At 64.4% G+C, this 57,671-nt stretch carries 46 protein-coding genes and 3 pseudogenes (2 of these 49 cut by a window edge); 39 read left to right on the plus strand and 10 right to left on the minus strand.

What is annotated here, in order from left to right:
- On the plus strand, positions 1-344 hold the 3' end of the coding sequence (locus B5D38_RS13945; protein ID WP_165690868.1) for an IclR family transcriptional regulator. The gene continues 421 nt to the left of window position 1, outside the view; the window shows 344 of its 765 coding nt (coding positions 422-765); its start codon lies beyond the left edge, outside the window; it ends in the stop codon at positions 342-344.
- Here B5D38_RS13945 and B5D38_RS22850 read toward each other — a convergent pair.
- The gene (locus B5D38_RS22850; protein ID WP_207552954.1) at positions 271-558 is read right to left on the minus strand and encodes an SDR family oxidoreductase; all 288 of its coding nucleotides are present in this window, start codon (positions 556-558) and stop codon (positions 271-273) included. The genes B5D38_RS13945 and B5D38_RS22850 overlap by 74 nt on opposite strands.
- A gap of 390 nt (positions 559-948) precedes the next feature.
- Here B5D38_RS22850 and nifA point away from each other — a divergent pair, with 390 nt between their 5' ends.
- From nifA to B5D38_RS14060, 22 genes are all read left to right on the plus strand, one after another.
- Positions 949-2,709 (plus strand): nif-specific transcriptional activator NifA, encoded by a 1,761-nt coding sequence (nifA, locus tag B5D38_RS13955; RefSeq protein WP_078709112.1) that lies wholly within the window; start codon positions 949-951, stop codon positions 2,707-2,709.
- A gap of 156 nt (positions 2,710-2,865) precedes the next feature.
- Positions 2,866-4,350, plus strand: coding sequence for a nitrogenase cofactor biosynthesis protein NifB (gene nifB, locus B5D38_RS13960; protein WP_078709040.1), 1,485 nt, complete (start codon positions 2,866-2,868; stop codon positions 4,348-4,350).
- Between the two features lie 33 nt (positions 4,351-4,383).
- On the plus strand, positions 4,384-4,590 hold the full coding sequence (locus B5D38_RS13965; RefSeq protein ID WP_078709041.1) for a 4Fe-4S dicluster domain-containing protein: 207 nt from the start codon (positions 4,384-4,386) through the stop codon (positions 4,588-4,590).
- A gap of 38 nt (positions 4,591-4,628) precedes the next feature.
- Positions 4,629-4,910: a nitrogen fixation protein NifZ gene (locus B5D38_RS13970; RefSeq protein WP_078709042.1), complete on the plus strand. Its 282-nt coding sequence runs from the start codon at positions 4,629-4,631 to the stop codon at positions 4,908-4,910.
- Complete coding sequence (gene nifT / locus B5D38_RS13975; protein ID WP_078709043.1) at positions 4,907-5,119, plus strand: putative nitrogen fixation protein NifT; 213 nt, start codon at positions 4,907-4,909, stop codon at positions 5,117-5,119. Before B5D38_RS13970 ends, nifT begins: the two co-directional genes overlap by 4 nt.
- 3 nt (positions 5,120-5,122) lie before the next feature.
- Positions 5,123-5,953 (plus strand): SIR2 family NAD-dependent protein deacylase, encoded by an 831-nt coding sequence (locus B5D38_RS13980; protein WP_078709044.1) that lies wholly within the window; start codon positions 5,123-5,125, stop codon positions 5,951-5,953.
- 380 nt (positions 5,954-6,333) lie between these two features.
- Positions 6,334-7,227, plus strand: a complete 894-nt coding sequence (gene nifH / locus B5D38_RS13985) for a nitrogenase iron protein (protein ID WP_078709045.1) — start codon at positions 6,334-6,336, stop codon at positions 7,225-7,227.
- Between the two features lie 59 nt (positions 7,228-7,286).
- A complete protein-coding gene (gene nifD / locus B5D38_RS13990) occupies positions 7,287-8,768 on the plus strand; it encodes a nitrogenase molybdenum-iron protein alpha chain (RefSeq protein WP_078709046.1) in 1,482 nt (493 codons plus the stop codon).
- 114 nt (positions 8,769-8,882) lie between these two features.
- Positions 8,883-10,418, plus strand: a complete 1,536-nt coding sequence (nifK, locus tag B5D38_RS13995; RefSeq protein WP_078709047.1) for a nitrogenase molybdenum-iron protein subunit beta — start codon at positions 8,883-8,885, stop codon at positions 10,416-10,418.
- A gap of 72 nt (positions 10,419-10,490) precedes the next feature.
- Entirely contained in the window at positions 10,491-11,948 is a 1,458-nt protein-coding gene (gene nifE / locus B5D38_RS14000) for a nitrogenase iron-molybdenum cofactor biosynthesis protein NifE (protein ID WP_078709048.1), read from the plus strand.
- The gene (gene nifN, locus B5D38_RS14005) at positions 11,948-13,342 is read left to right on the plus strand and encodes a nitrogenase iron-molybdenum cofactor biosynthesis protein NifN (RefSeq protein ID WP_078709049.1); all 1,395 of its coding nucleotides are present in this window, start codon (positions 11,948-11,950) and stop codon (positions 13,340-13,342) included. Before nifE ends, nifN begins: the two co-directional genes overlap by 1 nt.
- Before the next feature lie 13 nt (positions 13,343-13,355).
- Positions 13,356-13,811 (plus strand): nitrogen fixation protein NifX, encoded by a 456-nt coding sequence (nifX, locus tag B5D38_RS14010; protein ID WP_245319228.1) that lies wholly within the window; start codon positions 13,356-13,358, stop codon positions 13,809-13,811.
- Between the two features lie 118 nt (positions 13,812-13,929).
- The gene (locus B5D38_RS14015; RefSeq protein WP_078709051.1) at positions 13,930-14,451 is read left to right on the plus strand and encodes a NifX-associated nitrogen fixation protein; all 522 of its coding nucleotides are present in this window, start codon (positions 13,930-13,932) and stop codon (positions 14,449-14,451) included.
- A gap of 18 nt (positions 14,452-14,469) precedes the next feature.
- Positions 14,470-14,757 (plus strand): ferredoxin III, nif-specific, encoded by a 288-nt coding sequence (fdxB, locus tag B5D38_RS14020; RefSeq protein ID WP_078709113.1) that lies wholly within the window; start codon positions 14,470-14,472, stop codon positions 14,755-14,757.
- Positions 14,741-15,349, plus strand: a complete 609-nt coding sequence (locus tag B5D38_RS14025; RefSeq protein ID WP_078709052.1) for a nitrogen fixation protein NifQ — start codon at positions 14,741-14,743, stop codon at positions 15,347-15,349. Before fdxB ends, B5D38_RS14025 begins: the two co-directional genes overlap by 17 nt.
- Before the next feature lie 216 nt (positions 15,350-15,565).
- Positions 15,566-15,886: an iron-sulfur cluster assembly accessory protein gene (locus tag B5D38_RS14030; RefSeq protein WP_078709053.1), complete on the plus strand. Its 321-nt coding sequence runs from the start codon at positions 15,566-15,568 to the stop codon at positions 15,884-15,886.
- A gap of 11 nt (positions 15,887-15,897) precedes the next feature.
- Complete coding sequence (locus B5D38_RS14035; RefSeq protein WP_078709054.1) at positions 15,898-16,641, plus strand: iron-sulfur cluster assembly scaffold protein; 744 nt, start codon at positions 15,898-15,900, stop codon at positions 16,639-16,641.
- 13 nt (positions 16,642-16,654) lie between these two features.
- On the plus strand, positions 16,655-17,851 hold the full coding sequence (gene nifS, locus B5D38_RS14040) for a cysteine desulfurase NifS (RefSeq protein ID WP_078709055.1): 1,197 nt from the start codon (positions 16,655-16,657) through the stop codon (positions 17,849-17,851).
- A 10-nt stretch (positions 17,852-17,861) separates the two neighbouring features.
- Entirely contained in the window at positions 17,862-19,022 is a 1,161-nt protein-coding gene (gene nifV, locus B5D38_RS14045; RefSeq protein WP_078709056.1) for a homocitrate synthase, read from the plus strand.
- 17 nt (positions 19,023-19,039) lie between these two features.
- On the plus strand, positions 19,040-19,384 hold the full coding sequence (gene nifW / locus B5D38_RS14050; RefSeq protein ID WP_078709057.1) for a nitrogenase stabilizing/protective protein NifW: 345 nt from the start codon (positions 19,040-19,042) through the stop codon (positions 19,382-19,384).
- 20 nt (positions 19,385-19,404) lie between these two features.
- The gene (locus tag B5D38_RS14055) at positions 19,405-24,024 is read left to right on the plus strand and encodes a 2-oxoacid:acceptor oxidoreductase family protein (RefSeq protein WP_078709058.1); all 4,620 of its coding nucleotides are present in this window, start codon (positions 19,405-19,407) and stop codon (positions 24,022-24,024) included.
- 6 nt (positions 24,025-24,030) lie between these two features.
- On the plus strand, positions 24,031-24,888 hold the full coding sequence (locus B5D38_RS14060) for an NAD(+)--dinitrogen-reductase ADP-D-ribosyltransferase (protein WP_078709059.1): 858 nt from the start codon (positions 24,031-24,033) through the stop codon (positions 24,886-24,888).
- 37 nt (positions 24,889-24,925) lie between these two features.
- On the opposite strand, the pseudogene B5D38_RS14065 reads toward B5D38_RS14060, so the two are convergent.
- Positions 24,926-25,496, minus strand: a pseudogene (locus B5D38_RS14065) (tyrosine-type recombinase/integrase); the annotation flags it as partial.
- Positions 25,497-26,093: 597 nt separating this feature from the next.
- On the minus strand, positions 26,094-26,993 hold the full coding sequence (locus B5D38_RS14070; RefSeq protein WP_207552955.1) for a hypothetical protein: 900 nt from the start codon (positions 26,991-26,993) through the stop codon (positions 26,094-26,096).
- Positions 26,994-27,016: 23 nt separating this feature from the next.
- Between B5D38_RS14070 and B5D38_RS14075 the strand changes: the two are divergent.
- The 9 genes and pseudogenes from B5D38_RS14075 to istB form a co-directional block, all read left to right on the plus strand.
- Positions 27,017-27,757, plus strand: a pseudogene (locus B5D38_RS14075) (IS5 family transposase); the annotation flags it as partial.
- A gap of 98 nt (positions 27,758-27,855) precedes the next feature.
- On the plus strand, positions 27,856-28,260 hold the full coding sequence (gene tnpA, locus B5D38_RS14080) for an IS66-like element accessory protein TnpA (protein ID WP_078709060.1): 405 nt from the start codon (positions 27,856-27,858) through the stop codon (positions 28,258-28,260).
- Positions 28,257-28,604, plus strand: coding sequence for an IS66 family insertion sequence element accessory protein TnpB (gene tnpB, locus B5D38_RS14085; protein ID WP_078709061.1), 348 nt, complete (start codon positions 28,257-28,259; stop codon positions 28,602-28,604). The genes tnpA and tnpB overlap by 4 nt, the downstream gene beginning before the upstream one ends.
- 72 nt (positions 28,605-28,676) lie before the next feature.
- Positions 28,677-30,347 (plus strand): IS66 family transposase, encoded by a 1,671-nt coding sequence (gene tnpC, locus B5D38_RS14090; RefSeq protein ID WP_116002745.1) that lies wholly within the window; start codon positions 28,677-28,679, stop codon positions 30,345-30,347.
- Positions 30,348-30,350: 3 nt separating this feature from the next.
- Positions 30,351-30,575: a hypothetical protein gene (locus tag B5D38_RS14095; RefSeq protein ID WP_078709062.1), complete on the plus strand. Its 225-nt coding sequence runs from the start codon at positions 30,351-30,353 to the stop codon at positions 30,573-30,575.
- 33 nt (positions 30,576-30,608) lie between these two features.
- A pseudogene (locus tag B5D38_RS14100) lies at positions 30,609-30,962 on the plus strand (transposase); the annotation flags it as partial.
- A complete protein-coding gene (locus B5D38_RS14105) occupies positions 30,959-31,291 on the plus strand; it encodes a hypothetical protein (protein ID WP_207552956.1) in 333 nt (110 codons plus the stop codon). The pseudogene B5D38_RS14100 and the gene B5D38_RS14105, both read left to right, overlap by 4 nt.
- Positions 31,292-31,417: 126 nt before the next feature.
- The gene (gene istA / locus B5D38_RS14110; protein WP_245319229.1) at positions 31,418-32,947 is read left to right on the plus strand and encodes an IS21 family transposase; all 1,530 of its coding nucleotides are present in this window, start codon (positions 31,418-31,420) and stop codon (positions 32,945-32,947) included.
- A gap of 14 nt (positions 32,948-32,961) precedes the next feature.
- On the plus strand, positions 32,962-33,714 hold the full coding sequence (istB, locus tag B5D38_RS14115) for an IS21-like element helper ATPase IstB (RefSeq protein WP_078709064.1): 753 nt from the start codon (positions 32,962-32,964) through the stop codon (positions 33,712-33,714).
- A gap of 216 nt (positions 33,715-33,930) precedes the next feature.
- Here the strand turns inward: istB and B5D38_RS14120 are convergent, their stop codons facing one another.
- The 7 genes from B5D38_RS14120 to B5D38_RS14155 form a co-directional block, all read right to left on the minus strand.
- Positions 33,931-34,944, minus strand: a complete 1,014-nt coding sequence (locus tag B5D38_RS14120; RefSeq protein WP_116002741.1) for a DNA/RNA helicase domain-containing protein — start codon at positions 34,942-34,944, stop codon at positions 33,931-33,933.
- Between the two features lie 80 nt (positions 34,945-35,024).
- Complete coding sequence (locus B5D38_RS14125; RefSeq protein ID WP_078709065.1) at positions 35,025-40,583, minus strand: DEAD/DEAH box helicase; 5,559 nt, start codon at positions 40,581-40,583, stop codon at positions 35,025-35,027.
- 8 nt (positions 40,584-40,591) lie between these two features.
- Positions 40,592-41,680, minus strand: coding sequence for a hypothetical protein (locus tag B5D38_RS14130; RefSeq protein WP_207552957.1), 1,089 nt, complete (start codon positions 41,678-41,680; stop codon positions 40,592-40,594).
- On the minus strand, positions 41,674-44,556 hold the full coding sequence (locus B5D38_RS14135; RefSeq protein ID WP_116002743.1) for a hypothetical protein: 2,883 nt from the start codon (positions 44,554-44,556) through the stop codon (positions 41,674-41,676). The genes B5D38_RS14130 and B5D38_RS14135 overlap by 7 nt, the downstream gene beginning before the upstream one ends.
- A gap of 22 nt (positions 44,557-44,578) precedes the next feature.
- The gene (locus tag B5D38_RS14140) at positions 44,579-45,820 is read right to left on the minus strand and encodes a Druantia anti-phage system protein DruA (protein WP_245319231.1); all 1,242 of its coding nucleotides are present in this window, start codon (positions 45,818-45,820) and stop codon (positions 44,579-44,581) included.
- 300 nt (positions 45,821-46,120) lie between these two features.
- Entirely contained in the window at positions 46,121-47,434 is a 1,314-nt protein-coding gene (locus tag B5D38_RS14150) for a type II toxin-antitoxin system HipA family toxin (RefSeq protein WP_078709068.1), read from the minus strand.
- The gene (locus B5D38_RS14155) at positions 47,435-47,794 is read right to left on the minus strand and encodes a helix-turn-helix domain-containing protein (RefSeq protein ID WP_078709069.1); all 360 of its coding nucleotides are present in this window, start codon (positions 47,792-47,794) and stop codon (positions 47,435-47,437) included.
- Positions 47,795-48,202: 408 nt separating this feature from the next.
- Between B5D38_RS14155 and B5D38_RS14160 the strand changes: the two genes are divergently transcribed.
- From B5D38_RS14160 to B5D38_RS14190, 7 genes are all read left to right on the plus strand, one after another.
- Positions 48,203-49,162, plus strand: coding sequence for an ArdC family protein (locus B5D38_RS14160; protein ID WP_078709070.1), 960 nt, complete (start codon positions 48,203-48,205; stop codon positions 49,160-49,162).
- Positions 49,159-49,536, plus strand: a complete 378-nt coding sequence (locus B5D38_RS14165; RefSeq protein ID WP_078709072.1) for a DUF2958 domain-containing protein — start codon at positions 49,159-49,161, stop codon at positions 49,534-49,536. The genes B5D38_RS14160 and B5D38_RS14165 overlap by 4 nt, the downstream gene beginning before the upstream one ends.
- Before the next feature lie 132 nt (positions 49,537-49,668).
- Positions 49,669-51,756: a ParB/RepB/Spo0J family partition protein gene (locus tag B5D38_RS14170; protein ID WP_078709073.1), complete on the plus strand. Its 2,088-nt coding sequence runs from the start codon at positions 49,669-49,671 to the stop codon at positions 51,754-51,756.
- Between the two features lie 99 nt (positions 51,757-51,855).
- Positions 51,856-52,266, plus strand: coding sequence for a hypothetical protein (locus B5D38_RS14175; protein WP_078709075.1), 411 nt, complete (start codon positions 51,856-51,858; stop codon positions 52,264-52,266).
- The gene (locus tag B5D38_RS14180) at positions 52,263-52,481 is read left to right on the plus strand and encodes a DUF6117 family protein (protein WP_078709076.1); all 219 of its coding nucleotides are present in this window, start codon (positions 52,263-52,265) and stop codon (positions 52,479-52,481) included. Before B5D38_RS14175 ends, B5D38_RS14180 begins: the two co-directional genes overlap by 4 nt.
- 95 nt (positions 52,482-52,576) lie before the next feature.
- Positions 52,577-56,872, plus strand: coding sequence for a strawberry notch family protein (locus tag B5D38_RS14185; RefSeq protein WP_078709077.1), 4,296 nt, complete (start codon positions 52,577-52,579; stop codon positions 56,870-56,872).
- Positions 56,872-57,671, plus strand: partial view of a DUF7146 domain-containing protein gene (locus B5D38_RS14190; protein ID WP_078709078.1) — the 5' portion only. It continues 265 nt past the right edge of the window; only the first 800 of its 1,065 coding nucleotides appear in the window; it begins with the start codon at positions 56,872-56,874; its stop codon lies off the right edge, out of view. Before B5D38_RS14185 ends, B5D38_RS14190 begins: the two co-directional genes overlap by 1 nt.

Raw genomic sequence — 57,671 nt, forward strand, 5'->3', positions numbered from 1 at the left:
TGCTCCTGGCCTATGCCTCGCCGCGGGTCCAGAAGATGGTTCTGTCCGGGCCGCTGCAGGCAAAGACAGCCAAGACGATCGCCAGTCCCGAACGCCTCGCCGAGAAGCTCGTGGAGATCCGCAAGCAGGGCTATTGCATCAGCGTCGGGGAGAATGATCCGGATTCGTTCGCCGTCGGCGCCCCTGTGCGTGACGCCGCCGGCTCGGTCATTGCCGTGTTGATCATCGCGGCGCCGGTCTCGCGCATCAATGACGAGAAGTCGGCCGAATTCACCGAGATGGTGCTGCAGGGCGCCCACCAGGTCGAGGGCGCCCTGAGCCTCGCGGAATTTCAGGAGCGCTGAAGTCGGCGGCTATAGCGCCAGGGGCGACAACGTTCATGGCGATGCGGCGCTCCCCCGGTTCCAAAGCCACGTGACGGGTCAGCGCCTCGACGGCGGCCTTCATCGGTCGATAGATCGCGACACGCCGCGAACCATCATCTTTCATTCCAACTCGATGATTAACCGGATCAGTAATTATCTGTTTTTGTCCAGTGCAGAACGGAAAAATACACATTTATACTCGTATAAATCGCAATATTGGTACGATTTATAATTTCCAAAACAAATGCGGCGCAGTGCACGTCATCAATCTATTCATTAGTTTTATAATATAATCGAAAGAAATATCTGGATCCAATCGCTCTTCCGAAAGGGGACGGCAAAGTTCTGTGGCGGTTTAGTCCGAAACCTCCTGAGCCCAAAGGCATTTGGCATAGGTTGGCGTTGTCGGAACTGGCTCGGTGAAATTGGGCCGTTCAAGGAATTCCCCTCACTATGCACCCGCTCTTCCCGGTGTGCCGACCGTTGTCCTCAAAGTGTGATTACCCGGATGCCTTGCTTCGGAACGCTGCACCTGCTCTTCTAGCAAGAAGAGGAGGATGCGTTCACATCGATGGAGATTTCGATGGTCGGAACGATCTCGCGTCCCGGTTACCGCAGCAGTCCTTCACAGATCCACGAGCATCGTTCGCTAGACGTGCTTTACGAAGCCGGCAAGATCCTCGCCGGTCCGGTCGACCCCGAGCAGATGCTCTCGTCCGTGCTACGCGTGCTTTCCTCCTTCATGGGACTTCGCTGCGGCGCGGTGGCCCTGCTCGTCGACCCTCGCCATCCGCTGGCCAGCGCCGCCGTCAACCCTTACGTGATTGCCGCCACGTGGCGCGCCGAGGAAGCCCAGCCGGCGTCCTGCGGCGCGATCCCGGAAGCGGTCGCGGCCATGGTCCTTCGCACAGGCATAGCCACCGTCGTACAGAACGTCCGTGCAGAACTCGGAGAGGCGGCGATCCCGCGCGACATCGCCGCGGAGGCGCCGGTGGCGCTCATCGCGGCGCCCATTCTGGAGCGCGATCCCTCGCCAACGCCGACGGGAGTGCTGTGCGCCTACCGTGTTTTCCACGACGGGGAGCCTTGGGAGCTCGATCTGGACCTGCGCCTTTTGAAGATGGTCGCCGCGCTGGTTTCCCAGTCACTGCGTTTCCGGCGCATCGTGCTGCGCGATCGCGAGCGCCTGTTAGCCCAGGCAAGCCAGGCGGCCAAGGCGCTCAAGGAGGTCCGAGTGGGCGGCGCCGTCGAAGCCGACGGCATTGGCGAGATTATCGGCGAGAGTGCGGAGATCCGCGCGGTTTACGAGCGCGTCCGGAAGGTGGCGCCGACCCGCGCCACGGTGCTTTTGCGAGGCGAAAGCGGCACCGGCAAGGAGCTGTTCGCGCGGGCCATCCATCGCCTGAGCGACCGTTCCGACAGGCCCTTTGTCAAGCTGAACTGTGCCGCTCTGAGCGAGACCCTGCTGGAATCAGAGCTTTTCGGCCATGAGAAGGGCTCCTTCACCGGCGCCATGGGGCAGAAGAAGGGGCGCTTCGAGCTCGCCGACGGCGGCACGCTGTTTCTCGACGAGATCGGCGAGATCTCGAGTTCTTTCCAGGCCAAGTTGCTCAGGGCACTTCAGGAGGGCGAGTTCGAGCGGGTCGGCGGCACGCGCACCGTCAAGGTGGACGTGCGCCTTGTCGCGGCGACGAATCGCGACCTGGAGGAAGCAGTGACCCGGGGCGAATTCCGCGCCGACCTCTATTTCCGCATATGCGTCATCCCGATCGTGCTGCCGCCGTTGCGCGAGCGCCCCGGCGATATTCCCCGTCTCGCCCAGGCCTTCCTCGATCGCTTCAATCAGGAGAACGGCGCGAGCCTCAGGTTCGGCCGCGCGGTGCTCGGCCTGCTGCAGGCCTGTTCGTTTCCTGGCAACGTGCGCGAGCTCGAGAACTGCGTCAGCCGGGCTGCGGCGCTGACCGCCGGCCCGGTGATCGAGGCCATCGACATGGCCTGCCAACAGGATGCCTGTCTGTCACCGCAGCTCTGGCGGCTGAGGGCCGCCGGCCGCGCTCCGGTCGGAGGGCTCGGCTCGGTGCCGCTCCCGGTGTTCAACGACGCGGCCCCGCGTGCCCCGCAGCCACCAGCCGCCCCACCACTCACAGGCGCTGCGCCCAGCGCCGCGCCGGCCGCGGCCGCCGATCACCAAAGCCAGCCCCCCCGCAGCCAGCGCGAGGAGCTGATCGACGCGATGCAGCGCTCGGGTTGGGTGCAGGCGAAGGCGGCGCGGTTGCTCGGCATGACGCCCCGCCAGATCGGCTATGCCCTGAAGAAGCACGGCATCGACGTCGTCCGGTTCTGACCTTGGCCTGTCGGTTTCGCGACGCGCCTGTCGCGGGTCCTACAACACATCGACGGCCGCCGATTGAGCCAAAGCCCTTGCCCGAAAGGTGATTTCGGTTTGGCACGGCGCCTGCATAGCCTCCATTGCAGCGAAGGCAAAGAGAGGTTTGCGCCGATGAACGACACCGTCATCTCCCTCGACGCCCTGAAGATCGGATCGCGCGAAACGCTCGCCGCCTCGGTTGCCGGCGGCTGCTCGTCCTCGACCTGCGGCTCGGCGGCCGGGCCGGCGGATATGCCACCCCAGATTTGGGAGAAAGTGAAGGACCATCCGTGCTATTCCGAGGAGGCGCACCACTATTTCGCGCGGATGCACGTCGCTGTCGCGCCCGCCTGCAACATCCAGTGCAACTACTGCAACCGCAAGTACGACTGCTCCAACGAGAGCCGGCCGGGCGTCGTCTCGGAGAGGCTCACGCCTGAACAGGCGGCGCGCAAGGTGATCGCCGTAGCCAACGAGGTGCCGCAGCTTTCCGTCCTCGGCATTGCCGGTCCCGGCGACGGCGCCTACGACTGGCGCAAGACGAGGGCGACCTTTGACCTTGTCCGCGCGGCCCTCCCCGACATCAGACTTTGCCTCTCCTCCAACGGCCTGTCGTTGCCCGACCACCTCGACGAGCTGGCCGAAATGGCGATCGGCCACGTGACCCTGACGATCAACATGATCGACCCGCAAATCGGGACAGCGATTTACCCCTGGATCTTTTGGAAGGGCAAGCGCCGCACGGGGCTCGAAGCCTCAAGGATCCTTCACGAGCGCCAGATGCAGAGCCTGGAAGGTCTCGTCGCCCGCGACATCCTGGTCAAGGTGAACTCAGTGATGATCCCGGGCATCAACGACCGCCACCTCCTGGAGGTGAACCGCGTGGTAAAGGCAAAAGGCGCGTTCCTGCACAACATCATGCCGCTGATCTCGGCGCCCGAGCACGGCACGGCCTACGGGATGGCCGGCCAGCGCGGGCCGACGGCGGCCGAGCTGAAGGCGCTGCAGGATGCCTGCGCCGGCGGCGCCAATCTGATGCGCCATTGCCGCCAGTGCCGTGCCGACGCCGTCGGCCTGCTCGGCGAGGACCGCGGCCAGGAATTCACCATGGAGCTCGTGCCCGAGACGATCCGCTACGATCCGTCCAAGCGCCAGGCCTATCGGGAATGGGTCGCAAGGGAGCGCGAGGACCGCCGCAGCGCGGCCACCCAGGCTCAGGCCGTAACCGGCGGAACCGTCGCCGCCGATACGCCGCCGATGCTTGCCGCCGTCTGCACCAGGGGCGGCGGGCGGATCAACCAACATTTCGGCCACGCCAAGGAGTTCCAGCTGTTCGAAGTGGACGCCAAGGGCGTGCGCTTCATCACCCATCGCCGCGCCGACAACTACTGCATCGGCGGCGAAGGCATTGAGGACCGGCTCGACGCCGTGATCGAGACGCTCGCGGGCGTTCCCATCATCCTGTGCGCCAAGATCGGCGACTGCCCGTGCGCGAGCCTTGCGGCCGCCGGCATCGAGGCGATCGACGCCTACGCCCACGATTACATCGAGACGTCGCTTCTGGACCTCTACCGGCAGAGACATCGACAAGCCGAGCGCCGGGCCACCCGAGCCTGATCCCGGAATTCCGCCAGCGAAAGGAAAAAAGCCATGGCCTTGCAGATCCTTGCCGCGCAATGCAGCGTTTGCGGTGCGTGCGAGTTCGAGTGCCCGAACGCGGCGATCAAGTTCAAGAAGGGCGCCTATCGCATCGACCCCAGCCTCTGCACGGAGTGCGAAGGCTTCCACGACTCGCCGCAATGCGTCGAGGTCTGCCCGGTGCCGGACACCTGCGTGCCGGCGCGCCCCGCCGCATGAGCAGGATCAATCGCGGAACGAGCGACAGGGAGGCGGCAATGCGCGATGACGATCCGCCGATCGAAGTGTACGGACCGCCCCGCTTCCGGCCAGGCGAAAAGGTTCGCTCGACGAAAAACGTCAAGAATGATGGCACGATGGCTGGCCGGGAGATCGGCGAGATCGTCGTCAGGAAGGGCGACGTCGGTTATGTCAGAGACGTCGGCACCTTCCTGCAGCAGTTCTATGTCTATGCGGTCGAGTTCGCCGAGCACCACTCGGTGGTGGGCATGCGGGCACGCGAACTCGCCGCCGAGCCCGATCCGGAGAGGGTGCCATGAAGGTCATCATCAGCGAAACTCCCAAGGGCTTTCAGGCCTATGTCGCCAAGAAGGATCTGGAGGAACTGATTGTCCAAACCGAGACGCCGGCTCTTTGGGGTGGATGGGCGCGTCTGGCGAATGGCTGGGTGCTTGACCTGCCGGCGATGGACCCCGCGCCGCGCTTGCCCGTAACGGTCGAGGCGCGCCGGCGCGCCGTGGAGGACTGAGGCATGTGCGGGACGGCGAGTCTCGATGCCTGCCTCGACGCGGTGCGAGGCGGCACGCTTATTCCGTATCTCGGAGCCGGTGTGGCGGCGCTCGGCCGGTCCACGGTGCCATCCGCACCAACGGCGCTCGCCGCCCTGCTCGAAAACGAGGTCCGCGCACCGAAACGAGCCTCCGGAAATCTCTGGGCGGTGGCCCAGTTCGTCGAGAGCCGCCGATTTCGCGGGACACTGGATGCCATCGTCGAGCGCGCCTTCGCTGGCGGCATCCGCGACAACCCCGTTCATGACTGGCTTGCGGCGGTCGCGCCGCCGCTCGTCATCGACACCTGGTACGACGACGGCCTGCTTGCCGCCTACGCCGAACGGGCGGAGAGCTGGGGCTGGGTGCAGGGTGCAACCCGCAACGGCCAATGGACGCCCGTGTGGACGAGAGCCTACGATGCAGCCGGTGAGCTCTGCCCCGAGGGGCCGGACCCGCGCTGGAACTCGCTGATCTACAAGCCGCACGGCGTGGCGAAGAAGGGCCTCGGTTTCCTGATGTCCGACAGCGACTATGTCGAGGTCCTGACCGAGATCGACATCCAGACGCCGATCCCCGATGAGGTGAAGGCGCGCCGCGAACGCCGGGGCTTCCTGTTCCTCGGCTGCCGCTTCGACGACCAGATGCTGCGCATCTTCGCCCGCCAGATCATGAAGCGCTCCGCCGGCCCCCATTTCGCGCTCATCGCGGGCGACCTGACCCGCATGGAGCGCCGCTTCCTCGACGAGCAGGGTATCGAACGTATCGACCTCGATCTCACCGCCGCGACCAAGGCGCTGACAGTCGCAGCCTGAACCCTCGATCCCCCTATCGCCTCGCCCCGCCTAAAAGGCGGGTTTTTTTTATGCCGCCTCGCCGCTCGTGACGGCACGAGTTTACGAACGTTGTCTCGACGAAGGTTCGCGACGGATTGGCCGCAGGCGCAACGACATGAACGGCCAAGGCGTCCGGATCTGCCAATCGCCCCAGAAAGAATGTGAGCTTTGTCGTTGTTTTGTCGGCTTCGTCACATGGCCGACAGAAGCCCACGATCCAGAGAAACTTTCCGTAACACACTGTTTTAAAATGATTTCTTTGCCCTTTCTTTGGTTGGCACGGTTCCTGCAAGTCCCTGGGTAGAGACGGCGATACACGCCTTTCTCACCTGACGCGAATGGCTGAAAGGATTGTTCGAATGGCTGCACTTCGACAGATCGCCTTCTACGGCAAGGGTGGAATCGGGAAATCGACCACCTCGCAAAACACGCTCGCGGCTCTCGTCGAGCTCGGGCAGAAGATCCTCATCGTCGGCTGCGATCCGAAAGCCGATTCCACCCGCCTGATCCTCAACGCCAAGGCACAGGACACCGTGCTGCACCTCGCGGCCGAGATGGGTTCGGTGGAAGATCTCGAACTCGAGGACGTTCTGAAGGTCGGCTTCAAGGACATCAAATGCGTCGAGTCCGGCGGGCCAGAGCCTGGCGTCGGCTGCGCCGGGCGCGGCGTCATCACGGCCATCAACTTTCTTGAGGAGAACGGCGCCTACGAGAACGTCGACTACGTCTCCTACGACGTACTCGGCGACGTCGTCTGCGGCGGCTTCGCCATGCCGATCCGCGAGAACAAGGCGCAGGAGATCTACATCGTCATGTCCGGCGAGATGATGGCGCTCTATGCCGCCAACAACATCTCCAAGGGCATCCTGAAATACGCCAATTCCGGCGGCGTGCGGCTTGGCGGGCTGATCTGCAACGAGCGCCAGACCGACCGCGAGCTGGAGCTCGCCGAGGCGATGGCCGCCAAGCTCGGCTCAAAGCTCATCCACTTCGTGCCGCGCGACAACATCGTCCAGCACGCCGAGCTCAGGCGCCAGACGGTGATCCAGTACGCGCCGGACTCCCAGCAGGCCGACGAATACCGCCAGCTCGCCAGGAAGATCCACGCCAACTCCGGCCAGGGCGTCGTGCCGACGCCGATCACCATGGAAGAGCTGGAACAGATGCTGATGGACTTCGGCATCATGCAGAGCGAGGAAGATCGCCTCGCCGCCATCGCCAAGTCCGAAGCCCGGGTCGCCGTTCCCGCCTGAGCGCGCGGCGCCGGCGCGACGCCGGCGCTCTCCCTTTTCATCGTCAGAGGAGCCCTGCCATGGACTCGATGAATGCCGACACGGCGGAGATGCGCGAGCAACTGATCGAAGAGGTGCTCGCCGCCTATCCCGACAAATCCAGAAAGAAGCGCCAGAAGCATCTGGCTGTCGCCCAGCCGGCCCCGGCGGACGATCCCGCGATCGCCTCCAAGTGCGATGGCGTCAAGTCCAACATCAAGTCGCTGCCGGGCGTCATGACCATCCGCGGCTGCGCCTATGCCGGCTCCAAAGGCGTCGTCTGGGGGCCGGTCAAGGACATGGTCCACATCAGCCATGGCCCGGTCGGCTGCGGCCAATATTCCTGGTCGCAGCGGCGCAACTACTACACCGGCACGACCGGCGTGGATTCGTTCGTGACGATGCAGATCACCACAGACTTCCAGGAGAAGGACATCGTCTTCGGCGGCGACAAGAAGCTCGACAAGGTGATTGACGAGATCGCGGAGCTCTTCCCGCTCGCCAAGGGCATCTCGGTTCAGTCGGAATGTCCGATCGGCCTGATCGGCGACGACATCGAAGCGGTCTCGCGCAAGAAGGCCAAGGAGATCGGCAAGACCATCGTACCGGTGCGCTGCGAAGGTTTTCGCGGGGTGTCGCAGTCGCTGGGGCACCACATCGCCAACGATTCGATCCGCGACTGGGTGCTGGAGAAGGAAGGTACGGCCACGGGTCCGCAGCCCGGTCCCTACGACATCAACATCGTCGGCGACTACAATATCGGCGGCGATGCCTGGGCGAGCCGGCGGCTTCTCGAGGAGATGGGCCTGCGCGTCGTCGGCAACTGGTCGGGCGACGCGACGCTGGCCGAGATGGAGCGCGCGCCGAAGGCGAAGCTAAACCTCATCCACTGCTACCGGTCGATGAACTACATCTGCCGCTACATGGAAGAGAAGTACGGCATCCCCTGGATGGAGTACAACTTCTTCGGGCCGTCTCAGATCGCCGCGTCGCTGCGCGCCGTCGCGCAGAAATTCGACGAGACGATCCAGGAGAATGCCGAAAAGGTCATCGCCAAGTACCAACCCCTGGTCGACGCCGTGCTCGCCAAGTACCGGCCTCGCCTCGAAGGCAAGTCGGTGATGCTCTATGTCGGCGGCCTGCGGCCCCGCCACGTCGTCACCGCCTATGACGACCTCGGCATGGTGATCGCCGGAACGGGCTACGAGTTCGCCCATGCCGACGACTACAAGCGCACGGGCGAGTTCATCAAAGAGGGCACATTGATCTACGACGACGTCACCGGCTACGAGCTGGAGAAGTTCGTCGAGAAGATCCGCCCCGACCTGGTCGGCTCCGGCATCAAGGAGAAGTATCCGGTCCAGAAGATGGGCATCCCGTTCCGCCAGATGCACTCCTGGGACTATTCCGGCCCCTATCACGGCTATGACGGCTTCGCGATCTTCGCCCGCGACATGGATCTGGCGATCAACAATCCGGTGTGGGACCTGTTTTCGGCGCCCTGGGGCGAGAAGGCCGCCTAGCGGCGCCGCACCTTTCGGGACGGCCGATCGGCGGCCGCCCTTCTTAAAAAGCCACCCTTGTTTCAGCTCACGGCGCGTCTCGGAATGCGGACGGCCCGGAGAAGGATGAGACCCATGCCCCAGTCCGCGGAAAAGGTCCTCGACCACGCGAAGCTGTTCCAGGAGCCCGAATACGTCGAGATGTTCGAGCGCAAGCGTGCCGAATTCGAAAACGCCCCGCCGGCGCCGATGGTCAAGGAGATCGGCGACTGGACGAAGTCCTGGGAGTACCGGGAGAAGAATCTCGGACGCGAGGCGCTGTGCATCAACCCGGCCAAGGCCTGCCAGCCGCTCGGCGCGGTGTTCGCCGGCGCCGGCTACGAGGGGTCGCTCTCCTTCGTCCACGGCAGCCAGGGCTGCGTCGCCTACTACCGCTCGCACCTCGCCCGTCACTTCAAGGAGCCGTCCTCGGCCGTCTCCTCCTCGATGACCGAGGACGCGGCGGTGTTCGGCGGCCTCAACAACATGATCGACGGCCTCGCCAATGCCTACGCGCTATACTCACCGAAGATGATCGCTGTCTCCACCACCTGCATGGCGGAGGTGATCGGCGACGATCTCAATTCCTTCATCCTGCAAGCCAAGGAGAAGGGGTCGGTGCCGCAGGACTTCGCGGTGCCCTATGCCCATACGCCGGCCTTCGTCGGCAGCCATATCGATGGCTACGACAACATGCAGAAGGGCATCCTCGAGACCTTTTGGAAGGATGCCAAGCGGGTGCCCGGCGAGGGCATCAACATTATCCCCGGCTTCGACGGCTTCGCCGTCGGCAACATCCGCGAACTGAAGCGGATGCTCGCCCTGATGGGGGTCGAGACGACGATCCTCTCCGACGTCTCCGACGTCTACGACACCCCGTCGGACGGCGAGTTCCGCATGTATGCGGGCGGCACCTCGCTCGACGAGGTCAAGGGCGCGCTGAACGCCAAGGCGACCGTCTCCATGCAGGAATACTGCAGCCGCAAGACGCTGGAGTTCTGCGAGGAGCACGGCCAGGCGACGGCGTCCTTCCACTATCCGCTCGGCGTGCGGGCGACCGACGAGTTCCTGATGGCGATGACCGATCTCACCGGCACCACGATCCCCGACAGCCTGAAGCTGGAGCGCGGCCGCCTCGTCGACGCCCTGGCCGACAGCCAGTCCTATCTGCACGGCAAGACCTACGCGATCTTCGGCGATCCCGACTTCGTCTATGCGATGGCGCGCTTCCTGCTGGAGACCGGCGGCGAGCCGCGCCACTGCCTGGCCACCAACGGCGGCAAGGCGTGGGAAAAGCAGATGCGCGAGCTTCTGGCCTCGTCGCCCTTCGGCAAGGATTGCCAAGTCTGGGCCGGCAAGGATCTCTGGGCGCTGCGCTCGATCATGGCGACAGAGCCGGTGGATCTCTTGATAGGTAATTCGCACGGCAAGTATCTGGAGCGCGATCTGGGTACGCCGCTGATCCGGCTCGCCTTCCCGATCTTCGACCGGCATCACCACCACCGCTTCCCGACGTGGGGCTATCAGGGCGCGATCAACGTGCTGGTGAAGATCCTCGACAAGATCTTCGACCGCCTCGACGCCGAATCGGGCGCCCCTGGTCAGGACATATCGTTCGACCTGACCCGCTGAGCGCTCTGGCGCCCCGGCATGTCCGGGGGCGCCGTCTTTTTTCCATTCCGTCTGGAAATGCGAGGAAGAGCAATGGCCCAAGCGCTGCAGGCCCGCATCGACGCCGCCTTCGTGGAGCCGGCCTGCGGCGTCAACCGGTCGAAGAGCGACACCCAGCGCAGGAAAGGCTGCGCCAAGGCGCTGACGCCGGGGGCGGCGGCCGGCGGCTGCGCCTTCGACGGCGCCAAGATCGCGCTGCAGCCGATCGTCGATGCCGCCCATCTCATTCACGGCGCCCTCGCCTGCGAGGGCAACAGCTGGGACAATCGAAGTTCGGCGTCCTCCGGCCCGACACTCTACCGCACTTCCTTCACCACCGATCTCTCTGAACTCGACATCGTCATGGGTCACGGCGAGAAGAAGCTCTTCCGCGCCATCCGCGAGGTCATCGACAGGTACTCGCCGCCGGCCGTCTTCGTCTATTCGACTTGCGTGCCGGCGCTGGTGGGCGACGACATTGAGGCCGTCTGCAAGGCAGCGGCGGAGAAGTTCGGCACGCCGGTGATCCCGGTCAACGCGCCGGGCTTCGTCGGCTCGAAAAATCTCGGCAACAAGCTTGCCGGCCAAGCGCTGCTCGACCACGTCATCGGCACCATCGAGCCAGAGCGCACCACCACCACCGACATCAACATCGTCGGCGACTACAACCTGTCGGGCGAGCTGTGGCAGGTGAAGCCACTTTTCGACCGGCTCGGCATCCGCATTCTCGGCTCGATCACCGGCGACGCGCGCTACCGGCAGGTGGCGATGGCGCACCGGGCGCGCGTCACCATGCTGGTCTGCTCCAAGGCGCTGGTCTCGCTCGCCCGCCAGCTGGAGGAACGCTACGATATTCCTTGGTTCGAAGGTTCGTTCTACGGCATCTCCGACACGTCGCAGGCGCTGCGCACGCTCTGCCGCATGCTGGTCGAGCGCGGCGCGTCAGCCGATCTTCTGCCGCGCTGCGAGGCACTGATCGCCGCGGAGGAGGCTCGCGTCCGGGCCGCGCTCGAGCCGTTGCGCCCGCGCGTCGCGGGACGCCGTGTGCTGCTCTATACCGGCGGGCACAAGAGCTGGTCGGTTGTCTCCGCCCTCCAGGAGCTCGGCATGGAGGTCGTCGGCACCTCAATGCGCAAGTCGACCGAGTCCGATAAGGACCGCGTCAAGACGATCATGGGCGACGACAGCCACATGTTTGAAAACATGGCGCCCAAAGAGATGTACCAGGTCCTCAAGAGCGCCGGCGCCGACGTGCTGATGTCGGGCGGGCGCAGCCAGTTCGTGGCGCTGAAGGCCAAGACCCCCTGGGTCGACGTCAACCAGGAGAAGCATAAGCCCTATGCCGGCTATGCCGGTATGGTGAAGCTCGTCTCCGCCATCGACCGGGCGATCAACAATCCGATGTGGGCGGAGATCCGAGATCCCGCGCCCTGGGAATCCCGGGCCGCGCCCGGCCAGGTCCCGTCAGGGCGCGCGGCATCGGGCGACGCCACCGATTTCGAGGATTGCTAATGGCCCGCATCTTCCATCCGCGCTCAGCGCTCTCCACAAATCCCCTGAAGCAGAGCGCGCCGCTCGGGGCGGCGCTCGCCTATCTCGGCATCGAGGGCTCAATTCCACTGTTCCACGGCAGCCAGGGCTGCACGGCCTTCGCGCTGGTCAGCCTCGTTCGCCACTTCAAGGAGGCGATTCCACTCCAGACGACGGCGATGAACGAGGTTTCGACCATTCTCGGCGGCGCCGAGCAGATCGAGGAGGCCATCGAGAATCTGAGGAAGAAATCAGCGCCGAAGTTCATCGGCATCGCCTCGACGGCGCTGACCGAGACGCGCGGCGAGGACGTCGCCGGCGAACTGAGGGCGATGCGCGCGCGCCGGCGCGACTTCGACGACACCGCCATCGTCTACGCCGCGACGCCGGATTTTTCAGGCGGTCTCGAAGAGGGTTGGGCGCGCGCCGTCGCGGCGATCATCGATGCGCTGGTCCCCGACCGCGGCATGGAGCACGTCGGCAGCCGATCCCACCAGGTGACGCTGCTCGCTGGCAGCCATTTGACGCCGGCCGACGTCGAGGAGATTGTAAGCCTGATCCGCGCCTTCGGGCTTGAACCGGTGGTGCTGCCCGACATCTCGACCTCGCTCGACGGCCATCTGGGAGACACCTGGTCCGGCACCTCGCTCGGCGGCACAAGGCTGGCAGACATTTCGAGGCTCGGCCGCAGCCGCCACACGCTGGTCATCGGCGAGAGCCTGCGCCCGGCGGCCGAGATGCTCGAGCGCAGGACCGCCGTTCCCTCCAGTGTTTTCCCCTCGCTCACCGGGCTGAAATGCACCGATGCCTTCATCGAGACGCTGATGGCGATCGCCGCTGTTCGCGACGTGCCGGAGCGCGTCAAGCGCGACCGCTCGCGGCTGGTCGATGCCTCGCTCGACGCCCATTTCAGCATCGGCGGCCTCAGGGTCGCCATTGGCGCCGATCCCGACCTGCTGTTCTCGCTCAGCGGGGCGCTCACCTCCTTGGGCGCCGACATCGTCGCAGCGGTAGCGACCGCGGCGACCAATCCCGTGCTCGATCGTGTCCCGGCAGAGGAGGTCGCCGTCGCCGATCTGGGTGAACTCGAGGCGCGAGCCGCCGCCGCCGAGGCCGAGATTCTGATCACCCATAGCCACGGGCGTCAGGCTGCGGCCCGGCTCGGCTTGCCGCTGGTGCGCGCCGGCTTTCCGATCTTCGACCGGCTCGGGACCCAGGACGTTTGCCGCGTCGGCTATCGCGGCACCCGCGCCTTTTTCACGGAGATCGCGAATGCGGTCCTGGCAAGGGACCATCGCCCACATCCGTCCGACTTCGGCGCCGCGCCGATCGAGCAGGAGTTCGAACATGCACGCTCGCAGACTGCGTCTCATTGAACCGGAGGATGCCATGACCGACGCAACCGATGCCGTGGCGGCACGCCCGCTCAGGATCGCCGTCGCCACCAACGATCTGGAGCGCCTCGACGCGCATTTCGGCTCCGCCATGAAATTCGCGCTCTACGACGTTACGGCCGAGAACTGCCGCCTCGTCGAGGTACTGGCGTTCGACGACGTGACCAGCGAGGACAGCGCCCATACGGACAGCGAGGACCGGATCACGCCGAAGGTGGAGGCGCTTGCCGGCGTGGCGCTTCTGTTTGTGCTCGCCATCGGCGGGCCCTCCGCCGCCAAGGTTGTGCGCGCCGGCATCCACCCGATCAAGGTCAAGGAGGCCGAGCCGATCGCCACCGTGATCGAGCGCGTGCAGGAGATGCTGCGCTCGGCACCACCGCCCTGGCTGCGCAAGATCATCGGTGCATCGTCGGCCCGCCCAAACTTCATGAACGAGGAGGAACCCGCGTGACGAGCGCCCCTTGCCCAGCCGACGCTTTACGCCAGCCATCCTCTCTCGCAAGCGCGAGAGGAATGGCGCCCCGCCTTGCAGCCCCGGCCGACGATCCAACAGCGTCCCGGCGCTTTTCATGTCCCCGGCGGGGAGATCGTGCCGGCAGGCAGATGAGGACACGGCAGTGAGCATCGTCGAGGACCCGAACCCGCGCGGCGGCGTACTGCCGGATAGCGCTTTCCTGATGCAGCTCGTTCAGGTGCTGCGCGCCGAGGACAGCTACGGCGCCTGGGAGGACAAATCCAACGCGGAGCTTCTTGCCGAGTACGTCGTCACGAAGGAGAAGGGGCGAGACATTCCACTCATGGGCGATCCCGAGCCGGAGACCTTGTGGCGGCTCGAAAAGTTCTACGCGGCGGTCGGCCTCCGGATCGAGAAGGAAACCGGCTGCATGGCCGCCCCGATGATGAAGATGCACCATGAGGGGTTCGGGCGCATCGTGCTGATCGCGGGTCGGCTGGTGGTGCTGTCAAAGCACCTGCGCGACGTCCATCGTTTCGGCTTCGACAGCTTCGCCAGGCTCGCCGAAACTGGCGAAGCGCTGGTCGCCGAGGCGGTCGGAACAATTGAGATCTATCCCGACGCCGCGCGAGCCTGAAAGGACGAGCCCATGCCCGTGACAGCCTACACCCGCGACGGAACGACCTATCTGCCGAAATATCTGATCGCCATCGACCCGGCCCAATGCATCGGCTGCGGCCGCTGCTTCAAGGTCTGCGGCCAAGGCGTGATGACGCTGAAGGGTGTCGATGAGGATGGCCAGTTCATCAACATCGAGGACGAGGACGACGACGAGGTCGAGCGCAGGGTGATGACGCTCGCCCGCGCTGGCGCCTGCATCGGCTGCGGCGCCTGTGCCCGGGTCTGCACCAGGGGCTGCCAAAGCCATGCCGCCGCCGATTGAACTCGGCCAGCGCGCCGAGCGGTTCCGCGACGCCCTGCTGAAAAGTCCGCAGAACCAGGTCGAGGGGGCGGACCGCGTGGACTTCGCGGCGATGTTGGCCCGCGCTCTCGCCGAACGGGCCGAGGGCCGCGGCGCCCTGCCCGACCTGATCGGACTCGACCGGGCCAGCCTCAATGCCCTGGCGAAAGCCTATTTCTTGGATGCGGATCTGCCTGATCTCGATTGCGAGCGCATCGAGCCGTCGGCCGACCAGCGCTCTCTCGCCCTCCTGATGCGCTGGCGCGGCGCGCCGAACTCCACCGAGAGCCTCTGGTTCGCCGATATCCTGGCGCGCCGCGCCATGGAACCGCATCATCTGTGGGAAGACCTCGGGCTGCCCGAGCGCCCGCGCCTGACGGCGCTGATGCAGCGGCGCTTTCCCCGTCTCGTCGCGCTCAACGCCGCGAACATGCGGTGGAAGAAGTTCTTCTCCCGCCAGATCTGCGCCGATGCCTCCTTCTCGCTCTGCCTGGCTCCGAGTTGCGAGGAATGCCCCGAGCGCTCGCTCTGTTTCCCGCCCGAGGGGGCGGCGCCGACGCTCCCCGCCACCTGACCTTACCGCGCCGCCGCTCCCGATCCGTTGCCAGGAGCAGGCGACGGTCGGCTCCTGTCCGTCGCGCCGCCTCTGTCGCAAACCAGTCAATGTCGGAAAGGCGCCCTGTCGGACTTTGCCGAGATAGTCATACAAGTCTCTGAAAATAAAAGAAAACATCACTTGGCACGGCGATTGCTTGATGGCTTGTGAAACACGATCCAGTGGAGACGAGAGATGCTGGAGTTGACCGAAGCAGCGCGTACCGCAATTCGCACCGCCATCGACGGAGCGGGCCAGCCCGTCGCCGGCCTGAGGATCATGGTGCAGAGTGGCGGTTGCGCCGGCCTGCGCTACGGGATGGCGCTCGAACTCGTGGCGGGCGAGGACGATGTCGTGATCGAGGCGGGGGACGTGATGGTGCTGCTCGACCCGCAGAGCCGCTATTTCCTCGATGGCGCCACTGTCGACTTCGTCACCCGTCTCGACGGCTCCGGCTTCGTCTTCGACAATCCGAACGCCGCCTCGACCTGCGGCTGCGGCAAGTCCTTCTGCTGAAGGAGCGGGGAATGCTGCAGCTCTCGCAACAGGCTGAGGATCACTTCCTCAATCCGCGCAACGCCGGGGCGCTGGCCGAGGCCAACGCGGTTGGCGAGGCGGGCTCGCTGGCCGCCGGCGATCTGATTCGGCTGATGCTGAACGTCGATCCCGCGCGTGGGACGATCGAGAAGGCCCGGTTCCAAGCCTTCGGCTGCGGCTCTGCCATCGCCGTCGCCTCCGCCTTGACCGAACTCGTCATCGGCCGCTCGGTCGAGACGGCGCAGCACCTCACCCCCGCCGAGATCGCTGACGTCCTCGGCGGACTGCCGCCAGAGCGTGAGTATTGCCTGGCGCTCGGCGCCAAGGCGTTGGCGGCGGCGCTGCGGACCTGGCACGGCCTGTCCATGGCTCCGCAGCCCCCCCGGCCGGCGCGGCCGCTTCACACCATCGTCGTTCGCCATCGGCCAGTCACGGCGGGCGACCGCCCGGCCGCCGAGCACCGGAGGGCCGACGCCGTCTCGCTGGCAGTCCCTCGATCATCCGAGGAGGAGCTCGCAGTCATCACCGGCATCATCGAAGAGATGCGCCCGGTCTTTCGCGCCGACGGGGGCGATGTCGAGTTCGTCGCCTTCGACGGAAAGGCGCTGCAGGTCCGCCTGAGCGGGACCTGCGCCGGCTGCCAGATCGCCTCGCTGACACTCGGAGGCTTGCGCCGTCGCATCTGCGACCGGCTGTGCCGGCCGATCCGCGTCATCCCGGTCAGTCATGCCTGAAGGAGCGGACCCGATGCGGCGCGTCTATCTCGATAACAACGCGACGACCCAGACTCGTCCCGAGGTGGTCGCGGCCATGTTGCCCTTCTTCACGGAGGATTACGGCAATCCCTCCTCCGGCCATCGATTTGGTGCGGCGGCGGCCGACGCCGTCCAGAAGGCGCGCCGATCGCTGCAGGCGCTGATCGGGGCGGCGCGGGAGGACGAAATCCTCTTCACCTCCGGCGGCACCGAAAGCGACAACGCCGTGCTCCGTGCCGCCCTTTGCATCGATCCCGGGCGCACCGAGATCGTCACTTCGGCGGTCGAACATCCGGCCGTTCTGCGGCCCTGCGCGGCGCTCAAACAGCAGGGCGTCAGCGTCCGCGTCGTTCCTGTCGATCGGCAGGGCCGGCTCGACATCGACGCTTATCGCGCCGCGCTCGGCCCGAAGACGGCGCTCGTCTCGCTGATGTGGGCGAATAACGAGACGGGCACGATCTTTCCCGTCGAGGGTCTCGCCGAAATCGCGCACGCCGCTGGCGCGCTGTTCCACACCGACGCGGTCCAGGCGGTCGGCAAAGTGCCGGTCGCGCTCGCCGGAACCGAAATCGACATGCTGTCGCTGTCGGCCCACAAGTTCGGCGGGCCGAAAGGCGTCGGTGCCCTCTATGTGCGACGAGGCGTCGCCTTCGAGCCGCTGATCCGCGGGGGCCGGCAACAGCGGGGCCGGCGCGCCGGGACCGAGAACGTGCCGGCCATCGTCGGGCTCGGCAAGGCCGCCGAACTGGCGCAGGCAGGACTGGCCGAACGGATGCGGCGCGTCGCCCGGCTGCGCGATCGGCTGGAGACGGAACTCGTTCGCAGGGTCGGGAGCTGCCTGATCCTTGGCGATCCCTACGATCGGCTCGCCAACACCTCCTGCATCGCCTTCGAGTTCGTCGATGCCGAGGCGATCCTGATGCATCTCGACCGGCAGGGCATCGCCGCCTCGGCGGGATCGGCCTGTGCGTCAGGTACGATCGAGCCGTCACATGTCCTGCGCGCGATGGCCGTTCCGTTCATGGCCGCGCACGGCGCCATCCGCTTCTCCCTCGGCGAGGACACGACCGGCGAGGAGGTCGACCGTGTGCTCGACGTCCTTCCCGGTATCGTCGCGCGGCTGCGCGGGGTCTCGCCTTTCTGGCCAACGGACGGCGCCCCTCAGTCCGCCCTGCAACCCCGCGCGTAAGGAGAGACCAATGTCCTGGCCGACCCGCTTGACCTTTTGCCAGCCGCTCGCAATGTGCGACACCACCCTGCGCGACGGCGAGCAGACGGCCGGCGTCGCCTTTGACCGCACCGAAAAGCTGGCGATCGCCCAGGCCCTCGACCGGGCCGGCGTCGCCGAGATCGAGGTCGGCGTGCCGGTTATGGGCGAGGAGGAGATCGCCGACATCCGGGCGATCGCCTCCGTCCCGTCGAGCGCCGTGCCCTCCGTCTGGTGCCGCCTCAACGCGCGCGATCTTGATGCCGCAAGCAAGACGGGCGTGGCGCGCATCCATCTCGCAGTGCCGGCCTCCGATCGTCAGCTCGAGCATAAGCTCGGTGCTGATCGCGCCTGGGCGCTCGCCCGGACGGCCGAACTCGTGTGTGAGGCGCGGGCGCGCGGCTTTATCGTGTCGGTTGGCGCCGAGGACGCCTCGCGCGCCGATCCCACCTTCGTCGCCGAGCTTGCCCGCGTCGCCGCAAGCGCCGGAGCGATCCGCATCCGCATCGCCGACACCCTCGGCATTCTCGATCCTTTCGCTGCCTTCGCTCTGGTCGGGACGGTTCGCGCGGGCGCAGCGATCGACATTGAGTTCCACGCCCACAACGATCTCGGCATGGCGACAGCGAATACGCTGGCGGCCGCGTCGGCCGGTGCGAGCCACTTGAGCGTCACCGTCAACGGGCTCGGCGAGCGAGCCGGAAATGCCGCCCTGGAGGAGGTCGCGGCAGCGATCGCTTTTGCCGGCGGGAAGACCGGCATTGATCTCGCCGCACTGCAGGGTCTTTCGGCCCTCGTCTCGGGGGCGAGTGGCCGCCCCGTGCCGGCTTCGAAGCCGATCGTTGGCGGAGCGGTATTCACGCACGAAGCGGGCATTCACGTTGACGGCCTGCTCAAGGACAGAGCGACCTATGAGGCTCTCTCTCCGGCCCTGTTCGGGCGCTGCCATCGGCTCGTCGTGGGAAAGCATTCGGGGCTGGCCGGGGTTTCCCACGCATTGGCCGAAGCGCGCTTACCGGCGGACCGCGCGGTCGCCGAAAGGATGCTCTCCCTTCTGCGCAAGGAAGCGATGCGGACAAAGCGCGCCATTTCGCCGGACGAGCTGATCCGTCTCTACTGCGCTGCCTTTCCACCCGCGCACGCGGCCGAATAGCCATGAAGGAAACGACGATGCATCGAAGCGCCGCCCGTTCGGTCCTCCGCGAAATCAAGGCGCTGTCCTCGGCGGAGGACTTCTTCCTCTACTTTCTGCTGCCCTACGACCAGCATGTCATCAACGTTGCCCGGCTGCACGTGATGCGGCGGATGGGTCAGTATCTCGCGGCGGCCGATTTCGCCGGCCTCAGCGAGGACGAGATATTTCTGGAAGGCAGGCGCCTACTCAAGCGGGCCTATCGCGACTTCATCGATTCAAGCCCAGGCGAACAAAGACTGTTCAAGGTCTTCACGAGCGAGGGACCGCGCGGACGCGCCCTCGTCAGCCTCGACGATATCGCCTTCTCCAGCAAACGCTAGAGCCATCGGAGACGTGCAAAATGGACGCACTGAACGAGCTGACGGTCGGGGGCGTGTTTCGGTACCCGGGCAAGCCGCAAATCATCAACGGCAACGGCGCCGTCGCCTATGTGATGGGACAGGTCTGCGGGGGCGTGATCGGCTATCCGATCACGCCGTCGACGGAGATCAGCGAGACGTTCGAGGCCTATCGCGCCGCCGGCGGCCTCAATGTCTGGGGGCATCATCCGTTCTTCTACGAGCCGGAGGGCGAGCATTCCGCCCAATCCGGAGCGCTCGGGGCGGCGCTGACGGGTGGCAAGTTCATATCCAACGCCTCCTCCAGCCAGGGCATCCTCTACGGCCTGGAATCGCACTACGTCACGGTCGGCAAGAAGGTCGGCGGCTTCGTCCTGCAGGTCGCCGCCCGCGTGGTCTCGCGCCATTCGCTGAACGTCATGGCCGGACACGACGACGTCTATTCGCTGCTGCCGGCCGGCTATACGATCCTCTTCGGCTCCAACCCGGAGGAGGCAGCCGACCTTGCGGCGATCGCCTACCGGACCGCGGCTCTGTCGTTGATCCCGGTCGCCAACTGCATGGATGGCTTTGCGACCAGCCACATGATGAGCGAGGCGCGGCTACCGGAGCCGGAGCTTCTGAAGGAATATCTCGGCGATCCGGCCGGACGCATCAAGGCGCCGACTGTGGCCCAGGAGGTCCTGTTCGGAGCGAAGGGGCGCCTCGTCCAGCTGCGTCACTGGCTGTCGCTCAACCGCGCCGCCTTCGCCGCCGAGGACCTGACCGCGCTGGAAGCGTTCCTGGCGGACCGGGCGGAGGCGGTCGAGCGCGACAACGGCGGCGCGCTGATCGCCGCAACGCTGGCGCATGTCCCCCCGGCGATGCAGGCCAAGTGGCGGCGGCAATGGCTGAACGCCTGGGAGAAGGGGACGCGCCAGCTCGTGCCGGCGCTGGTCGACGTCAACAACCCCGGCCTCACCGGCGCCGTCCAGAACCAGCCGGACTTCCAGGCTGGCTCGGCTGACCACATGGCGCATTTCGCTGCCGACGTGCCTGCGCTGGTGCGCCAAGCAATGAGCGAGTATTCGGCGCTGACCGGGCGTCTCTACCAGCCGGTGCAGACTTATCGCTGCGAGGATGCAGAGACGGTGATGGTCGGGCTCGGCTCTGTCACCGAGGACGTCGAGGCGGTCGTCGACCACCTCCGCGGCCAAGGCCGCAAGGTCGGCTCGGTGGCGGTGAAGCTCCTGCAGCCCTTCCCCGAGGCCGAGCTCGTCGCCGCGCTGGCCGGCAAGAACGCGGTCACCGTGCTCGAGCGCTCCGACGTTCCCGCGCTCACCCAGCTGGTGACGCAGGCGCTCTACAGGGCCCGCGCCAACGCCGATGCGCCGCGCCATCGCGCAATCATGGCGATCGATGCGCTGCCGAGGCTGACGACCGCGATCTTCGGCCTGGGTGGCCACGACCTGCAGGCGCGCCATCTGGTCGCCGGCTTCGACGCCATGGAGCGGGCCGATTCCTCGCCGCTCGTCTATCTCGGTTCGCAGTTCTACGCCGACCATCCGAGCCCGCGCATGGCCGAGGTGCAGGCGCGACTGAAGGCGGCCTATCCGAACGCCGAGCTGATGGCACTGGAGACCGGGACGGGCAATCCGCAGCTGCTGCCTAAGGGCGCGTTCCGCATCCGCTTCCACTCGGTTGGCGGCTACGGCACCATCGCCACCGGCAAGCTTCTCACCGACATCCTGGCGCGCGTGCTGGGGCTCTATTCGAAGGCGGCGCCCAAATACGGCTCCGAGAAGAGCGGCGCGCCAACCAACTACTACATCACCCTCAGCCCGGAACCGGTGAAGATCACCAATGCCGAGATCGAGGACGTGGAGATCGTCATCTCGCCGGACCACCGGGTGTTCGCGCACACCAACCCGCTGCGCGGGCTGATCATCGGCGGCACCTTCATCCTGCAGTCGAACCTGTCGCCGCTCGAGGTCTGGCGGGAGCTGCCGGCGCGGGCGCGCCAGACGATCCGCGACAGGAGGATCAAGTTCCGCATCATCGATGCGTTTGCCGTGGCGCGGCGCCACGCGCCTTCAGCCGAGCTCGAGACGCGGATGATGGGCATCGCCTTCATCGGCGCGCTGTGCGGCTGTGACGAGCGGATCACGTCGGGCGCGGACGAAACGGCCGTGCTCGACAAGATCGGCCAGCAGATCACCAAGAAGTTCGGCGGCAAGGGCGAGGCGGTCGTCGAGGGCAACATGGCGGTCATCCGCGAGGGGTTGCAGGCGACGCGGCCGGTCCCCTACGACGAGGAGGCGTTCCGGATAGCCGGCGGGGTCGCCGGCAAGGCGGCGCACAGCAAAACGGTGTCGGCCGCGCTCTGCCAGGTCGACGCCTCCTTCGCGCCGACCAACCTCTTCGATCGCGAGTATTTCGAGGGCACCTCGATGGTCCCGTTCAACGACGGCGCGATCGGCGAGGCGCCGGTGCTGCCGGGAGCGGGCCTGTTCATGCCCGCCGGCAGCGGAGCGATGAAGGACAAGGGATTGTTCCGGCGCACCGTGCCTATGTTCGACGCGGAAAAGTGCACGGCTTGCATGGAATGCACGCTGGTCTGCCCGGACGCGGCAATGCCGACGAGCGTGCACGAGATCGCCGATCTCGTGGCGACTGCCGCCAGCTATCTGCCGGAGGAGCGGAGGGCAGCTGTCGCGGCCCATCTCGAGCCGATCGTGACAGCGGTGCGCGAGGCCTATCGCCACGGCGGCACGGGCCGGCCGCTGCACGTGCTGGTCGGCGAGGCGGCGGCAGCGATCACCGAGCGCAACAAGAGCCTGGCGGTCGATTTCGCCGCCATCGTCGACAAGCTCGCGAACTTCCCGGTCACGAAGGCGCACCTCTTCTTCACCCAGGTCGAGAAGAAGACCCCTGGCCAGGGCGGCCTGTTCTCGGTCGGGCTCGATCCGTCCAAGTGCAGCGGCTGCCTGGAATGCGTCTCGGTGTGCGGCGCCGGCGCGCTGATCGCCGAGGAACAGTCCGAGGCGCTGCTGGAGCAGCTGCAGGAACGCTTCGAATTCCTGTCGCGGACGGCGAACACGCCCTCGCGTTTCACCGGCGAGGTGAAGGGGCCGAACGCCAAGCGGCTGATGCTCGACCGTGACAACTACTACGCAACGACCGGCGGCCACGGCGCCTGTCGCGGCTGCGGCGAGGCGACGGCGGTGCGTCTCATCTCCTCGGCCAACCACGCGCTGCAGAAGAAGCGGCGCGCCGGCCAGATCGAGGCGGTGGAGGATCTCCTCACCCGGCTCGCGGACAAGCGGGCGAGCATCGAGGACGCGGTGCGGCGCGAGCGCATCGACCGGGCGGCGGCGGCGCTGGAGGCGTGTCTCTATCGGCTGGAGAGCGGTCCGACGGGCAGAGGCCCGGCGAGCGCGGTCATCGCCAATGCCACCGGCTGCTCCAGCGTCTATTCCTCGACCTTCCCCTACACTCAGTACAAGGATCCCTGGGTCAACAGCCTCTTCCAGGATACTCCGGCCTTGGCCAAGGGCATCTTCGAGGGCTTGGCGGCAGACCTGCTGGCGGACTTCAGGGCGATGCGCATCGCCGAACTGGAGCTCGCAGACGACTACAACCCGGCCGAACACGACCGCTTCTTCCGCACGTTCGGCTGGGAGCAGTTCTCAGAAAGGGAGCTGGGCTGGATGCCGACCGTGTTCAGTCTCGGCGGCGATGGTGCGACCTACGACATCGGCTTCGGCGCGGTGTCACGGCTGCTCGCCACCAAGACGCCGATCAAGGTGGTGGTGCTGAACACCGGCGTCTATTCCAACACCGGCGGGCAGACCTCGACGGCGAGCTTCACCGGCCAGGATTCCGACCTCGCCCGCTACGGCGCGGCCCATCCCGGCAAGGCGGATTCGCGCAAGGAGCTCGGCCTCATCGCGGCCTTCCATCCCAAGGTGATGGTGGTGCAGACGACGGCGGCGATGCAGGGCCACTTCCTGTCGAACGTGCTGGCGGCGCTGAACCACACTTCCACGCCGGCGGTGATCGACATTTACACCTCCTGCCAAGCCGAGAACGGCATCGGCGATTCTGTGTCGAGCGAGCATGCCGAGCGGGCGGTCCGGAGCCGCATGGTGCCGCTCTTCGTGCATGATCCCGACGCCGGGGAGACGCTGGCCGAGCGCTTCTCACTCAAGGGCAATCCTGATGTCGACCAGGACTGGACCACGGACGCCCTCGAATACGAGGACGAGGCGGGCCATAAGCAGATCATCGACGTCAAGCTGACGCCCGCCGACTTCGCCTATCACGAGGGCCGCTTCAAGAAGCAGTTCAAGAGCAAGCCGTTGGCCGAGTCCGTCGAGGCCTTGCCGGTGCACGAGTTCATCGACCTGTCGGTCGAGGAGAGGAAGGGCAAGACACCCTTCATCTATCAGGTGCGCAACAAGAAGCTGGTGAAGGTGCCCGTCAGCGCCCCGCTGGTCTCACTCGTCGAGGAGCGGCGCCACGTCTGGCGCATCCTGCGCTCGCTCGCCGGCCAGGACGTTGACCGCCTCAAGGACGAACACCGCAAGGAGGTCGAAACCCTCCGCCAGCAGTACGAAGCCCGCCCCCAGGCCGCCGAGTAGAGAAGGGTGTCGGGCGAAACGGCGAAGCCGCTCGGCGCCAGCGGCGGTGGAGCAACGCCCTCGCCGCCGAATGTCCACGGCACCAATCTCGTCGGCGTCTCGCCGGCGCTGATCGCCTCCGCCGCCTTCAACGATCGTCCGCTGCGACTGCGGATCGCCGGCGTGCTCGACTTCAACCCGAGCCTCTTCGAGATGCTGGCAGAAGCCGCATCGGCGCAAGAGGCCGCCGAAGCCTTCGACTGCTACATGGCGGCGATGTTCGGCCTCGATCCGGAGCAGTGGGATCACCGCCGCGCCGAGGAGCCGCGGCGCTTTCGATCAAGCTACCTGCGACTCCTCAAGGGCTGGGGCTACGACAGCAACGGACCGGAAGGGGCGGTGCTGAAAGGCTGGGTGGAAAGCCGCTTCGGCCTCTATCCGACCTTTCACAAGCGGCCGCTGGGCCGCTTCAACAGCCCGGCCTGGACCGACTACGTGATCGAGAAGATGTCGAGCCGTTTCCACAACAACTCGATCCAGACGCAGCTCGACCTGCTCTACGAATACTGCCAGTGGTGCCTGCCCGCCTGGCACTGCGGCGCAGCCCGTCACCTGACACTGTTCCGCGGGATCAACGACTATGCCGAGCACCACCTGGTCGAGCGGATCGACCGCCGCACCGCCGTGCTGCGGCTCAACAATCTGGCCAGCTTCACCGGCGAGCGGGATGTCGCCGGGTGCTTCGGCGACATCATTCTGGAGGTCCACGTTCCCGTCGCCAAGATCCTGTTCTTCAACGAGCTACTAACCCGGCATCCCCTCAAGGGAGAAGGCGAATATCTCGTCGTCGGCAGCGACTACCGTGCAACAACGAGCTATTTCTGAAGGACGCGCGTCAGTTTCGATATCTCATCGAGAAATGGCGCACCATGGTGAGCAGGATCAGGCGCAGGAGAGGCGGATGGTCGGCAGGGTCGGCACCTGCTTGACCTCAAGCAGCATGATCTTGATTTCGGTCGGCGACAACGCCCGATCCTTCGGTTAGAACGTCGCGATCGAGGCCGGCCCAACCTCGTCAGCCGGGTTCGGCACCTTCTCGCCGTGCAGAATCGCGAAGGCGAAGATCTGTTTCACGATATCCCGGATGTGGACGGCGGTCGCCGGCGCGCCGCGCTCTTTCACCCTTGGTGCAGAGCTGCCGCAGATCGTCCGGCGTCACCTCGGTCAGAAGGCGGTTCTTCCATGCCGGAAGAATGTCCCGGTCGAGGATCGCCTTGCGCACCGAGCGGGTGCTTTCCGCCGTGGGCGCTTCCTTCATCCATAAGGGGCCGACCGCGCCGAAGCTGCGCCATGGCTTTGCGCCGCTTGTCGCGCTGCTTCTCGTGAGCAGTTGAAAGTCCCTCCGCCACCAACTTGCGGGCGGCAATGCACACGGTTCTTGGCCTGACGGCGAGGAGGAATTCCGCCGACCCGAGAAGAATTGCATGCCGTCGCACGCACCGTCAGAGCCCATCGCGTCAGGGCGATAGGCTCCGCAAGAGCGCAATTCACTCTTCTTTTGATTTCAGCTCGCTATGGCAATGAAGTGATAGTTCGCGAAACGGCGCGAACTGTCGTCTTTCATTCCCACTCTATTACTGAGAAGGGCCTAAGTGCATTGAAATATAAGGACGAAAAATTTTCTCGACAAAAATGCACCGACCCACGTTCCGACAAAAATTCGGGCTCTTGAAATCATTGCACTTTTCGGGACTGCGCGGAAAACCCTGGTTTCGGGGACTATCGTCCAGCGACCCGACCTCGAATACCTTGCAGCGCGACGCATGCATCCGCCGTTTCTGCGCTGTGCTCCTACTATCGTGGTGGCGAGGTCACGTCTACTATCAGTCCGACGCTTAGGGTATCTGGGATACGACGGTCGAGCGTACGGTCAGAAGTCACGGCGTTCCTAAGCCATCGGCCGCATCAGAGGGAAATCCACTCAACGAAATCTCCGCGCCTACCGCAAACCTGCTCAAGCGCATCCCGCACAGGACCGGGATCTTTGGAAAGGTTGATAACCAGTGTGTCCATCGCACGCGTCAGCGGGATCATCGCCCATCGGGAGGCAAAAGCCGCAGCCCGCTCTTCGGGTGTGTCGAACAGACGGCCGGGGGCCTTCGGAGAGGCGAGCCACTGCTCGTACTTATACCTCCAGAACTCGTCGAACCCGTAGTTGATAACAGTCCACCCTCCAGTCCGCGGCAGGAGTCATATTGCACGATGCGCAGCGCATCCCGATCAGTTGGAAAGTGAGACCGGACATCGATCGCTGAAGCGTCCCATACCGCCTTGCCGTTCTCGAGGAGCGTGCGTCCCGGGACGGAGAAGACGTCATCCCCGATATGTCTGACCAACTGCGGCGGTACACAGGCGAGCAGGTCCACGGGGTAATTGCCGAGGGCTGCGGCTTCATCGCAAAGACGCTCATAGATATCCGGCCGCGCAGCCAAGTCTCCTTCAACAATCAGAACGCGGCCACCATTGGCATCCGGATTGGGTTCAAGGTCCCAGTCGTGGAGGGCGATCGCTGCGGCAAAATCAGAAACGAAGAGCGCTAGGTTCGCTTTCATGCGCAGACAGCGCGTCAGGCGGCGTGGCCGGATTTGCTCGCGGAGAAGACCGCGTGACCAATCCGCGACAGAATCGCGCACAAACTGATCGACTCCGTCGGCAACCGCAATCCGCTCGGGGCCGTAGACAGCGCGCAAGATCTCTATCTCATTGGAGGGCCAGTCCTGCCCCTCATCGACAAAAACGATATCCCAAAGAAATTCATCCGGCTGGCGACCGACAAGCTCATCGATGTCAGCTTTGGAAACAGCGCCGTCACGAATGTACTCCAACAGCAGTTCCTTGTGTTCATCGTAAGCATCTAGGAAGCCGTCATAGCCTTGCACTAGCAGGGTGTTGAAGAAGTGGCTCGCGTGAACGGTCCTGGCGTGATTCAATCCGTCCTGGAAGCGAGGGGCGGATGCGCGGGACGGACAAGCGGACGGGAGAGCTGTTCTCCTATGTGGATCTGGAGAAGCGGGTTCGCCCGGATCATCCGCTGCGGCTGATCCGGGAGTTCGCCAACGCGGCGCTGGAGGCGCTGTCGGGCGACTTTGCCGAGCTTTATTCCGGGATGGGACGTCCCTCGATCGCGCCGGAGATGCTGCTGCGGGCGATGTTGCTGCAGGCGTTCTATTCCATCCGCTCGGAGCGGCAATTGATGGAGCGGCTGGAGTTCGACCTGTTGTTCCGGTGGTTTGTCGGGCTCGGCGTCGATGATCCGGTATGGGACCATTCGACCTTCTCGAAGAACCGCGACCGGCTGCTGGACGGCGCGATCGCGGCGAAGTTCCTGAGTGCGGTGCTGGCGCAGCCGCGGATGAAGCGGCTGTTGTCGAGCGATCATTTCTCGGTCGACGGCACGCTGATCGACGCCTGGGCCTCGATGAAGAGCTTCAAGCCGAAGGACGGCCCGGGTGATCCGCCGTCCGGCGGCGGGCGCAACCCAGACGCCGACTTCCACGGTGAGAAGCGGTCGAACGCCACGCACGCCTCGACCACCGATCCTCAGGCGCGGCTCTTTCGTAAGGGCGCCGGCAAGGAAGCCAAGCTCTGCTTCATGGGCCATGCCCTGATGGAAAACCGCTCCGGCCTTCTGGTTTCCTCCGGCCTGACGGCCGCCGACGGCCACGCCGAGCGGATTGCCGCGCTGGCGATGATCGGTATCCCCACGGCGTGAACCGCCTTGTTTTGCCGATGTGAACTCGCTGATTTGCGTTTGGCTTCGGAAGCCACATTGCAAGCAGTAGGGATAACCGTATGGCTTTCCGCCGGATGGAGTTGTCGCGCGACGAGACGCATCGCAGGTCCTGGCCGACATCGTTCAAGGAAGAGGTTGTTCTGGCGTCCCTGGCGCCGGATGCGAACGTGAGCTCCATCGCTCGTGAGCACGATCTCGACGTCTCGCTGGTCTACAAATGGCGACGGCGGTTCGGCGTGAAGAAGGTTGACGAGAAGCAATCGGTCGCGCCGTTCATTCCTGTCGCGATCGGTGCCGTCGCCGATACGAAGGAGGTTCTGGCGGGCGAGCGTCCATCTTCACCACGACCTCGCCGATCTCGCGTCAGTATCGACGTTTCCGGCGGTCGTACGATCCGCGTCGCCTCCGATATCGATCCCGAAGTCCTTGCCCGCCTTCTCGACGTCGTGGATCGCCAGCGATGATCCCGGTTCCGAGCGGGGTCCGCGTTTGGCTGGCGACAGGACATGTCGATATGCGCAAGGGCTTTCCCGGCCTGTCGCTCATGGTCCAAGAGACGCTGAAGCGTGATCCGAACAGCGGCCACCTGTTCTGCTTTCGCGGCCGCAGAGGCGATCTTTTGAAGATCATCTGGCACGACGGACAGGGCGCCTGCCTTTATACGAAGCGGCTCGAACGAGGGCGTTTCCTCTGGCCCTCCGTTGCCGACGGCGCGGTGACGATATCGCCGGCGCAACTTGGTTATCTTCTATCCGGGATCGACTGGAGAAACCCACAGAAAACCTGGAAGCCGACGTCGGTTGGATAGCCGGAAAGCGTTGCATTGCAGGGCTTTTGTGGCAGAATCGGTGTCGTCACGATCTGCTTCGAGCCCTCCATCATGGCTGCCGCGCCGGATGATGTCGCCCTTCTGAAGGCCGCGCTTGCGGCAGCGGAACGGCGCGCCGATCTGGCCGAGCGCGATCGCGACGAGGCCGTTGCGAGCCGGAACGAGGCGGTCGCCCATGCGGCCTATGTCAATGCGGCGGCGTCCAGTGCAAAGGCGCTGATCGCCCGCCTGACGCTCGAGATCGAAAAGCTCAGACGCGAACTTTACGGCACGCGCTCGGAACGCAAGGCACGCCTTCTGGACCAGTTGGAAATGCAGCTCGAAGATGCCGAGGCGGCCTTGAGCGAGGACGAGCTGGCGGCGGAAAACGCCGCGGCGAAGACCACGACGGTCAAATCCTTCGAGCGGCGGCGCGGCGGTCGCAAGCCATTCCCCGAGCATCTGCCGCGCGAGCGTGTTGTGGTGCCGGGACCGACGGCCTGTGCCTGCTGCGGCTCGGATCGACTGCGCAAGCTCGGCGAAGACGTGACCGAGACCCTGGAGATGATCCCGCGACAATGGAAGGTGATCCAGACGGTTCGGGAGAAGTTCACCTGCCGCGAATGCGAGAAGATGACCCAGCCGCCGGCGCCGTTTTATCCGACGCCGCGGGGCTTTCTGGGGCCCAGCCTCCTGGCGATGATCCTGTTCGACAAGTTCGGACAGCACCAACCTTTGAACCGACAGTCGGAGCGCTATGCCCGTGAAGGGATCGACTTGTCGCTTTCGACGCTGGCCGATCAGGTCGGGGCCTGTGCCTTCGCGCTCCGCCCGATCCACGATCTGATCGCAGTCCATGTCATGGCGGCCGACCGCCTCCACGGCGATGACACGACGGTGCCGATCCTGGCCAAAGGCAAGACGGTGACAGGGCGGGTCTGGACTTACGTTCGCGACGATCGTCCCTTTGGCGGTCAGGCACCACCGGCAGCCTTGTACTTTGCGTCCCGCGATCGAACGGCCGAGCATGCCGAGCGGCATCTGACGGGCTGGACCGGCATTCTCCAGGCCGACGCCTACTCGGGCTACGGCCGCCTCTATGCCGCCGAGCGAAGTCCGGGACCTCTGGCCCAGGCGCTGTGCTGGTCTCACGCGCGTCGCAAGTTCTTCGAGCTTGCCGACATCGCCAAGAGCGCCCGGCGAGGAAAGAACGCCGCACCGATCTCGCCCATGGCCCTCGAAGCCGTCAAACGCATCGACGTCTTGTTCGACATCGAGCGCGCCATCAACGGCCTGTCCGCTGATGAACGCCTGGCCGTCCGCCAGGAGAAAAGCCTGCCAATCCTCACCGAATTTGAAACATGGATGCGCACCGAACGGGCGCGCTTGTCGCGCCATGCCCCGGTCGCCAAGGCCATGGACTACATGCTGACCAAGTGGGACAGCTTCGCCTGCTTCACGACGGATGGCAGGGTTTGCCTCACAAACAATGCGGCGGAGCGAGCGCTCAGGGGCCTGGCCCTGGGCCGCCGTTCCTGGACCTTTGCCGGCTCCGAGCGCGGCGCGGACCGCTGCGCCTTCATGCTGACGCTGATCATGACGGCCAAGTTGAACGACATCGACCCGCAGGCCTGGCTCGCCGACGTCCTCGCCCGCATCGCCGAAACCCCGCAGACCCAGCTTGGAGAACTGCTGCCCTGGAACTGGTCCGCCGAAAGCATGCCACGACAGGCGGCGGCCTGAGCCATGGCCGCAATCTCCCATGTCCATACGATCCAGCGGGCCGCTGAAATCCTCGGCCGAAACGATGAACTCCTATGGGACCTGTCCGACCAGCTCGAACCCGAAGACGGTGTCATCTGGATCATCGACGTCGACGACCGCCAAACGCTCGCCTTCACCGACGCCGGTATCGACGCGCTTCGTGACATCATCGCCGATCAGATCGACGTCGCGACAAAGACTGAGTGAAATCGACCCTGCGGCCTACAGCGAATGCGTACGATGATCGAACCCTATGGCGAGCGCTCGAAGACGATCACGCTGGGCGCCGACAGAGGCTTCGACACAAAGGACTTCGTCAATGAGCTGCGTTCCATGAACGTCACGCCGCACGTGGCGCAGAACACGGCGGGCCGACGATCGGCGATCGACGGGCGCACCACCCGGCATCCGGGCTATGCAACGAGCCTGCGCATCCGCAAACGGATCGAGGAAGCCTTCGGCTGGATCAAGACTGTGGCGGGCCTTGCCAAGAGCCGCTTCCGCGGTATCGAGCGGACGGGCTGGGCCTTCTCCTTTGCCGCAGCGGCTTACAACCTCGTCCGGCTGCCCCGGCTGCTGGCGGTGTCGTCATGAGCGCCCCGGCCGGCTGCAGGCTCGTCGGGCGCTGGCGGATCGTCGGGGCCGACCTTTGGAATCGCGCCACTCTCGACCTCTGCGGCCCCGCCACGATGACCATCGGGCCGCAGAACCACGGCGAGATCGCCTTCGGCGCCCTGCAAGCCAGCCCCGACCTCGGCTACAGCCCCTCGACGGTCTCCTTCACTTGGATGGGCGACGACGACATGCACGAGGTCTCCGGCGACGGCTTCGCCGAACTCCTCGACGACGGCTCCATCGAGTGCGGATTCCGATCCAAGCCGGCCGGGTATTCCGATTTGATGTCGGCCACCATTCCGGGATGAAGCCGGCCAGCATTCCGATCAATCACCGGCCACCTTCCGGCGTCTGAAGACCCTGGGTCAGCAACTCGGGCATCAAGCTCCCTGTCCAATGAGGAGAGCGCGATGCCGGCAAAGAGAAGGCTGACCATGAGACAATTGCGACAGATGCTTCGGCTCACCCGGGACGGCGTCAGTGCCCGGGAGATCGCTGTGATGCTGGGCGTTGCGAGGAGCACCATCCAGGACAACCTGAAGCGCGCCGCGGCGGCGGGGCTGAGCTGGCCGCTGCCCGGCGAGATGACCGACGATGCGCTTGAGAACAGGCTGTTCGACCGTGCCGGCGTCAAGCAGGGCATGCGACGGCGGCCGGAACCCAACTGGGCCGATATCGCGGTCGAGCTGAAGAAGCCCGGCGTCACCCTGCAGATCCTCTGGGACGAGTATCGCGCCGTTCATCCCGGCGGCTACGGCTACAGCCGTTTCTGCGAACTGTTCCGCAGCTTCGAGCGCCGGCTCTCGCCGACGATGCGCCAGGAGCACCGAGCGGGCGACAAGGTCTTCGTCGACTATTCCGGCAAGAAGATCGCCATTGTCGATCCCCGGACCGGCGAGATCCGGGAGGCCGAACTGTTCATCGCCGTCGTCGGCGCCTCCAGCTTCACCTATGCCGAGGCGACGTGGACGCAGGCGCTGCCCGACTGGATCGGCGCCCATGTGCGCATGTTCCGCTTCCTCGGCGGCGTGCCGCGCCTGATCGTGCCCGACAATCTGAAGTCCGGCGTCAACCGCGCCTCGTTCTACGATCCGGAGATCAACCGGAGCTACGCCATGATGGCCGCCCATTATGGTGTCGGCATCCTGCCGGCGCGGCCCCGCAAGCCGCGCGACAAGGCGAAGGCCGAGAACGGCGTTCGGTTCGCCCAGAGCTGCATCCTGGGCCGGCTGCGCAAGCAGACCTTCTTCTCGCTCGCCGAGGCGAACGCAGCGATCGCCGGTGCGCTCGATCGCATCAACGACCACGTCATGCGGCGGCTCGGGGTCAGCCGCCGGCATCTCTTCGAGACGGTCGAGCGGCCAGCGCTCACGGACCTGCCGGGGAGCGACTACGAGTTCGCCGAGTGGCGCTTCGCCCGTGTCGGCACCGACTACCATGTGGAATTCGACAGCTTCTTCTATTCGGTGCCGCATGGCCTGATCCGCCAGCAGGTCGATATCCGGGCGACGGCGAAGACGATCGAGATCTTCCACCGCGGCAAGCGCGTCGCTGCCCATCAGCGTCGATATGGCGGCCGCCGCCATGGCACCGATCCCGATCATATGCCCAGTTCGCACCGGCGATATGCGGACTGGACGCCGGATCGCTTCCGCCGCTGGGCCGCATCGGTGGGACCGCAGACCGAGGGGCTGATCCTCGCCATCCTGGCCGCCCGCCCGCACCCCGAACAGGGCTTCCGAACCTGTCTGGGCGTGCTGCGCCTCTACCGCGACGTCGACAAGTCCCGGGCCGAGGCGGTCTCGGCGCGGGCCGTCGCGATCGGCGGCCTCAACTACAAAAGCATCGCCTCGCTGCTCAGCCTGTCGAAGACCGCCAATCCGGGCGCCAGCGCGACCGCCGACACCAAACCCGCTGCCATCGTCGACCACGTCAACCTGCGTGGCCCCGGCTACTTCCATTGAGGAGAGACACGATCATGCTGACCCATCCGACCCTCGACCTCCTGAACGAACTCGGCCTGACCGGAATGGCCAGCGGCTTTGCGGATCTCGAGGCCCAGCCCGAGGCCCGGGCCCTGGAGCATGGGGAGTGGCTGGCGCTCCTCCTCGAACGTGAGGCGACGCAACGCCGGCAGAAGCGCTTCGAAGCCCGGGCTCGGGCGGCCAGACTGCGTCACGACGCGCAGGTCGAAGACACAAACTTCCGCGCCGCGCGCGGTCTCGACCGCGGCCTCTTTCTCCAATTGGCCGGATGCGACTTCATCCGCCAGCGGCAGGGCCTGTTGCTGACCGGGCCTGCCGGCGTCGGCAAGAGTTGGCTCGCCTGCGCCCTCGGCCAAAAGGCCTGCCGCGAAGACTTCTCCGTCGCCTACCACCGGGCGCCGCGGCTCTTCGCGACCCTCAGCCTCGCCCGCGGTGACGGCCGATACGCCCGATTGCTGAAGTCGCTCGCCAGGGTCGACCTCCTCATCCTCGATGACTGGGGGCCCGAAACGCTCACCGACGATCAGCGTCGCGATCTCCTCGAGATCGTCGAGGACCGCTACGAGCGCCGCTCGACCATCGTCACCAGCCAGGTGCCGGTCGATCGCTGGTACGAGATCATCGGCAATCCGACCATCGCCGACGCCATTCTCGACCGGCTCGTCCATAACGCTTATCGCATCGAACTGTCCGGCGAGAGCCTGCGGAAACGAACCCGGCAGCCAGCGGCCTCACCGACATCTTGACCTGAACTCCGACCCTAACCCATCATCGAAATCGACCCAGGATCAGACCACGAGATGGCCGGCTTCAAATCGGAATGGCGGCCGGAATGAAATCGGAACAGGTGGCCGGCTTCATTTTGGAATGCATGGCCGGCTTCATCGGAATCCGCAATCGAGATCACCTTCGCCTACCTCAACGGCGACGAAGCCATCCTCAAGGCCGTTCGGGACGCTTCTTCAACACCCTGCTAGACCGAGCCCGACCATCAGTCGGCCGATGAAGGCGTGAACGGTCTCGATTGATATGCCACCTTTCTCGATGCTCCGCGGCACGCCGAGCAGCGCCATGGTCCGCCTCATATCGGCAACCAGCGCCTTGTTGTAGGTGAGCATCATCGAGCGCATCTGCTCGCGGTCAAATGCTCGGTATGCCATTTGCAAGAGTATGACCGTCTTGCCGACGCCGCCTCTTCCGCGGAAGATGACCTGCTTCTTTCCAAGATCGTCAAGCCACGTGTCAGCCAGTGCGGCTTTCACGATCCGGTCCATTCTGGTCCGGTCAAGCGGGGTGGGTTCGAGCGTCTGCAACAATGCAAAATCCGGGGATAGCAACTCCTCGAATACCTCATCGGACCCGAACGATATGAACGCATCACGTCCCTGGTGATTAGGACCACTGATCTGGCCGAGAATGTTGAGGATGCGCTCAAAACTCGCGTTAATGCCAAAGCAGTCATGGGGCCGCTTTGGCAAGTCGGCCTCGCGCAAACCTGAGAAGAAAATCAAGTCCTGAACATAAACTCGATTCACTCCGCGCTCTGCAAGATACGCTTTGAACTCGAACATCTGCTGACGGTTCTTCTCGGTCACCGGCTCCCATGCGTTGTGGCCGCTACGCCGGTATCGCACCAAGGCGATTTTGTCGTCGAACTTCACACCCGTCGCGTCATGCGACTTAGTTTCAATGACAAGAAGAAAGTTCTTCACGCTCGCCCGCCGCGGGATGAACGGATCGCCCTCCCGCGGGTAAAATTTGAACTCAGTATCGAAGCTGCGCGGGACAGCTAGATGGCCAATGACGACGAGGTCGATATCTTCGATCTTGCGACCATAGAGCTTCAGGCCGACGAAGATCTTGATGTGATCGTCCCCGCTTTGGCCTAGGTCCGGCCAGACGGCGAGGATTTGCTTACGAAGATGGACCGCGGCCTCGTACTCTTTCCCTTCCGTAACACCCACTATATCGATCATGATGGGGGTATCGCCTTTCCCGGAAGGACGAGGCAACCTTGCGAGCTACGCAGCCTGTTGTGAGTTTGCGCTTCCATCATCTATTCGCCGATCTTTTGCCGCACATTGCGCGTGACAAAGGGTAGGTTTCCGCGGACTACCAGTTCGTTTTCGATCAGGATCGGGATATCCGCTCCGCCGTCACGGAAAGCACCAATCTCGGGATCCGCAGGATGGCCGTCGGTTAGCGGGCCGGACAGAGCTATGATGGAGCGCCGCCCGCCCGGACCGGTTACAAGGATGGGCGCGGTCACCGTTCCTACGCGGGTTTCGACCGGGACATCGGTCTGAAATGTGAAGGCTCCATCGGTCTGTCTTTGAAGGTCATGGGCAAGCAACGTCGTCGAATTGCGCAGCCGCGCGGCGTTAAATCCGGGTGCCTCCCCATTCAGCAGATATTCAAGCAGTTCAACGCCGACATGCCGGTCAAGAAGGCTGTGTTCGAATTTGTTCTTGAAACTCCGCAAGCAGCGATAGCAGGACGCATCGCAGTCCTCCGGGCAAGTTTTCATGAGCGCGAGCGCTCTCTGGAAAAGCTCAAGCCCACGCTCGGGTAACTGGCTGGCAAAACCCGCACCGCCGGGAAGCGTGTCATAGAGGAAAATCTCGGCTTCCAGTCCGCTCGTGCCTGCCGGTGTCAGGGCCGGCCGAAACTCAGCCAGCAATTCACCGGACTCGATTTCAAGCATCTGGCATGCAGCCTTTGCCAAGGCTTCGCTGACCGTCCGCAACGCGACGGCGGTCGATGAATGGCCGGGTTTGAGCTTGAGAGGTGCAGCGACCCGCATCGAGAACAAGGCGATATCGGTGATGAAGTCGGTGCCGAGCACCAGATGGCGCGTCGCACCGGTGCCGTCGCACACCTTCTTGTCATCGTCGTCCGGGTACGGCTTGTTGTGCGGCATTGCCAGCTTTGGGCTGGGGTCGGTACTCGACTCTATGCGGCCGCATTTGGTGCAGTAGGTGTAGCCCTCGTCGCTCGGCCCGGTATTCGAAACAAGCAGGTGCTGGCGGGCTCTTAGAACACGCACGCGGTCGTTGATCGAAATCCACCCCGCTTCATCATCGGGCGTTCCCATCGTGAGCTTCGCGCGGGTCGCGTAGCTGGTCTCAGGCATGTCGTCGGGGGAAGTGACCTCTTCCGCATCGATCGGGTGTGCAAAGCCGGGCGGTCTGATCCAGTAGCGCGCAGGGCCGAAGGTTTCCTCCCCGCCGCAAGCCGGACAATCCATGGTATCGCCACGGGCGACCGTTCCGACAGGATCGGTTTTGGCATAGCCGCACTCGCTACATTCCATGTAGAGGCGTCTTGATTGCCATGCCTCATAGCGATCGTCAGCCATGACGGAGTAGATCGCGCCCGACGTGTAGCACTTTCCCGATATCCACACCTGCTTGCCCGGAGCGTATTGGGAAAGAGCGACCGGCAATCCCTGTGATGGCGCGAAGCGCATAATCGGTCGGAACGAGGTCGAGCGATCGCGATCGAACACATGGAAGGTGGCAACATCGGTCGGGAAGGCGTAGCGCGGCAGCTTGCCGCAATAAAGAAGCCGGTCGAGAAGCTTTCCGGGGCTCGATGCCTGGGCGGGCCGTTCTTCGCCTTCCTCGGCCTGTTCTTCAATGTCGTTGTCCTGATCTGGATGCTGCTCGGCATCCGCTTCATCCGGCCCTGGCCGAATGGCGTCATCAACTGCTTTCAGGCAATCTTCGGCCATGCCGGAAAGCAGGGCTTCGCGGTCTTCCGCCGAAAGCTCTACCGGTATCCATGAGGCAACGCGCTGCTGAAGCGCGGATTCATTTTCGGCAAGCCAGCCTGCGAAATCATCCCGGTTCAGGATCGATGTCCCGTTGCGAAATTCCGATACCGTACCAAGAACGGAAAAAAGATCGTGGCGCTGTGAAGGATCGACTGTGGGCAAACGGTCCTGGTGGTAGTTCTGAAGCAGGTAGGCGCGAATATGGCGGCGCACGATTTCACGGTTGTCGAGCGTGAGCTTCGGATCAATCACATCACCGCGGATCATCCCGTCGGGCTCGGAGAAATAGTGCTCGTCGTGGCTGTCGGCACTGCCGAATGCGATGACTGTCGCAACGGCATTTCCGCGTCGGCCAGCGCGCCCTGCGCGCTGCTGATAATTGGCACGGCCCGGCGGCATATTGCGAAGAGCTACGCCTGAAAGCGCGCCGAGATCGATGCCAACCTCCATGGTGGTGGTGCTGGACAGAACGTCGATTGCCGTCGCGCGGCTGCCGGCGGAACTGCCCGTCAGTGCGATATCTTGGAAGAGCAGTTCGTTTTCTTCCGCCTTGGAGAATACGTCGTCATTCTGCGGCGCGTTCAACTGGGCTGTATGCTCTGCCGCAATCAGCGCCATGGGCTTGCGCGGCGGAACCCTGAGCGCTTCGATGACCGGTTTGCGATAGAATCCCTTGCGTGCGCCAAACACTTCATCGGTGTCCGGATCGAGCGCCCTGATGTCCGAACTGCCGCAATCGATACACGAAGAAAGGCCGGGGATCGGGCGATGAACGGATTTGCAGGTGCGGCAGTGAACCCACTGTCCCCCGAATTGCAGCGAGAGTTCGCTGCCCCGGAGACGCTTGTAGTTACCGGTCGTATCCTGGGTGAACAGCGCAAGGAGCGCCGGCGCCCACTGGTCCGCAAAAATCTTGCGGGCGGCCTTGTCCGGGAGGATCGCATCCATCGCTTTGAACTTGGCCTTGGGGTTGCGCGTCTTGACGCTGACCCCATCGGTTCGCGAGCGGTTTTCCCAACCTCCGGGCATGGCACTGAGCCAGAATCCATAGCTTTGCCAGCAGCGGAGCCAGGCACGCGCCAGTGAGACTTTGGCTTCAGGCGTTTCAGCGATGCCCGGAATGGCGGGTAGCTTCTCCAACGCGGGTGTATGCTTGCTGCGTTCGACGATCGAGGCCAAGGCCAGAGCCTCAAAGCCCCAGAACCGGTCCTGAATGGTTGTGATGATGTTTTCGAGCAACGCCTCGGGCGGCCGCTCGTTGCGCATTTCCATGCAGAGATTCAGCAGGCCCGCATCATCCTCGGTTTCACCGCTAGCAATCGCATTCTCGACAACGATCTCTGCGCCGAACGTCTCCCAGGATTTCAGTTCCGGGCGCAGGCGAACATCAAGAATTTTGGAGGCCAGAAGAACTGCCAGATAGAGGTCTTCCAGGTTGAGGTTGGTGCGGAGAACGCCGACTTCCTGTAACCGGCTGAAGCCCCACGCGATCAGGGGGCGCAGTGAATCGCGCACCGAATACATTTGGAGATTCGGGGCAAGACGCGCCGCTACCTGCCGCGAGTCCGAAAACGCAAGGACTTTCCGTCCCTGCAAGGGAGCGAAGCGGGTAGCCGGCACAGGTCCGGGCGGCTGAATTTGAATCTGCCGGGCAACGAGCGCCTGAAACGGTTGGTCGCCCTTGGTCTGATGGTCCTGCACATAGGTCCGGCCAAAACGGGCAGTCTTGCCACAAACAGCGCAAGGCTTGAACTCACCGCGCGTTTCGAAGCTCGTGTCGGCTTCGTCGTCCTCATCCGCCGAGTCCATGACGCGCTCGCTGCGAATGTGAACGGTCCGTGTGCGCGGTCCGGCAACCTTCGGATTGAGACGCCCGGTTTCGAGATCGTAGTCTGCCGGTTCGGCTGCCTCCCCGGCCGCAGGCTCTTCAAGAAGCAAGTCGAGCGGCAGAAGCGGTCCGGTTTCCCCGCCGGCCATGCGCAGGCGCTTGCCCGGCTCGGACCAGAGGGCGGACGGAGAATCTACATCGTCCGTATAGGCACGGGCATAGGTAGTGCCGCAGTTCCGGCAGGTGAAAAGCTCGAGAACGCGCGCGCCGCATCCACAGCGCTCGCGGGGCTGACTGTACATCTTCCCGCAGATGCCGTCTTTAGCGTCGTCTGCGAGATCGCTGCACTCGGGGTCCATGCAGACCCACAGCCCCGGCAAGCCGCGGTAGAAATTATGAATGCGGCAAGGAAGGAGGCCGGGAGCTTTCGGGTCAACGCGCGCCACGCTCCCTAACGCCATCAACACAGTGACCGCGGCATCCGCTTTCTCCGAAGCGGCAGTCGGAAACAGCATGGAGCCGAGTTCGGCAACCGGCAGTGCCTCCTTCATTGTCGCATTGACGAGAAGACCCATCGGTCCAAAGGATTCCAGAGCATGATAGAGCGCTGCCTCTGACCTGTGCTCGCCTTCGACCTGCCGGTAGTTCAGTAGCGGCTTCAGGATCGCAAGACGCGCCGCATCCGAATCCGCTTTGTAATAGGCATCTAGATTGACGGATGCGAGAATCTCCGCGTCATGGTCGGAGCCCCCAGTGCTGTGCGGCCGCAGGTCCAGCGATCCGGTGACGGGTTCAAAAGTCTCCGGCGGAATGCCCGAAAGCTGCGCGCCGAACTGCGGCGCGTATTCCTTGTCCTTGAAGCTCGCCGTTGCGCAAATGACCTGAAAGCGCTCAGGCGAAATGCCGAGCCGGTCGCGCAGCCGCCGGAGAAGCAATCCGACCTCGGCGCCGGCTGCGCCGCGATAAAGGTGCGCCTCGTCAAGCACCACGAGGAATTTCTCTTTGGGATTATCGGCAAGCCACTGCCGCGTCCGGTCAAAGATCGGCCGTTCGATCGGGCGCATCAGCATGTACTCAAGCATCGAGTAGTTCGTCACGAGTAGGTCGGGCGGAGCCGCCTGGACCTCGTGACGGGTCAGCAGTTCGGAATCGTCGGGCAAAGTAACCGCCCTGATAAACTCTTTTGTCTTGCGGTCCTGCCAGCCGGTACCCTTCTCGCCAAACCAGGCCGCAAGGTCAGGTTTTGCCGGCCATTTTCCGCGCTCATTCAGTGCGGCACGCAGCCGGGCCGCTTCCGCACGGATTTCAGGATCATCGTTTTTGGCGCGCCGCTCGATGTCTACATAAAACTCGTCGAAAGACTTGAGCTTTGCCGAATCCTTTTCGGTCGTGCGGACGCCAGCATACGGAGTCCGGCTTGTATAGCGCGCGAACCTGGGCGGCCGCCCGGACCATTGCTTGAATTGTTGCACGAGCCGGGGATCACCGAATAGAGAGCGCAATCGGCCCAACTGGTCGTTTACGAGCGCATTCATCGGATAGAGAATGAGAGCGCGCATCGCGGGCTGGCTACCAAAGCCAGCCGGGTTCGCCTCGGCTTCGCGCGCGAATTTCCCTAAGATCGGCAACAGGAACGATTCGGTCTTGCCCGAGCCGGTGCCGGTCATAATGACGAGGTTCTTCCCACCGATGAGGCTGTGCCGGATCGAATCCGCCTGATGCTTATAGGGGGGATCGTAGATCAGGCGCGGAAGGTCTCCCTTGGGCTCAGACAATTGGGAATAGATCGTAAGGGCCGCGGCGGGGAGCCCCTTCATTTGGGCAAAATTTTCGCCGGTCTCGTAGCGCGGCGTCGATTCCAGATAGGGCACCTGGTGAATCACGCCGGGGCGCGCCAGCAATTCCTTCCTCTGCTTGATTAGAGAAGGAGCGCTGATGTGGTAGGTCGCTTCAATATAGTCCCTGAGGGAAGCGTGAAGCTGGTGTATCGTTTCTTGTATCGTGTCGGTCATGATCGCCCTCAGTCGGAATCTTCCGTGCGCGCCAACCAAAGCCTTTCCTGAAGAAAGCGCTCTTCCTGGTCGGCCGTGCCGGCAGGTAAGGAGTATGAAATAAGGCTGCCGCCTCGCGGCTCGGGGCGACCGAGTATCATCAGTCGCCGTTCCGACCATTGCGGCAGCGGCGAAAAGAAATCGAAGTGCACGCGATCGCCGTCGGCGATCCGTCGGTAAAGCTGGGGGTTTGCATTGCAGGAGTCGATGGCCATCTGCAGGTGCCAGGCTACGTCGCAGGCGCGCCAGCGCGTCTTCTTAAGCGGCAAATCCAGCAACCTGACTGGAACGCCGTTTTGCAGGGCGACAAAACACCAGATCGGCGCACCGTAGTCCTGCGGCCGGCGCCCCACGAAATCCCCGTCATGGTGGCGCGCCGGCGCACACCAGCGTCCCTTGTAGTAGGTCACGCGGCGGGTCGGATCGAGAACTTGGAGGCTTTCAAATTCCCCGCTGGGCGGCATTGCGTTCAAGTGCCGCTCCATGCCGAGAAGCGCATCCTGCGCCGGTTCCGGTTTAGGCGCTTTGAGCCAAACGTCTTCCGAGAGTTCCTGAAGACCTTCTTCCCGAAGGTCATTTGCGAGGTCTTCGCCCGATTGCGGTTCGAGAATGCGGGTGAACCGTCCATAGGTTATGCGTGATGCCAGGGACGGCGGTAGAAACGTGTCCTGGTCTGGAACAACGCCGGTCAGAAAAACACTGCCTCCGGCGCGGACGATGAAGCTCGGCGGCGCAGCAAAGACCCACGTACCTTTCACGTCGGGATCAACGGTAGCGACATCATTCAATTCCAGAAGATCCCCGCCAATAATCAGGCCTTCGATAACGGCGTCGATGACGTCCGGAAGTTCTTGCTCATTGGGCGTCAGTCCATGAAGGCTTTCAAGAAGCGCAGCCCGCAAACTGGCGCGGGAACAGGGGCAGAGGATACCGGCTGTCCGCCTGAGCAATCCGGCGAGCAAGGTTTCATCGATCGAATCGTCAGACGCAGCCGGTAGGTCGAGAGCCTTGCGGCAAGAGCCCAGCACGTCCTCGGGCATGATTTCGGTAATCACCATGACAACCTCGGCAACCTGAGCGCCGGACCGTCATGGTCCCGGTTGGCGGATAGAAGCGCAAGCATGCGTGCGCCGCGTAAAATCGCGGGACAATTCCGGAGTGAACGAAACAACTCGTCGAGATCGCGGTCGTAGACTTCGATGAGTCGCTGCGGTTGACATGCCAGCCGCAGGGCAAATTCGCACAGGCGGCGTTCCTTGCAGATGCCGTATCGCTCGGCCAGTTCGACATACCACTGGGTAGCCTGCGCGAGACCGTCATCGATGCGCGCGAAGTCCCGTCTCAGGACGGCACCGAAGCCGTTCTTCCTTTCGATGTTGTGCTGCAAACCATCCCGCGCACGCTCAGACTTCGGGGCGGCGCACAACGCATCCTCCGCCTTCATCCAGTTGAAACCGCATACCATTTCGTAAATCGCAGACAGGATTCCGGCCGCAACGCTATCGCGCCGAACTCCGGCGAGCGGTCCGGCAAGGCGGGCGCTGCGCCAGAGCGCGAATATCCGGATGGCCTGTTCGAGGGTAACAGCGCCGCCGCGTATGGCGCCGAAATCCCAACTCACGCCGAGCCCGGACAGTCCAGGCCCGCTCAAGCCGGCACTGACCGCGACGGCGTCGTGGTAATGTCCGTGCTGCGTGGTGAAAAGACCGCCTGGGGCGCTTACCTTGGAGCCGGACAACGCATCGGCAGGTGGCAGCGCCTCGGCAGCAACGGGACGTTCGAAGGGAAAGAATAATGCGGCCGGCTGGGACTGCTCGCTGCCCGTATCGTCTATTAGCCGCGCCGAGAGCGTGCCGTGATGGTTGCGGATAACCCATCGAACCGGAAGGGCATCGTGTTCGAAACGTACGACATATTCCCCGAGTTCATCGCCCTTTATCCTGAGCGCACCCTCGGACGCTTCGAGGTAGCGCCAGGCATAATCCTCGCCGCGCTGGAGAAACTGGTCGAATTTCCTGTGCCAGTTTTCTGGAGTCACCGGCAGGCTCATCGGATCGCCGACCTGCTCGGAAAATATCTGCTCGCCATTGCTTTTGGCGAGCGTGACCTCGCAAGTGACACGGTGGCTTTCCGGCCCGAGAACCGAGAGCCTTATGCCGTTTTCCCAAAACGCATCGAGATTGGCATCATGGGGGTCAACTGTGACGATCAGTCCGGCATGAGATGGCCGTCCGGGCGTCCACGATTCCGGCTCCCGCACGTTCAGGACCAGGTGGCCTTCCGCCGGCGGCGAGGACGGCGGCGCGGGTCCGGCTGTATCGGGCTTTGCCACGACGCTCAGCGTATGAATGCCCTCGGGCAGCGGCGGAAGCCTGAAAAAACTCGGGAAGCCCACGCGCCCTGCTTCAACGATTGTTGCAGCGCCGCCGTCAAGACGAAGACAGTAGCCCTCTAAAGGATGGTCATGGGTGATCCCGAAGCATGGTGTTTCGGTGGTCAGCCATTCACTGTTGCCTTCGCCGTCCCACTGGTGAGCCGGCAATCCCGCGGGCCACACCCTGATGGTCCGCGCCACTTGAAGATCGAGTTTTTTCAGCCATGCGGCATCTTCAGCAGATACCGCGTCAGGCATCTTGAGCCGGAAAGCTTTCGCTCCCGCGCACTCGATGCTGCATGCGCTGACATACGGATGACCGGCGGGCGGTTCAGCGGTCGTTGCGATTATATATTCGTAGCTAGGCCGGACGATTCTCCCGGTGATTTCACGGGCGATGCCGTCCTGACCGACGCGGAAGAGCCAGTTCGGCCCCGCACCAAGACGGCATTCGCTCTCAACGAGGTGATCGAGCACGCCGTGAGATTGTTCGAACAAAAGCAGCGGCTTTTCCGGGTCCGGCCATGATTTGAGGACGGCCTTCCTTCTGCCTGACAGCAGCCAGCCAGCGGGCTTGGTATCGTCCGCCCCATTCAGGCGACACCGGGTCTTCTTCAGGAAGGCGCGAACATCCGCGCTCACCGCAAGCCCCCTGAAGTCGGGGACATCCATGACAAGCGACCAGGTCCCGGCTCCCGAATAGCGGAGCATAAGGTTTGGCCGGATACTCAGGTTCGGCTGCTCGCCTCTCAACGCTCCGCGCCCGTGCGGGCCGCCGACGGCGCCCGGCAGGGACGGAGTGGAGCCGTGCCCGATGCCTTTGAAGCGATCGGCGACCTCTTGCCGTGTCGCCTTGAGCCATTCGCGGGCGCTACGAACTTGTTCGAGGTCTGTAACGATCCGTTCAAGGGTTGGCGGATAGATGGGCTGCTGTGCGCCAGCCTGTTCCTGACCCAGCAGGGCAAGCACGATCCGGCCGGTTAGTTCCTCCTGCTGTAAGAACGCCTCAAAGCGAGTGGTGGCGTGAGCGTGTGCCGCGAGAACGCGCCCTACGCTAGCCGCCTCGAACCGAGCCACCCCGGCCAGTCTGTAACGAAGATCGTAAAGAGCGCGCGCGAATTGGAGCTGTAGATACCGTGGGAGAATGGCGTGGGTAATGGGCCACGCGATGATCCTAAAATGCGAGGCCCAGGGACCCGTTGGAACGACACCGTCATAGGCCTTCTGGAATTTGGTGAACCAGGGAACGACTTTATAACGATCGCCGAATTCCCAACTCGGCGTGTGCTCTTCGAACGAACGCCAATATTCTTCGCCGTCATAGTTATAGCCGCGCTCGGTGGCGTAGATCACCCACAGAAGCCAGTGAGATCGCAGGGGGAGACCGGCCTTCAGGCGGGACAGGAGAAGGCCGCTGATTTCCGCTAGCTCGTTTTCGTCCAGGCCGTGTTCTAGCGCGAATATCGGGAAACCGCTCCCGGCCCGCCTCTGCGCAAGGCCCGCAAAGTGCCTCTCAAGGCGCGCTTGCCATTGATCGAGAGGCGCGTGCATGGTCGTCATTCCTCCCCGTCCCGCCGCATACCTAGCCCGACTTCAAAACGCGGGACCGCATCATCCGGCTTTGGCTGCCGAAAAGGTCGAAAAGGTTGTCGGGGGTCCACTGGAGATATTCCGTCCGGCGACGGGAGCGCGGGATCATCCAGCGCGAGACAGCACGCTCTGCAACATCAGCCGCGGTAAGCAGCGTTTTGACATCGGGCCTGCCCTTGCCGGTCTTCAGGATGTGCTTCGCATTTTCCGCCAGCAGGCAGAGAAAGACCTGCCGCTGAATACCGTGGCGGAGCATGTCGTCCTTGAAGCCAAGCGCGTCCAGCGCGGCGCGCGTGGTGCGCAGGCGCCAGTTCGGTCCTTGTCCGAATCGGTGCAGGTCGGCGTAGTGGTGCCCGGCGTCTCTCAGATAATCGCGAAGTTCGGCAAACAGCCTGTCGGGGATGTGGAAATGGCCCCATCCGCCGGTGTAGCCGATGGGCCGAAGATACTCGGTTCCGTCGAGCTTGAGCCGATTGTAGACGGACGATCTGCCCATGGAGGACGAGGTCGTGATCGCAAGCAGCCTTGCCTTCTTCTCCTGCTGCGAGATGATGCCGGCCGTGGCGCCGTATAACTGCGCGAAATCATCATAGATATCCCGGCTTCTCAGAAGGCAGGCAACAAGCTTTCCGCCGAGAAGACTGTTGTAGGGGGGGACGGCGCCGAGCACGTAGGCATCCATGATGTTGACCAGCCGGGCCGACCGGTCGTGAACATCCCATCCGATGAGATTGTCCCGGACGGCGAGATTGAAGACGGGATCGCCAATCGCGATCAGACCGATGAGTTTTCCGTTGTGTTTGTCCCAAACAAGATAGCGTATGCGCCGGCCAAACCCGTTGGAAACAGGCACCGACCAACTGAGCGAAGCCAGCCGGAAAAGGTCGCCTTGCCATGTACCGGAAGCAATCTTCTCCAGCACCGGCGATATGCGTTCAGGATCGATATCGGTGCCGCCGGCGAAATGCTTGAGCAGCGACGGCGCTTTGTCGCTGATGAATTGGCGGTTCGCGCACAGCCGCTCTTCGCGCTGGGCGGCATGAAGGGTGCGGATAACATCTTTGCTGTTCCCTTCAATCTGGAACAGGCCGCTTTCTGACTTCTTAAATCCGAGCGTTCGCAGATGCCGACGCAGTTTTCTCTTTAAATTCGCCTCACGAGACGCGAGCTTAACTACTTTGTTTTGTCTTGAATTCATCGGCCCGGAGCCCCCTCCGCTTGATATGCTCTTCAATTCTGCTTTCTGCCGCTTCCTGCGAGGCCCGCTCAATGTAGCCACGCATGAATTCACGGATTACCTGCGCCGCCGACTTGTCTTCCGCCCGACAAGCCTTGATGAAACCCTCCCTGAGGGAGCGTTCAACGCGTATCCGAAGCCCGACATTCTTCATCGCCATACACAAGTGTAACCAATGGATACACGTCTAGATAGCACAATCCAGAAAACCGGACCACAGGCGCGCCATTGGCCCATGACTATCAGAGCCCGGACCACTCCTGTACAGCGTCCTTGCCGTGAGTTTGGTCACGACCTCTATGTCTTATGTCGATGATCATAACGCTGCGTGTGACCTACGGGCCTAAGGCCATGATTGTTCAAAGCGAGCGCCTTTCTCAGGTCATCGTGATCAAAGGCTGACGCCATCCGGTCGATCTCGCTAGGCGTGAGGCCAACCGCAGCAGCGGTGTCGCGCCAGTCCGCCACTGCTTGGCCCACTTCACTGGCGATCGCCCGCGCGTCCGCGGCCGTCAGTTCGAAATACTCCGCCACCTGCAGGGCGAGGTCGAGCGAGGCGGTGCCGTCGTCGAGATCGATCGCCGTCGTCAGCACGCGCGGCTTGATGTCCGTGGGCACGGGATTGACGTCGTAGGCCGGCGCCAGGCGCCAACCATCGGGGCCGGCATAGAGAAAGCCGTGATTGCGCAGGTGATCGTCGGTGTTGGAAATCAGCACGCTGAAGACGATGCGCCGCCACAGCATGTGCATGTCCTTTTTCGGCGCGGCGCCGTGCTGGCGCAGCACGTCGACGAATTCGAGATAGCTGCGCGTCTCGTTGTCGTTGGCGCCGAGCATGCTCATGGCCGAGAGGAAGGGAATGCGGGTCTGCTCGTCGCGGTCGAAGCGGCGCACGAGCAGCGTCGCCCTGCCGGCGATCGTCTCGATGCGCCAGGGCGCGACAGGGATCCCCGCCTTCTCGGCAAGGCTCAGCGCCACGGCCTCCCACAGGACGATGTTGTAGTCATCGTCCTTATGCGGAAATTTCGCGATAGCGAGATGGCCGTCCCGATCGCGCACCGAGGCCTTGGGCCGTGCGCCGCCGAGCGAGGAGCCCGGCGCCAGCAGCAGGCGCAGATCCTCGTCGCTCTCAGACTCGCCGACGACATGGTCGGCCGCCGACAAGAGGCGCGGCAACTCGACCAGCGGCGGGATCGGCACCACATCACCGGCCGCAAGGAATGGTCCGCCGGACTCTCTTGCAAAGCGCAACGCGCCCTGCCGGGCCTCGTCATTGACCATGAGCAGATAGTCGATCTCGCGCAGCGTGCGGGGTGTCTCACCCGCCTTCTCCGCCCGCCGGCGTTCGGCGCGGCGCATGAGCACGCGCCCCCAGCGGTCAGGCGCGGAATCGCCGATGGCGCCGAACAGGGGCTTGCCCGCGGGCGTGTGAAACGGACCGGGCCCGAGCTGCAAGGCAGGCTCGAGGGAGAAGCGGACGGGATTGGCGAGCCAGTCCTTGTCGTATTCGAAGGTGGCACTGTCCCTCCCCTTGCGCATGCGCGCCCACAGGCGGCCGGCGAGATGCGGCGCCCCGTCAAGGTCGACATGGACAAGGACTTCGGTATCCATCTAGCGGCTGCCTTCTTGCGCCGGGGGTGCCGCCCGCTCTTTCCGCGGACGGCGGATGCGCTGCGGCAGATGCTCCTCTTCGAGCTCGAGCCCAACGACGTCGGTGCTGGCGTCGGCGAGACCGGCAAGCCGGTCCGCGAGGCCGAGCGCAAAGAGCACGGTCGCATATGTGCCGATCGAGACACCGGGCTCGCCCTTCTCGACCTTGTTCAGGGTCGTGCGGCTGATCGAGGCCCGCTCGGCCATGATGGCGACCGGGATCCGCCGCCGGCGCCTTGCGTCACGGATGTCCTCGCCCAGCTTGCGCAGGGCGCGCCGCACCGGGATCGGCAGGGTCGGAGCTGTTCGAGGCTTGGCCATCTATAACGTCCATATTGGCACGCTTTATATCATATAAAGTCCACTATATTGGACGCAATGTCAATGAGACGTTAAAGGTGGCCGCAGAACGCGTCGGTCATATAGCGTCCACTTTAGCGAACCATATATGCTTTTTTGTTCACGATTATGAACCTACGGGTCGCCAAGAGACGCGGCACGATATGCCGCTGATTGTGAGTCGGCGGTTCGCCAATTGTGACGCCTCGGGCCGCTGGTTTGGAGGCTGGGAGGGGAAAGCCTTCCCCTGCGGCCGAGCCAAGGTCTCGGCCGACCCCTTCTGCGGGGAGACCCCGCAACGCCCCCTTTAGAGTGAGAGTGCGGACCGGTTTGCCATGACGGGTTGAAAGCCGAGGGAGAGGCTCACGGCGCCCGTCGCGGAGAACCGCGATGTCCAGACAAAACCGCAAACCCGGCGCCAAGGGCGACCGGACCAATCTCTATTCCGAAATCACCGACAAGATCATCGCCGAGCTAGAGGCCGGCCGTGTGCCCTGGGTCCAGCCCTGGGGAACCTCGGCGGCGAAGGCGCCCCTCGGCCTTCCGAAGAACGCCTCCACCGATCGTCAGTATTCGGGCATCAACGTCCTGCTCCTCTGGGGCGCCGCGATCGAGCGCGGCTTTTCCGGCCAGAGCTGGCTGACCTTCCGCCAGGCGCTGTCGCTGGGCGGAAATGTCCGCAAGGGCGAACGCGGCACCACCGTCGTCTATGCCGACCGCTTCGTGCCGGAGGACGAGAAGCGCCGGGCGCGCGAGACCGGCGAGGACGCCCAGGCGATCCCGTTCCTCAAGCGCTTCACCGTCTTCAACACCGACCAATGCGAGAACCTGCCCGAGGATGTTGCGACCGCCGCGCCGCCCGTGCCGATAGGTCTGATCGAACCGCGCGTCGAGGCGCTGATCGCGGCAACGGGCATAGACTTCCGCATCGGCGGCAACCGGGCCTTCTATGTGCCAGCACATGACTATGTGCAGGTGCCACCGCCGCAGACCTATTTTGAGCCCATCAATTGGCACCGCACGGCGCTGCACGAGATGGGCCACGCGACAGGCCATGCCTCACGTCTGGGGCGTGATTTCTCGGGCTCCTTCGGCACGAAGAAATACGCCTTCGAGGAACTCATCGCCGAGATCAACGCCGCCTTCTGCTGCGCCTCGCTCGGCATTGCGCCGACCGTGCGGCACGCCGACTATATCGGCTCCTGGCTCGAGGTGCTGCGCGAGGACAATCGCGCCATCGTCCGCGCCGCCGGCCAGGCGGGCAAGGCCGCCGACTGGCTTCTCGCCTTCGCGCCCGACGCCGTGGAGACCAGTTCGGTGGAGACCTCCTGCGACAGGAGGGTGGCATGATCCTGTTGACCGACGACCTGCGCGACCGGCTGCTCGCCAACGGGCGGCAGCGCGATATCGATCATGTGCCCGTGGTGAAATTCTTCAATCCGGTCGGCGCGGGCACCTGGCTGATCACCGAGATGGAGGCGGACGGCGACACCCTGTTCGGCCTTGCCGATCTCGGCTTCGGGTGTCCTGAGCTGGGCGCCTGCAGCCTTGCCGAACTCACTTCGGTGCGCCTGCCATTCGGTCTCGGGATCGAACGAGACATCCTGTTTCAGGCGACAGTCCCGATCTCGGTCTATGCCGAGGCAGCGCGCCGGGCCGGCCACATTGTCGAACGCAGAGATATGCTGGAGGAAGCTGCGGCGGCAATGCAGTCGCGGCGGTGAGGTGGCGCTCAGGCTGTCACCTTCGTGTGTGGCTCTGGCCGGGCGCGGGAGAGTTAGAGGGCTGCGCCCTTTTCCGTGACGGGTTTCAAGCTGAGAGAGAGGCTCTCGGCGCCCGTCGCGGAGTAAACCACCATGGCGACAGCAGCCAAGAAAATCACCCTCAGCGCCTCGCGCGAAATTCCCTTCAACAAGCTCGTCCTCTCCCAGTCCAACGTACGGCGCATCAAGGCCGGCGTCTCGATCGAGGACCTGGCCGAGGACATCGCCCGCCGCGGCCTCCTGCAGAACCTCAACGTCCGTCCGGTCGTGGATGGCGACGGCAAGGAGACCGGCATGTTCGAGGTTCCGGCCGGCGGCCGCCGGTTTCGGGCGCTCGAACTTCTGGCCAAGAAGAAGCGGTTGGCCCGGACCGCGCCGGTCCCCTGCCACGTGCGCGAGGCGGACAGCGACATCTCGGCCGAGGAAGATTCGCTCGCCGAAAACGTCCAGCGCGCAGCGCTGCATCCCCTCGACCAGTTCCGCGCTTTCCAGACTTTTGGCGACCAGGGCATGAGCGAGGAAGAAATCGCCGCGCGCTTCTTCGTCTCGGTCAACACCGTCAAGCAGCGCCTCAAGCTGGCTGCCGTGTCGGAGAAGCTCCTCGACCTCTATGCCGAGGACGCCATAACGCTCGATCAGCTGATGGCCTACACGGTTTCCTCCGATCATGCCCGTCAGGAACAGGTCTGGGAGGCCATCGAGCATAGCTGGTCGAAGGAGCCCTATCAGATCCGTCGCATGCTCACCGAGAATACCGTGCGGGCCTCGGATCGGCGTGTGCGCTTCGTCACGATCGAAGCCTATGAAGAGGCCGGCGGCACTGTCCTGCGCGATCTCTTCCAGGACGATGACGGGGGGTGGATCGAGGACGTGGCCCTGCTCGAACGGCTGGTCGGAGAGAAGCTCACCGCCGAGGCGGAGACCATCGCCAAGGAGGGCTGGAAATGGATCTCGGTCGCAGCCGATTTCCCCTATGGTCATACCAACGGCTTGCGGGCGCTCACCGGCACACCCGTCGATCTGACCGACGAAGAGCGGGCCGCACGCGAAGCCCTGCGTGAGGAATTCGATCGGCTCGAAGCCGAATATGTTGAGACCGAAGGATTGCCCGACGAGGTGGACGAACGGCTCGGCGAGATCGAGGCGGCGCTCGACGCCTTCGAGGATCGGCCTACGCGCTACGATCCTGCCGAGATCGGCCGCACCGGCGCCTTCGTCAGCATCCGCCACGATGGGCAGCTTTCGGTCGATCGCGGCTATGTCCGGCCCGAGGACGAGGCGCCCGAGGGCGACGGCGATGCGGCGACCAATCCCGGCGCCGTGCAGCGAACGGTGATCACCGTCGGCGGCGAGGCCGAGAACACGGACGAGGACGACGACACAATCAAGCCGCTACCCGAGCGACTGGTCACCGAGCTGACGGCCCATCGCACGCTCGCGCTGCGGGACGCGCTGGCGAACAATCCGCATGTCGCGATGACCGCGCTCCTGCACAAGCTGGTACGCGACACCTTCCGTCATGTCTCCACGACTGGGTGCCTCGATGCCTCCGTCCGCCACGTCTTCTTCCCAGTCCAAGCCGACGATCTGAAGGACAGCCCGTCCGCCAAGTCCGTCGAGGAGCGGCAGCAGGCGTGGCAGGGCGACCTGCCGGCCGACGACGATGCGCTCTGGGCCAGGATCGACGGGCTCGACGAGGCAAGCCGCGTGGCGCTGCTCGCCCATTGCGTCTCCTTCGGCGTGAACGCGCTCTACGAGAAGGTCAATCCCTATGGGGCGGGGCCGACCTCGCATGGCGTGCAGCAGCGCATCCGCGAGGCAGATCGTCTCGCCCGCGCCGTCGGTCTCGACATGGTGGAGGTCGGATGGCGGCCGACGGTCGGCAATTATTTCGGCCGGGTGACCAAGCCGCGCATCCTCGAAGCGGTGCGCGAGGTCAAGGGCGAGGAAACCGCGCAACTCATCGACCACCTGAAGAAGCCGGACATGGCCAAGGAGGCGGAACGCCTGCTTGCCGACAGCGGCTGGCTACCCGAACCGCTGCGCCTGCCCGCCATCGTCGATGGCACCCCCTCGGATCCCGAGGGGGACGACACCGAAGCTCTGCCTGCCTTCCTCTCCGACGAAGACGAAGGTGACGAAGAGCCCGCGGACGAGCCGCAAACCATGGCTGCCGAATAGCCGCTCGGGCGGGGCGGCCCATGCCGCCCCGCGTCTCACACCATCATTCTCATCTCGGCCCGGTCACCGCACCGGGCATTTTTATTTCAGGAGGTCGACATGGCCGACTACTTTACCCACTTCTCCTGCGTCCTTGACGTCAGAACACCCGAGAACGCCGCACGCACGCTCGATCTCTACAACCGTCTGTCCGACGAAAACGCCTCGGAAGACCCGCCGTCCGAAAGCTTCGATCTCTCCATCGTGCCCGAGCATGGCGGCACCTGCCTCTGGATACGCGATGATGGCACCGGCGATCCGGAACATGTCATCCAGTTCGTCAAACGATGCGCCGCCGCGTTCGCACTGACCGGACGATGGGGCTTCCAATACGCCAATACCTGTTCGCGGCCTCGCATCGATGCGTTTGGCGGCGGCGCCCATGTCCTCGACCTAGCCACTGGCGAGACCGTGGCGTGGACCTATACCGGCGAATGGCTGGCCGAAACGCTCCAGGGAGGTCGGCCGTGAGCATTCCCGACCATGCCCGCGCCAATTTCCAGACGCTGTTGCGGGCCGCCGCCGACGGCAATCTCGCCCTGCTCGAATGCGCCGACGCCGAGACCGGAGCGGTGCGGTATGTGATCTGCGCGGTCGGCCGGGACGACGAGGAGTTCCTCTTCACGCCTTTCGGTCATCTTGCCGACGGCAATTCCTACGATGCCTATCGGCCGCCCGAGCCATGAGAGGGAGAGGGTTGCCGGGACGGGTTTGAGCCGGTGCGGTCAAAGAGAGAGCGCTGCCCGGCTTGCCCCGTTCCCGCTCTCCCGAGGTTCTTCCCATGACAGAGATCGTTCCCGGGGCGGCGCTCGCCCGCGCCGCCCATCAACTCCTTCCTCTTCTCGAACAAGGTCAGCGCATCGACGCGCCCGCGCTCCGTATCGCGATGGACGCCGCCTTTGGCGGCTCCGATACCGACGGCGCCTGGGACTGGAAAACCGCCTATGACGTCTGCGAAGGTGCCACCGTCCTGTTTCTGCGCAAATACGGAAAGGCGCTTCTGCGCAAAGCCGGGTCTCCGGCGGCCGCGTTGCCATTGCTCAACAGGATCGCCGGCCTTCAGCCCTCGCACACCCGCCGCTCCGAAGAGAGCGAGGCCTTCCAGCAATTCTCGACGCCGATCCCCCTAGGCTTTGCAGCGGCGACCGCCGCCACGATCGCTGCGGATGACATCGTGCTGGAACCCTCCGCCGGCACCGGCCTACTCGCCATTCTCGCCGAAATCGCCGGGGGCCGTCTCCATCTCAACGAGCTTGCCGAGACACGCGGCACGTTTCTCTCTTCACTCTTTCCGGCTCTTTCGGTCACACGCTTCGATGCGGCCCAGATCGACGACTATCTGCACGCCAATGCTGTTCCCAGCGTCGTGCTGATGAACCCGCCATTCTCGGTGACGGCAAACGTGTCGGGCCGCATGGCTGACGCCGCCTATCGCCATGTCGCCTCGGCGCTGGCGCGCCTGGCACCGGGTGGACGTCTCGTCACCATCACCGGTGCCAGCTTCGCGCCCGAGACCCCGAAGTGGCGGGACGCCTTCAAGCGCCTGCAGGAGCATGGGCGCGTCGTCTTCACCGCTGCGATCGACGGTGCGGTCTATGCGCGCCATGGCACCACCATCGACACCCGGCTGACGGTGATCGACAAGATCGCAGCCGACGATCCCGCCGCCTTTCCGGCTTCGCGGGGTATCGCCCCCGATGTCGCGACACTGCTCGGCTGGATCGAGGCGGACATGCCACCCCGCGCACCGGTTTCCTTGCCGGCGATCTCCGGACAGCGGGTCACTCCACCGCGCTCTATCTCAGCCGCGCACCGCAACCTAGGTGGGGGCAGCGCCGCATCGTCCATTGCCGATCCGACGGGCGAAGAGCTCACCTATGAAACCGTCGATTGGACCCCGCCGCAGGGCGCGCGCCTCACCGATGCGATCTATGAAGAATACGCGCTTCAGTCGATCCGTATTCCCGGCTCTCAGGCGCATCCCACCAGGCTCGTCCAGTCCGCCGCCATGGCCTCGGTTGCGCCGCCAAAACCGGACTATCGCCCGCATCTGCCAGTGGGGCTCGTGGTCGATGGCACTCTCTCCGACGCCCAGCTCGAAAGCGTGATCTATGCTGGCGAAGCCCATGCCCAGCATCTCGCCGGCTCCTGGTCCGTCGACGAGACCTGCGATGTGGTCACCGCCGCGGCCGAAGACGCTGACGACGCGGTCCGTTTCCGGCGTGGCTGGTTCCTCGGCGACGGCACCGGCGCGGGTAAGGGCCGCCAGGTCGCCGGCATCCTGCTCGACAATTGGCTGAAGGGCCGCCGCCGCGCCGTCTGGGTGTCCAAGTCCGACAAGCTGCTCGAGGACGCGCAGCGTGACTGGTCGGCGCTCGATCAGGAGCGACTGCTGGTCACGCCGCTCTCGCGCTTTCGCCAAGGCACGCCCATCCGTCTGCCGCAGGGCATCCTATTCACCACCTATGCCACGCTGCGCTCCGACAAACGCGGATCGAAGGTTTCCCGCGTCAAACAGATCGTCGATTGGTTGGGGAAGGATTTCGATGGAGTGATCATTTTCGACGAGAGCCACGCCATGCAGAACGCCGCCGGATCGAAGGGCGAACGCGGCGACCAGGCCGCTTCGCAGCAGGGCCGCGCCGGGCGGCGCCTCCAGCACGCGCTTCCCGATGCGCGTGTCGTCTATGTCTCCGCGACCGGCGCCACCATGGTCCACAATCTCGCCTATGCCCAGCGGCTCGGTCTCTGGGGCGGCGAGGATTTTCCCTTCGCCACCCGCGCCGAGTTCGTCGAGGCGATCGAGGATGGCGGGGTCGCCGCGATGGAAGTCCTGGCGCGTGACCTGAAGGCGCTCGGCCTCTATCAGGCCCGTTCGCTGTCCTATGAAGGGGTCGAATACGAGTTGGTCGAGCACCAGCTCACCGACGAGCAGCGGCGCATCTACGACGCCTATGCCGGCGCCTTCGCAATCATTCACAACAATCTCGACGCCGCCATGCAGGCGACCAACGTCACCGGCAGCGAAGGCACTCTGAACCGGCAGGCCAAGTCCGCCGCACGGTCCGCCTTCGAGAGCGCAAAGCAGCGCTTCTTCAACCACCTGATCACCGCGATGAAGACGCCCTCGCTGATCCGCGCCATCGATGCCGATCTCGAAGCCGGCCATGCCGCCGTCATCCAGATCGTCTCCACGGGCGAGGCGCTGATGGAACGGCGGCTCGCCGAAATCCCGACCGAGGACTGGAACGATGTGCAGGTCGACATCACGCCTCGCGAATATGTGCTCGATTATCTCGCGCATTCCTTCCCGGTGCAGCTCTACGAACCCTTCACCGACTCGGAGGGCAATCTGTGCTCGCGCCCAGTGTTCCGCGACGGCCAACCCGTCGAAAGCCGCGAGGCCGTCGCAAGGCGCGACCGGCTGATCGAGAAGCTCGCATCGCTACCGCCGGTTCCCGGCGCACTCGACCAGATCATCCAGCGCTTCGGCACCGAGATGGTGGCCGAAGTAACCGGCCGCTCGCGCCGTATCGTCCGCAAGCCCGGTGCCGGCGCCACGGCCGATCGCCTCGCCGTCGAAGGTCGTGCCATTTCCGCAAATCTCGCCGAAACCCAGGCCTTCATGGATGACGTCAAGCGCATCCTGATCTTCTCGGACGCCGGGGGTACAGGGCGCTCCTATCATGCCGACCTCGCGGCGAAGAACCAGCGACTGAGGGTTCACTATCTGCTGGAGCCGGGCTGGAAAGCCGATGCGGCGATCCAGGGCCTCGGGCGCACCAACCGCACCAACCAGGCGCAGCCGCCGCTCTTCCGGCCGGTCGCCACCGACGTGAAGGCTGAGAAACGCTTCCTTTCCACCATCGCCCGCCGGCTCGATACGCTCGGCGCGATCACGCGGGGCCAGCGCCAGACCGGCGGCCAGGGCCTGTTCCGCGCCGAGGACAATCTCGAAAGCGCCTATGCGCGCGACGCTCTGCGCCGGCTCTATCTGATGATCGTCGGCGGCAAGGTCGAAGGCTGCTCGCTGCAGACCTTCGAGACCTCGACCGGTCTGAAGCTCGCGGATGATACCGGCATCAAGGACGACCTACCGCCGATCACCACCTTCCTCAACCGGCTCCTGGCGCTCACCATCGATCTGCAGAACATCCTGTTCGCGCATTTCGAGCAGATCCTCACTGCGCGAATCGAGGGCGCCATTGCCAGCGGCACCTATGACGTCGGGCTGGAAACGCTGAGGGGCGAGCAGTTCACGGTCACCGACCGGCAGGTGATCCATACGCATCCCGCGACCGGTGCGGAGCCCACGCTGCTCTCCATCGCCCAGCGCGAACGGAACCATCCCGTCGCACTGGACGAGGCGCTCGACCATCTCACCGATCCGCGTGCTGCCCTGCTGGTCAACGAGCGATCGGGCCGGGCCGCGGTGCGCGTTCCGACCACCAGCGTGATCGACGACGACGGTGTCGTCGAACGCCGGGTGCGACTGATCCGGCCGATGGAATCCTCCAAGGTGCCCGTTGCGATGATGGGCGACACGCATTGGGTCGAAACCGACCGCGAGACCTTTGCGCGCATCTGGGACACCGAAGTGGCGGCGGTCCCGGAATATACCGACAGCACTGTCCACATCGTTTCCGGGCTGTTGCTGCCGATCTGGAAGCGTCTGCCCACTGAATCGACGCGGGTGTACCGGCTCCAAACAGATGACGGTGAGCGGATCATCGGCCGCAAGGTCTCACCGGCCTGGGCCGCGAACGCGGCGACCACGGGCACCACCAGCCTTTCGGCGGACGACGCCTTCACCGCGCTGACCGAGGGCCGCACGATCCTCGACCTCTCCGAGGGGCTTCAGCTTCGCCGCGCCCGCGTCATGGGCGCGAACCGCATCGAGCTCACCGGCTTCACCGACACGATGCGCGACCGCCTCAAGGCCTATGGCCTCTTCGGCGAGATCATCTCGTGGAAGTTCCGGCTGTTCGTCCCGACCGACGCGTCCAGCGCTGCGGTCCTCGCTAGGCTGCTGGAGCGGTTTCCGGTCGAGCGTATCGCCGAGCGGGAGGCTGCCTGATGACCCGCGATGCTTCAGACCTCGCACATCGTCTCGGCCGCCAGGCCGAGGCCGTGTGCCGCGAATATCTTTCCAGCGGGCGGCGCGAGGGCCGCTACTGGATGGTGGGCGACGTGCGCAACACCAAGGGCCGCTCGATGTTCGTGCGGCTGACCGGACCGGAGGCCGGCAAGGGCGCGGCGGGCAAATGGACCGATGCTGCAACGGGCGAACATGGTGATCTGCTCGACGTCATCCGGGAAAGCTGCGGCTTGACCGAATTCAGGGATGTGGCCGACGAGGCCCGGCGGTTCCTCAGCCTGCCGCATCCCGAACCGGAGCTGGCATCATCGCCTGGACGCAAATCGCCCGCGCCAACGGGCTCGCCGCTCGCGGCCAAACGCCTGTTCTCGATGGCGCGGCCGATTATGGGTACACGCGCGGAAACGTATTTCCGTAGACGCGGCATTACGGCATTGCATGGAACCGGGTCGCTGCGGTTTCATCCGCGCTGCTACTACCGGCCCGACGAGCATAGCCCGACAGAGACCTGGCCGGCCCTGATCGCGTCGGTCACCGATCTCGACGGACACCAGACCGGCGCGCACAGAACCTGGCTGGATCCCGATGGGTTCAGCGAGGCGACGCTCGGCAAGGCCCCGATCGAGACGCCGCGACGGGCAATGGGCGACCTGCTCGGCCATGCGGTGCGCTTTGGCGTGGCGGGCGAGGTCATGGCAGCGGGTGAAGGCATCGAGACCATGCTGTCGCTGCGATGCATATTGCCCGAGATGCCAATGGCCGCCGCGCTCTCCGCAGC

The organism is Consotaella salsifontis, from assembly GCF_900167365.1.
GTDB classification, from domain to species: Bacteria; Pseudomonadota; Alphaproteobacteria; order Rhizobiales; family Rhizobiaceae; genus Consotaella; species Consotaella salsifontis.

Bases quoted from the DNA above. Each gene is read 5' to 3' on its own strand.
- B5D38_RS22850 (WP_207552954.1), bottom strand. From the start codon at position 558: ATGTGTATTTTTCCGTTCTGCACTGGACAAAAACAGATAATTACTGAT.
- nifA (WP_078709112.1), top strand. From the start codon at position 949: ATGGTCGGAACGATCTCGCGTCCCGGTTACCGCAGCAGTCCTTCACAG.
- nifB (WP_078709040.1), top strand. From the start codon at position 2,866: ATGAACGACACCGTCATCTCCCTCGACGCCCTGAAGATCGGATCGCGC.
- B5D38_RS13965 (WP_078709041.1), top strand. From the start codon at position 4,384: ATGGCCTTGCAGATCCTTGCCGCGCAATGCAGCGTTTGCGGTGCGTGC.
- B5D38_RS13970 (WP_078709042.1), top strand. From the start codon at position 4,629: ATGCGCGATGACGATCCGCCGATCGAAGTGTACGGACCGCCCCGCTTC.
- nifT (WP_078709043.1), top strand. From the start codon at position 4,907: ATGAAGGTCATCATCAGCGAAACTCCCAAGGGCTTTCAGGCCTATGTC.
- B5D38_RS13980 (WP_078709044.1), top strand. From the start codon at position 5,123: ATGTGCGGGACGGCGAGTCTCGATGCCTGCCTCGACGCGGTGCGAGGC.
- nifH (WP_078709045.1), top strand. From the start codon at position 6,334: ATGGCTGCACTTCGACAGATCGCCTTCTACGGCAAGGGTGGAATCGGG.
- nifD (WP_078709046.1), top strand. From the start codon at position 7,287: ATGGACTCGATGAATGCCGACACGGCGGAGATGCGCGAGCAACTGATC.
- nifK (WP_078709047.1), top strand. From the start codon at position 8,883: ATGCCCCAGTCCGCGGAAAAGGTCCTCGACCACGCGAAGCTGTTCCAG.
- nifE (WP_078709048.1), top strand. From the start codon at position 10,491: ATGGCCCAAGCGCTGCAGGCCCGCATCGACGCCGCCTTCGTGGAGCCG.
- nifN (WP_078709049.1), top strand. From the start codon at position 11,948: ATGGCCCGCATCTTCCATCCGCGCTCAGCGCTCTCCACAAATCCCCTG.
- nifX (WP_245319228.1), top strand. From the start codon at position 13,356: ATGACCGACGCAACCGATGCCGTGGCGGCACGCCCGCTCAGGATCGCC.
- B5D38_RS14015 (WP_078709051.1), top strand. From the start codon at position 13,930: ATGTCCCCGGCGGGGAGATCGTGCCGGCAGGCAGATGAGGACACGGCA.
- B5D38_RS14025 (WP_078709052.1), top strand. From the start codon at position 14,741: ATGCCGCCGCCGATTGAACTCGGCCAGCGCGCCGAGCGGTTCCGCGAC.
- B5D38_RS14030 (WP_078709053.1), top strand. From the start codon at position 15,566: ATGCTGGAGTTGACCGAAGCAGCGCGTACCGCAATTCGCACCGCCATC.
- B5D38_RS14035 (WP_078709054.1), top strand. From the start codon at position 15,898: ATGCTGCAGCTCTCGCAACAGGCTGAGGATCACTTCCTCAATCCGCGC.
- nifS (WP_078709055.1), top strand. From the start codon at position 16,655: ATGCGGCGCGTCTATCTCGATAACAACGCGACGACCCAGACTCGTCCC.
- nifV (WP_078709056.1), top strand. From the start codon at position 17,862: ATGTCCTGGCCGACCCGCTTGACCTTTTGCCAGCCGCTCGCAATGTGC.
- nifW (WP_078709057.1), top strand. From the start codon at position 19,040: ATGCATCGAAGCGCCGCCCGTTCGGTCCTCCGCGAAATCAAGGCGCTG.
- B5D38_RS14055 (WP_078709058.1), top strand. From the start codon at position 19,405: ATGGACGCACTGAACGAGCTGACGGTCGGGGGCGTGTTTCGGTACCCG.
- tnpA (WP_078709060.1), top strand. From the start codon at position 27,856: ATGGCTTTCCGCCGGATGGAGTTGTCGCGCGACGAGACGCATCGCAGG.
- tnpB (WP_078709061.1), top strand. From the start codon at position 28,257: ATGATCCCGGTTCCGAGCGGGGTCCGCGTTTGGCTGGCGACAGGACAT.
- tnpC (WP_116002745.1), top strand. From the start codon at position 28,677: ATGGCTGCCGCGCCGGATGATGTCGCCCTTCTGAAGGCCGCGCTTGCG.
- B5D38_RS14095 (WP_078709062.1), top strand. From the start codon at position 30,351: ATGGCCGCAATCTCCCATGTCCATACGATCCAGCGGGCCGCTGAAATC.
- B5D38_RS14105 (WP_207552956.1), top strand. From the start codon at position 30,959: ATGAGCGCCCCGGCCGGCTGCAGGCTCGTCGGGCGCTGGCGGATCGTC.
- istA (WP_245319229.1), top strand. From the start codon at position 31,418: ATGAGACAATTGCGACAGATGCTTCGGCTCACCCGGGACGGCGTCAGT.
- istB (WP_078709064.1), top strand. From the start codon at position 32,962: ATGCTGACCCATCCGACCCTCGACCTCCTGAACGAACTCGGCCTGACC.
- B5D38_RS14120 (WP_116002741.1), bottom strand. From the start codon at position 34,944: ATGATCGATATAGTGGGTGTTACGGAAGGGAAAGAGTACGAGGCCGCG.
- B5D38_RS14125 (WP_078709065.1), bottom strand. From the start codon at position 40,583: ATGACCGACACGATACAAGAAACGATACACCAGCTTCACGCTTCCCTC.
- B5D38_RS14130 (WP_207552957.1), bottom strand. From the start codon at position 41,680: ATGGTGATTACCGAAATCATGCCCGAGGACGTGCTGGGCTCTTGCCGC.
- B5D38_RS14135 (WP_116002743.1), bottom strand. From the start codon at position 44,556: ATGACGACCATGCACGCGCCTCTCGATCAATGGCAAGCGCGCCTTGAG.
- B5D38_RS14150 (WP_078709068.1), bottom strand. From the start codon at position 47,434: ATGGATACCGAAGTCCTTGTCCATGTCGACCTTGACGGGGCGCCGCAT.
- B5D38_RS14155 (WP_078709069.1), bottom strand. From the start codon at position 47,794: ATGGCCAAGCCTCGAACAGCTCCGACCCTGCCGATCCCGGTGCGGCGC.
- B5D38_RS14160 (WP_078709070.1), top strand. From the start codon at position 48,203: ATGTCCAGACAAAACCGCAAACCCGGCGCCAAGGGCGACCGGACCAAT.
- B5D38_RS14165 (WP_078709072.1), top strand. From the start codon at position 49,159: ATGATCCTGTTGACCGACGACCTGCGCGACCGGCTGCTCGCCAACGGG.
- B5D38_RS14170 (WP_078709073.1), top strand. From the start codon at position 49,669: ATGGCGACAGCAGCCAAGAAAATCACCCTCAGCGCCTCGCGCGAAATT.
- B5D38_RS14175 (WP_078709075.1), top strand. From the start codon at position 51,856: ATGGCCGACTACTTTACCCACTTCTCCTGCGTCCTTGACGTCAGAACA.
- B5D38_RS14185 (WP_078709077.1), top strand. From the start codon at position 52,577: ATGACAGAGATCGTTCCCGGGGCGGCGCTCGCCCGCGCCGCCCATCAA.